This is a genomic window from Vibrio limimangrovi (assembly GCF_054064025.1).
In genome coordinates, this window is record NZ_JBSUGF010000008.1 from 172892 (window position 1) to 230562 (window position 57671).

Sequence of the window (57671 nt, forward strand, 5' to 3'; positions counted from 1 at the left end):
CAACGCAAGATGTTGAGAACACGTTGGTTTGTTCATAGTAGGACCTTTTCTCAAGAATTGGCAGAATTATAGTCAGCGGTATATGAACAGAAAGTGAATCGTTGAATTGTGTGCATATCACTGAAGTTCATCATCGAATATTTTGTCTCGCAGTTTCCAGAATCGCCCAGACTTTCGGGCAATGACAAATTGTGGCAAACGAAAGCGGTGCTGATTGGCGACAACTCGTGTGGGTGAGACCTCTTCAAACGGGCGATGTTTATCTGCAAGGTGAGGACGAACAAATTGATCTTTGAAGTTCTGCTTTTGCTTTTTGGTGTTGAGTGACCAAAACTCATGCACCAAAGCATGACCTTCTCCTTGGTACGGCTCACCTGAGTAGGTGACTTTTAGTTGTGATTTTCCATCGTTGGATTTGAAGACTGAGAGATCCATTTCTGTACACTCGAAGATCAATGCATCTTTCAGATTCAGCGCTTCTTTTAATTTCTTATCTGGATCAACTAAAGTGGCGTCACATTCGTGGCAGATGCGAGCAGCGATGTCGTTATCTGCTCCGCATTCACCACAATATTTTGCCCTGAATCGATACCCGCAATGCTCGCGCTCACCCGTCTCCTGATCTTCAAAGTAACCTTGGCAACGACGACCAAAATGTTCTAACAAAAAGCCGTTACTGTCTAATTTACCCCAGAAGTTATTATTAAAACCGCAAGCAGGGCAGGGAATGGTGATGATTTCACTGCTGGAGTCGGGTTTAGGATCTCCAACTTCTGGTTGATACAAGTCGTAACTGTTACCCGCGTAATCGAGCACCAAACATTCAGATTTACCGTCAGACAGGCGTAGTCCACGCCCTACGATCTGTTGATACAGGCTGACTGATTCTGTTGGGCGTAAAATGGCAATCAAATCAACGTGCGGCGCATCAAAGCCTGTGGTTAAAACCGAGACGTTGACCAGATATTTGATCTGACGATTTTTAAACGCTTGGATGATTGCATCACGTTCTGGTGTTGGAGTATCGCCAATCACAATTGCGGTTTCGCCTTGTGGCAATAATCCGTGAATTTCCTGCGCATGGCGCACGGTAGCGGCAAAAATCATCACACCGTGCCGTTCTTTAGCGTATTGAATGATCTGTTCAACGATTTGCGGTGTGGCGCGCTTGGCTTTGTCGATCACCATGTCCATTTCGGCTTCTTTATACCGGCCAGTGTTCGCTGGTTTAAGCTGTGAAAAGTCGTAAGACAAAACAGGTGCGTCCATCATGCGTGCCGGAGTCAGAAAGTTTTCATCGAGCAAATAGCGGATAGGCAATTCAAAAATACAATCACGGAAAAAACGAGCTTCTTCTGTACGCACCTGTCCGCGAGTGTGGTACTGATAAATCCATCCAATACCTAATCGGTACGGGGTCGCTGTCAGACCGAGAACTTTGATGCCGGGATTAAGCTCCCTCAAATGAGCAATCACTTTCTGATAACTGCTGTCTTTGTCGTCTGGCACTCGGTGACATTCGTCGATAACCAGCAGTGAGAACTGGTTTTTGAACGAATCTAAATTGCGTACGACGGACTGAACAGAAGCGAACACAACCTGCTGGTCGGTTTCTTTTCGCCCGAGGCCAGCAGAGAAAATTGACCCTTTAAGATCATAACCTTCGTATTTGGCGTGGTTTTGCTCAACCAGTTCCTTTACGTGAGCCAACACTAAGACTCGTCCTTTGGCCAGACGCGCGAGTTCGGCAATCACCAGGCTTTTACCAGCGCCCGTCGGCAGCACAATAACGGCTGGTGTAGAGTGTTTGCGAAAGTAATGAATGACTGCTTTTACAGAGTCAGCTTGATAGGGACGAAGTGTATACATGAAAAAATGTGAAATTGCTCAACTATTCCAATCAGGGGCGTTATAATACCCGACTTTTATACCCAAGTGATCTTTGAACCATGATTCGGAGTGCATTTGGGTATAATTCAATGAGGTATTCATGCGTTTAGATAAATATTTGTGTGATGCTCTGGGTGCGACACGCAAGCAGGCAACAAAAATCATCAAAAGTGGCGAAGTGACCGTCGATGGTGATATTCAAAAAAGTGGGGCATTCAAGGTATCGGAAGGTGCTGAAGTCATGTGGCAAGACCGTGTCGTTGGTGCGCCGGGTCCTCGTTACATCATGTTGTATAAACCAGCGGATTTTGTGTGTTCACATGAAGATGGCTTCAATCAAACTGCATTTGCACTGCTTGATGAGCCTAAAATCGAGAATCTACATTTTGCTGGTCGTCTGGACGTTGATACTACCGGTCTGGTGCTCATCACTGATGATGGTAAGTGGTCGCACCGTATTACGTCGCCAAAACATAAATGCGAAAAAACGTACCGTGTTTGGCTCGTTGACGCTATCCAGTCTGATTACGCGGAGAAACTTGCCGAAGGCGTCATGCTTCGTAATGAGCAGGAAGCAACGTTGCCTGCACATTTAGAAATCGTTAATGAAGCCGAAAACGAGGTGTTGCTGACTATCGTTGAAGGCAAATATCATCAAGTAAAACGCATGTTCGCCGCTCTGGGTAATAAAGTAGAATACCTACACCGTGAGCGTATTGGTGCCATTGAACTTGATGAAGTATTAGAGCCTGGCGATTACCGTTATCTGACTCAAGAAGAAATTGATTCAGTTTGGAACTAATTGTCGATATTTCGTTCCTACAGGTAAGTTTGGTAATGGCTCAAAATAGTGTTTCCTGCCAAATCGATTTTGTACCTGGACAAATTCAGTATGTGCAAGCCTCAAGCGAGTAGTTTGTGGTTTGCCAGTCTTATACCCAAATGACTTCAAGATGCCGGATTCAGAGCGTTGTCACTGGCATAAGTTCAAGGAAAATAACGCAGCGGAATAGCAAGCTCTTTCCAAGTTATTTGACGCAGAAATTGTGTCAGTGACACGCTCCCGAAGGGCGAGTTGCCTTGGCTCACAGTCTTTGTTAACGATTTTTGATTTAGAACCACTAGATCTTCAAATCGTTGCCGCATCTGTAAACCAAGTCAATCTCGCTGAACCAAGCATCTCGAGGTTATTTGGGTATAGATACGTATTTTTGCGTAATGCATCCGATTGTAGTGAATATCTGGTGGAGCAAGCTCCGCCATTTTTTCGCTTCAACATTACTAGCCTTGTAAATTGATAAATTTGGAATACGCCTTGTTTCTATACTCAAACGAAGCAACCATCTTCGCTTTCTTCCGATTCAGGATATCGATGGCAGGACCACAACTAGAGGTAAAAGAATGACAGAAAAAGTTCAAAGTGTGCCGCAATCCCATATCTCTTTTTTATTGTTCCTTGTTTTAGGGGCAATTGGTGCACTTACTCCGCTTGCCATTGATATGTACCTACCAGCGATGCCTGCGATTGCAAAAGATCTCGGTGTAGATCCTGGTGCGGTGCAAATTACATTAACGGCATACACAGCGGGCTTTGCTATTGGACAATTAATACACGGACCGCTTTCAGACAGTTTCGGTCGCAGACCCGTACTCATTTTAGGTGTACTGTTTTTTGGGTTCGCGGCGGTAGTCAGTGCAACCACAAATGGTATCGACGCCCTCACATATGTTCGTACAGCACAAGGCTTTGCCGGAGCTGCTGCTGCGGTCATCATTCAGGCCGTTGTACGCGATATGTTTGACCGGGAAGACTTCGCGCGTGCGATGTCATTTGTCACACTGGTGATAACGATTGCACCATTGGTCGCCCCAATGATTGGTGGGCATATGGCCATCTGGTTTGGCTGGCGCTCTATCTTTTGGATATTAGCGATATTTGCCGCTGTGGTCATCATGTTGGTGTTTTGGAAAATTCCTGAAACGTTGAAAGCTGAAAACCGTCAGCCTCTGCACTTACGCACAACATTAAAAAACTACACTCGTTTATTTACTAGCTCAAAAGCTCTGGGTCTTATGTTCTCAGCGGCGTTCTCGTTTTCAGGCATGTTTGCTTTTCTGACGGCAGGTTCGTTTGTCTATATTGATTTATATGGTGTAAGACCAGACTACTTTGGTTACCTGTTTGGTCTAAATATCGTCGCAATGATCATCATGACCAGCATTAACGGTCGCTTGGTAAAAAAAGTGGGTTCCCATGCGATGCTTCGCTTTGGTCTTACTATCCAGTTATTCGCTGGGATAGGGCTATTTGTCAGCTGGCTGATGGAACTTGGTCTGTGGGGTACGGTACCATTTGTCGTACTCTTTATTGGTACATTATCGACGATTGGTAGTAATGCCATGGCACTACTGCTGAGTGGCTATCCATCGATGGCAGGCACTGCTTCTTCATTAGCTGGTACGCTAAGATTTGGTATGGGGTCATTGATTGGCGTGCTCGTCGCAGCACTGCCAAGTGGTGTCGAGTGGCCAATGATCATCGTTATGTTTGCTTGTTCGGTGCTTTCAGCACTTTTCTATTGGACTTTAGGAAGAAAGGCGTAATGTCAAATTACACTAAAGAAATTCAAAACCTGGTTAACTCCGCATTGGCTGATTTAGACCAGGAGCATCGTTCTGGTAAGTTGGCCAATGCGCCAGTTGCGAATAACCATTACTTGGTGCGCTGGGTTACGAAAGCTTTGAAATCTCAACAATTTGATCGAGTAGTAGGGGATGACCTGACTCGTTGGCAAAAAGCAGGACGTTCAAAAGGTAATGACTCTGGCCTGCTATTTATTTTTAAGCGCATTTCAGCGTATTACGCTCAGTTCTTCCCACAAGGTGAAGAGGCGAAAGTGATTAAAGATTCTGACGTCGAAGCATTTTTGGATGTGATGGAGCAAGCGGGTTGGGAAGTGTCGACATCGGAACCAATTATTGGCTGCGGCAAAGTCCAAATATTTACAGAAGGTCAAAACTCGTTGGCTCTGTGCGCAGAACAATGCGAAAGCTGTTTTGATGGCGAGTTGCTGGTTAAACCAATGAGTTGGTTCGTACGCGGTAACCACGCTGAGTTCGTGGAAAAAGCGTCGCAAGCGGGCTTTATGGTTCATAAGGTCACGGATTACAAATCGAATGTGAAATATCACGGTGAGTACCTTATCTTCCCGGCCAACGAAGGCAATCAATTGGCCGAGATTCCGTTAAGTTTCCAAGCGTAATTTATTAGCATTGATAAACAAAAAAGCATCAGATTCGTCGTGTCTCTGATGCTTTTTTATTTTTGAACGAAGCGTACTTAGAAACGATATTTCCAATAAACGCCGCCGTAAATCCCGTTGTAGTCTTGCAGGACGTCACCCATGTTACTTACTTCATTATTGAACAGGTAATCTTCTTCAGAGTAATCCTCGTAACGTATATTGAGCTGAACGTTTTGATTGTCTGAAATCTCATAATCTGCCACCGCTTCCAGGCGCGAGGACTTATATTCGTTGTCCGGATATTGATAGCCGCTCGATGTGGATGAAGTCTTACTGTCGGCCTGACTGTAGCTGTAGTCTAGTGAAAGAGACAATTTATCTTCCAGAAGCCCATCTTTACTGACCCCGAAGCCAACGGTGGTGACATCATCTTTAAGTTTCGTTTTGTAACGATCCCATCCAACAACATCAGAATTAGCTTGTTGCTGCTCAGAACGAATCATTTGTTGATTGTAGAACACATGCCCGTTCAACCCTTCGGCAAGATTAAAGTTGACGCTAAGATCATAGCCGTAGTCTTCACCTTCACTAAGACCAATATCTGGTTTTGCATAATCGTCATTGCCGTACCAGATTTCTCCGATCAGTTGCACGCTTTCCGTTATGTCGTAACTGCCGTCACCTCTCAACTCAATACGATCTTTATCGGCCAAGTAGTATTGGCGTAAGTTAGGCGAGTCACTGCTCGAGTACTGCCAGGACGACCCATCGCGGAAGGAATAAGATAACTTACCTCCCACTTGCCATAGTGCCTCTGGACGATAACGAGCACCTACATAGAAACTTTGCTCATCAGTACGCTTACGATCAGCATAATCACGTTCGTCGTGAGTGTAGTCGTAACCGGCATTCACTTTTACATCACGATTGAGGTTGTGCGTCACCGTTGCTTCCAGCTTTGTTTTGGAACGGTCATAGCTCTCGCGAGTGGCGCCAACAACATCGTGTCTGTCGGATTTATCGTCCTTATCGGAATAGTCAGCGGAGACTTTGAATGCCGTTTTGCGCGAGATCTTGTTGTGATAATCCGCGCTGATTTGCCAGGTGTTTGTCTCTCCGTGAAATGTGTCCGAGTTAGAAGGGGATAATGAAAATGGCAGTAAACCTCCGTCAGATGTTGCTTGAGACCACAAAATCCGTCCATTAAAGGTATGCTGGTTCATTCGATAATTGCCCGAAACAGCAAATTGATGAAAATCGTTGTCCGGCTCATAAGAAAGTTGGTTTGCATAAGGGTCAGAGACATCTCCGTAATAGAGCGCGGACATGTCATTGCGGAAGAATGAACCGCGATAGGCAACGTCGACTAACCAGAGCTCTTCAACATAACTAACGCCCACTTGGGTATTCAGTGTTTCATGGTCGACAGTCTTAGGAATAAAGCCGGGACCGTTGCCATATCCAGGAATGGTTGACGAATAAAGCGACGTTGTGCCTTCTTTACGTTCATGCTTCATGGATGCGTAGGGTTGCCACGGCGTCTTAGGCGTGTACTTAAGCTCAAACTTGAAGGTGTCACGCTTCACTTCGTGCTCATATTTCGTTAAATCGCCACTAGTGAGTACACCGTCACTGCCTTGGTAGGCAGTTAATGATGAACGATTCCAGTAGTATGGCGTTTCGCTGTAACTTGTTAATAAGCGAAAACCGTCAAACTCACCGATTTCCCATTGCATTAAGAATCGCTGTAACCCGAGATCTTGAATCAGTAGACGATTGTAGAAACCTTCATCTTCATACCGTTCAAGATCCGCATTCAGGCTTGGATTGAGGTGCTTATTGTCTGAGGCGGTACCATGAATCGGTGGGTTCCAGTTGTAAAACCTTGTTGAACCGTCGTTATCCAGATACCCAACACCCACACTAACTTCACCACCCCATAAGCCATCACTGCTGCATTCGCCACAGCTCCAACGACTCGTATCGACCTCCTGGGCTCGTTGGAGTGAGTAATCATCTGCCTGAACTTGTAACGACAAAGCAAGGGAAACAGCAATACTGATTTTTGATAGTTTCATGCCATCCTCCTTAGTATCTTAATGTCTGGCCGCGTGGGTGATTAGAGCCATGTACTTGAGTATGACAGTTCAGACAGCTTCCGCCACGCACCTTCAAATCATTTTCAGGCATCGCAACGTTAGCGTGCGGAACGCGGTGACACTCCTGACAAAGCATCGGCAAGCGTTTATTTAGCATTGCTTTATTGACCGAGCCATGAGGCGAGTGACAGGTTGTACAATCCTCAGTAACGGGTTCATGTTCCCATAAATTTGGGCCGCGTTTTTCAGCATGGCACTCGAAACAAGTGTCATTAATAGACGACCAATTTAAGCTGGACTCATTTAATGTCTGATGTGGGTTATGACAATTAGAACAGGTCATCACACCATCAAGTACCGGATGACTACTGCGTTTATGAATGTCAGATTTAGTTTTTACGTGACAATCCGTACATTTATCCGCTTGTAGCTCAGCCACCATCATAGGGTCATCTTTTTGATGTAACTGGTGACAGCTAGAGCAGGTGAGACCTTCAAAAGCATGCTCACTGCTGTGCCAGGTAGAGCGCTTCGCATCTTGGTGGCAAGACAAACACACACTATTTTGCTTCTCTACCGGGACCGGAGAGTTAGGACCAAATGTGATCATCGGTTCACGAGCTTGTCCCTTGCGAGGGTTGCGTTCATGGTTGTTCGCAGGGCCGTGGCACGCTTCACACTGTTTGTCGCTCATTGGTCCGTGTATGTTGGCAGCCTTACCATGGATATTATCGAAGATACCCGTTGCTGGTTTGTCTGACGCATCATCATGGCATCGGAGACAACCATCTGGACCACGGCGTGAGTATTTCCCTTCAGAAAACTTCGTATCCAGAATAGTTTCTATCTCTTCTCTCGATAACGTCGCTGTTTCAGGTTCCGCTTCGGGTTCGGGTTCGGTAACGTCTTCGGAATATACCGAAGAAATTACCCCTAACCCGAGTATTAAAACCACTAACCACCGCTGAATAATTGCTTTCATAACAATTCCTTTTTTCATCCTTAATCGTCAATTACTTATGATCAATGACGTTTTCAACGGTAGTCATATACCTTGTGAACCTTATCTACGCCTTGAGTCTGCCCGATAGCATGACAAGTCGAGCATTGCTCAGAACCCATTGCTTCTTCCGCGGTGTCAGCACCAAAGACTGCTCCGTTATTCAACATATGCGTCAATATAGCGTCACCAGCAACGGTTTCCGGGTCTGCATTGGCTAGTGCTGATTCAAGGTGACATGCACTACAGGCCACTAAAGCCGGGCTGAAGTACTTAGTTTCTCCAGCGGTATTAGTCGCCAATGATGGACGCGTATTCGCCTGACTTGGCAGGTTATATTGAGAAGATGTATGGCAAGCTTCACAATTGTTTATCGCACCAGGGAATACCACTTCACCATTTCGATGAGATCCATACGCATGATAGGAGTGGACGTGGTATTTCAGATCTGCTGGTATGCCTGAGTAAAAAGATGGGCGTTCTGAGTTATGGCAATTTTTACATTGCTGGAAATCAGTCGCTGCATGAGAGTCTTTGTGGATTGTCAATTCTTTGTGACAACCGTTACAGCTCTCAATATCCGCGCCCATTGGAAGACTATGAGACATCTCCACACCACCGATACCAAAGGCTGCAGAAGTGTTATGCGCTGCAATCACGAATGGATTCTTGATGAGATCAATACCAGTAAAGTTGACACACTCACTTAGCACTGCTTCTTCTCTGTCTGCACAGAGAGGTATCTCAGCAATATTTACCGTCAGTTTCGAGGTGCTGGTTGGTTTGACATCAGACGTGCTTAAGTCTTTCTGACAGGTGAACATGCCATTGCCTTCAGCAACACAGCCATCGCCAACCGCACCGTCTCCATACATGTTCAGATCAACGGTTGGGAGCGGCGATGGAGACGAGAATGTCAAAGGACTTAAATATGACAACATAGGCCCTTCGCCGTTATCCCAGTTAAGAAGAAGGTAGAAGTGGTCGTCATTATTGATATATGGGCTAATCTCATCCATCGAGCTTATACCCACACCGTCTTTCATGATGCGCACTTGCACTTCGAAGCTATCATCAATGAAACGAGCTTGTTCAATCGAGACGTCTAACGTGTTTCTGGCGATAGAAAGGTTTGCTAAACGCGTCATATGAACCGTTTTCGCGCTTCTAGCAGCATCTTCACCAATAATAGGGTCACCATTTTCGTCACGCTCATAAGGACGATGACATCCGGTACAGGTGTTCTGAGGAGAACCGTTTCGAATCCACGCAGTACCCACTTGGTTTGCATGAGCGCCACGATCGCGGAACAAGTGACAGGTTTCACAAGCAACTTGGGTTGGATGTTCAAACCAGTTGTTTGCATCTGATGCTTTCGCAGTATCGCTCGAGTGGCAAGTCGTACAGTTACGAATGTCTTGCGGGAAAGGGCTGCCCTCTACAACCAGACCATTAATGTCGGTGACCAAAGCTCCGTTTTCATCAACGGGTTGTTTGTAGGTAGTAAGATCGTTTCTGTCATTACCAAGTGCAAACACATTACCGTGGTATTGGTGCACAACAGCAGCAAGTGGTCGACGACCAGGGGCGGCGCCTGGGTTACTGTCGTTGTGACAAGAAGTACACACTGCTATGTTGTTATCAATTGAGCGATAACCAGGCCCGTGATGAAGTGGTTCGTTCATATGACAATTTGCACATGTTCCGTCTTCAATCACATTTCTTGAAACGGTGCTTTCCGAATTTGTTCCCGGTACCCACTCGTAGACATGAGTAAAACCAACTTCTTGATCACCGTAGGCGAAAACGATGCGGTGTAACTTGTCTTCATCCCAGCTTATGAATCCATCATTATCTGCAGAATCTACTAGGTAAGGATCGGCGACTTTCAGAATGTCAGCGATTGCAAAGGTATAGCGATAGCCGTCGTCCGTTTTTTCTAGTTGACCGTCCCAAGCACTTTCCATTGAAGCACGGTTGCTTGAGTCGTTACTAGAGTGATGGAAGCTCTTCCAGAAGGTATTACCGTTTCGGCCGTTAAAAGCGTACGAGGGATCGTTGGTATCTTCAACGTCGCTGCGAGCTGGCATTGCTTTTAACACAGCGATTCGAAAATCTTTATCCGTGTCGAACGCATAGTCGCGTCCTGCACCGTCTAAGACTTTAAAGTCAACCACCAACTTTGTTTCGGTACCACTGTCGGAGGGGATGAGCATCGGCGTTTCCACTTCAACGCTGAATGAACTCACGTCTGGCGGAGGGGAATTTTGATCATTCTTACCGCCCGGACCACATGCGGCCAATAATATGGCAAGGGTTGTGATGAAAATTGATTTTATACTGTTCATTTTCCCTCTCGCTTTCACCTAATAGATATAAATAAAAGTGGGACTGGTTAGATACAACTTATTGAGTGTTTTGCCCTTAGGTATAAAGGGCGGTTATAAAATGACTTGCGTTATTCTTATAAATTATAAAGTTGAAAGAGCAGGGCAACATGAAGGAATTTAACAACCTACTCTGGCACTGATTGATATGAGTATAGACACAATTACGTGCTTCACCCTGATATGAGAAGGGTTTTTTTAGCTGTTGTGATAGTGCTCAAGGCTTTGAATATTGTAGATTTGTTGGTTTTTTATAAATAACAACGACTTATGTTAAGTGTGCTTGATATTCTTTTTTGTAATATCTGCAAATTTCAGAAGCTTGGTCTACGATGTAAGTTGTATGTGAATGAGATGTTGAGATGGTCTCGTTGTAATAGGAAAAACGTATAAATAGGCGGTTCTTTATTTGCTATGTGATGCTTGATAGCATCAACGCTAAGGCCTTTCTACTTTCTACTCGGTGCTTTTCCTGACTTGCAACACCCCTTTCCTCTTATCTCAGTTGGTGGATATCAAATTTAGGAATTGCAGCCTATGTGTTCTTCTTTGACAAAAATGACCCAAGCTTTAGCGTTGATTACAACAAATTTTTTGCTTGTTTCAGCGGCTCAAGCTTCAGCGCCGGAATTGATTGAACGTTTAGAATGTGAAGCGTGTCATGGCCCTGGTGGTGTGTCCCAAAATACGAATATTCCTATCATTGCTGGTCTTCCGGAATTTAATTTTGTTGATCAGATGCTGAAATATAGCGAGGGTAGACCTGCAGAAACGGTGAAGCACGTTCATGGTGACACCAGTAAGAGTGGTGATATGGCGACCATCGTGAAAGGCCTTTCGGAAGAAGAAGTTGAGGAACTGGCTGCTCACTACTCGCAGCTTGAATTTGTTCGTGCTAAACAAAGTTTTGATCAGTCCCTTGCTGACAAAGGGAAAATGATCCATGAGAAAAACTGTGAAAGTTGCCACATAGAAGGCGGAAGTGACCCGATGGATGAAACGTCTCTTTTGGCTGGCCAGCAAAAAGGTTACTTACTGACAACGTTGAAGCAATTCCATAGTGGTGCTCGTTCAGTAGATAAAAAAATGGATGCAGCTATACAGGGACTGAGTGGTGATGATTTAGTCGCACTGTCTGAATACTACGCAAGTTTCCAGTAACTCAATTTCTGACAGAATGAGGCGAACGATATGGGATGGTGGAGTCGACCAAACAAGAAATGGATGCTCGGTATTCCCCTCGGTGGCGTGGTTGCGTTTATTTTGGGCGTGGCCGCGCTGGGTACTTATCATGGTGTTATGAATTACTCAAACACCAACGACTTTTGTTTTGGATGTCACATAGGAATGGATACGATTGTTGAAGAATATCAATCGTCCATCCACTTCAAAAACTCAAAAGGCGTGATAGCTGCGACGTGTAGCGATTGTCACGTTCCGCGAGAATTTATTCCTAAAATGTTAGTCAAGATAACCGCGACAGCCGATATCTTCCACAAACTCAAAGGAGATATAACGCTGGAAAACTTTGAGTCGGAGCATAGGCCGAGGCTCGCGGCAATCGTTACTGAGCAGTTTGTTGCGGAGAAATCTAAGCAGTGTAAGTACTGCCATCAAGTCGATAGAATGGATTTCGAAGAGCAAGGTCGTACGACTGCCCGCCGACATCAGATGATGGATTCCAGAGATCAATCTTGTATTGATTGCCATGCCGGAATTGCACATAAGTTGCCGGAGGAAAAAGTAGAAGAAGTAGAAGCTGAAGAACCAGTCGAGATTTCAGCGGTGTTAAATACCACTCGGAGCCAATAACTGAATTCTCTTAATTTGAGGCATTTTCTTTTTCTGTTGTTTGCGTGACAGGCTGAGTTTGGTTCTTTTCTGCTTGGTTTGCGATGGCTTTAACCATGCCTCTGAATATAAACAGATGGGCAGGCATCATGGCGAACCAGTAGAGAAGGCCCCTAAAGCCCTGTGGGTGCCACCAAGCGGTGATGTCCAGTTCTCTTTCTTCACCTTCATCTTTTATCGTGATTTCCAAGCGCCCCAGACCAGGTCCTTTCATACCGAAAAACAGTGAAAGGAACTGGTTTTTCTCACATCGAATGACTTTCCATGAATCAATGAAATCACCAACCTTTAGTTCCGGGCCTGGAGGGGAAACTCTGACTGGTTTTCCTCCGCCGAAAAAAATATCCAGCCACTCACGTGTTCGCCATAAAACATTCGCGAAATAATAGCCTTTTTCCTGACTGCCAATTTTTTGTGCGACTTTCCACAATGATTCTGCTGATGCTTTAGTTCTAATCTTTGCGCCAGCTTGTTTGGGGAAATAACCGTACCCGGGTTGCCAACGTTGTAGTGCTGCTGGTTCAAAGCCCCAGACATTGCTGCGAACAAAGGTTCCCTCTGTCGCGATCGCATCGTTCACAGCCTGTTCATAGCTAATCATCTGCTGCGGAAATCGTTCTTCTATCGATGTGGAGTCCGCAATATAGTCATGTTCAAGACCAGCAAGTAGTGCTTTGCCTATGTTTGCCGGTACGGAGGTAATCATCCCGAGCCAGTAAGAGGCCATTTGAGGTGTGAGTAGTGGGGTAGACCACAATCGATAAGGTTTGTTGACGGACTTACAAATCACCTGGAATTGTTGCCGATAGCTGAGTATATCAGGTCCACCAACTTCATAAATTTGACTCTCCGCTGGTGGAGTAGCTGCGGCAAGCTCAAGCAAATAGTGATTGAGATTAGGTAAAGCAATTGGGTTGGCTTTGGAATCGACCCATTTTGGTGTCACCAATATTGGTAGGTTGTAAACAAAATCTCGCATTATTTCAAATGCGGCAGAACCTGGCCCAATGATCACCCCGGCACGTAATTCCGTTACAGGTATGCCTGACTGACGTATGATCTTTCCTGTCGCTTTACGAGCCGCCAAATGACGTGAATTTCCCGTTTGTGGTTGGATGGCGCTCAGATAGATAACGTGTTTGACTCGGCTTTTTTCTAACGCATTCTTAAAGTTCAACGCAAGGTGTAATTCATATTCAACAAAATCATGCCCTTCAGCCATGCCATGGACCAGAAAGAACACTAAATCGAAATCGTTAACAACAGAAACGGTTGCTTCAGCATCCGCTAAGTCAAGATAAGTCAGGATCAGATTTGGGTGAGGGCGGGTTCGCGATTCAAGGTAGTCAATGTGTCTCGCTGAAGCAGTGACATTGTAACCTTTATCTAAAAGTAAAGGGAGAAGTTGTGAGCCAATGTAGCCAGACGCGCCAAGTACCAACACCTTTTTCATTCACTATCCTTTTATTACTGGTGGAATCATCGCCACTGAGTATAATCATGGGACACTTTTCTCATTCTATCAATAAGTTGTCGTTGGAGTGTTTGTGACTTTTCTATCTCAACTCTCGATCCATGCCGATAAAGCGTTTTTGCGTCGTTTGTTTGCTATCGCGCTTCCTATTACCTTACAAAGCATCATGTTTTCCAGCCGAAGTTTGGTCGATGTTTTGATGTTAGGCCAACTTGGCGAAGCCGAAATTGCCGCTGTTGGTGTGGCAGCTCGAGCGACATTTGTCACCACGATTATGTTGGTTGGAGTGACAACAGGCGGTGCGTTATTAACCGCTCAATATTGGGGAGCTGGTGATAAATCGGGGGTTCGAGAAAGCACGTCTTTAACCTGGGTGATATCAATGGTGTTTGCTGCGATGGCCGTTTTTTTGTTTGTCGTCTTTCCGCAGCCCATTATGAGTTTAACCACGGATTCCCAGAAGGTGATTGATTTAGGTGCAAACTACTTGATCGCGTCGTCTGCCAGTATGTTCGCAGTTGCCTGTGTCGCCAGCATGGCGGTCGGCCTTCGGGCAATGCACCAACCTGGGTTAAGTACGTTCTTCAGTGGTATTGGGATTGTATCGAATGTGTTCTTAAACTGGGTGCTGATTTTCGGCCATTTAGGCTTCCCTGCGCTTGGTATCACTGGTGCAGCAATAGCGACAGTCATCAGTGGCGCTATCGAAGTCGGCTGCTTGTTTGGTTATTTGTGGCACAAGAAACACATCCTCGCGTTTGGATGGAACGATATCCGGGCTGGTCTGATGCTGGAGAAAGTGACGCGCTTTCTCAGCCTGTCTTTACCAACCACATTTAACTTTTTGGCCTGGGCCGGCGGGTTATTTGTATACCATGCAATTATGGGACAGGCTGGAGTTCAAGGGTTAGCGGCGCTCTCTGTTATGACGCCAGTAGAATCGATAGCTTTGGCAATGATGATCGGTTTGTCGAATGCTGCGGCAGTTTTAGTGGGCAACCAATTAGGCGCAAAGAATTTTGAACCGGTTTACTATCAGGCGTGGGCAACGGTGATTTTAAATGTGGTTATTGCCTTGATCGTCGCTGTACTTCTGCTGGTTTCAAACCAATGGATTCTTGATGCGTTCAGTGCCCTGACACCCGAGACACGAGAGTTGTCGGAACAATTTATGATGATTTTAGCGATCGGTGTCGTGTTGCGTTCTTTTCCTATGATGGTCATAGTTGGAGTTTTGCGCGCTGGTGGGGATGTAAAATTCTGCTTGTATCAGGACGTGATTGCTCAATGGGTGATCGGTATCCCTCTGGCGGCGTTTGCTGCCATTCATCTTGGTTGGGAGCCTCAGTGGGTGTATTTGTTATTTCTGACTGAAGAGGTGGTGAAATGGGCAATTTCTTTACCTCGTATGAAAAGTAAAAAATGGATGAGAAACCTGATTGGAAACCAATGACATACCCTAGAACAACGGCATCTATTCGAGGAAGGAAATTGATCTTAATTTCAATAAAAAATTGTTCAGATAGTGAATCGAGTTGCATTTGTTCTTTGATAATGTGATCTAGTATTCAAAATACTTCCTACTGGTCGGATTTTAGTGTAGATTCTTATCCCAATTTTAAATACCTGTTGAGCGGCAAAATTAATGTTAAGACTGTCAGACCTATGTAAAGGCTATGTAGATGGGGGAGAGTTTCATCCTGTTTTACAAGGGGCAGAATTAACATTACAGCGCGGCGAGCAAATTGCTTTGATGGGTGAAAGTGGTTCAGGTAAGAGTACATTACTGAATCTGATTGCAGGGCTCGATACGGTGGATTCCGGGGAAATTCAATTTGTCGGTTTTTCGATGCATGATGCTCCAGAGCGTTTAAGGACCCTCTATCGTCGTAATAATATCGGCAATATTTTCCAGCAATTTAATCTTCTTCCTACTTTGAATATTGCCGATAACATTCGTTTTTGCCGTCAGCTAAAAGGATTACCTGAAGATAAAGGTTTATGGCGCCAAATTCTTTCTGCTCTCGATCTTATGCCACTCCTTGGCCGCTATCCTGAAGAAGTCTCAGGTGGTCAGCAGCAACGTGCCGCGATTGCTCGTGCTCTTTATATGGAACCACAAATTCTTCTCGCTGATGAACCTACCGGGAGTCTTGATGAACGTAACGCGGAAGCCGTGATGCGTCTATTAACCACTTTGGCTCGCCAACTCAATTGTACTTTGCTGCTGGTTACGCATAGTGAGAAAGTCGCCGATCATATGGAAGGCAAAATTCGACTTCAAGGAGGGCAGCTGCATGTTATGGCCCGTAGTTAAGGCACTACTCGGTCATTACCGTCGTTACCCACTACAAATTATTCTCGTCTGGTTAGGTTTAACCTTAGGCGTATCCCTTCTTGTTGGTGTCACTTCTATTAACCAGCATGCGAAACAGAGCTATGCGACTGGCGAGAAACTTTTCTCTAACCCTTTGCCATATCGTATCAGCGCTAAGCATTCTGCCAATAAGGTTCCTCAGGGCTTCTATATTCAACTTCGTCGTGCTGGTTTTAATCAATGCGCCCCGTTTGACGTGCTTCATCTGGACACAAAGGCAGACATGAACCTGATGTTAGTGGGAATTGATCCTGTTGCCATGGTTCCCCTTAAACAAGGTAAATCTTTAGGGGAGATGCCAGTCCTGACGTTAATGAAACCGCCATATCCTATCCTGATGAGCCAAGACTTGGCCTCTTATATGGGGTGGCAAGACGGCGACTTTATCGAAATGAGGGATGGTAGCCGCTTGGGACCTGTTCAGGTAGATCAAAATGACTTGCTTTCAGGCACAAGGATGATCACTGATATTTCGCTATTGCGTATGTTAAAGCGCAGCTCTGGCTTATCCTCGATTTTATGTGGCGAAATGTCTGAAGAGAAATTGTCAGCGTTAAAGAAAATATTGCCAAACGGTATGACGCTGACTCGCAATACACGCAACGAGTTAGAGTCTCTGACCAAAGCGTTCCATATGAATTTAACCGCAATGGGGATGCTGTCGTTTTTGGTTGGTTTATTTATTTTCTATCAAGCCATGTCATTATCGCTCATACAACGTCAGCGACTTGTCGGCATTTTGCGTCAAGCTGGTGTAAGCGGTACACAATTGGCACAAGCCATTCTGCTTGAGCTAACTATTCTAGTCCTTGTTGCATGGGCATGCGGAAACTTCTTCGGGGTTATATTAGCCAATGAGTTGATTCCGACGGTTTCATCGAGTTTAAGTGATTTATATGATGCAAATGTCGGTTTATCGATAGAGTGGTCGTGGAAGTCGAGTGCATACAGCTTAATTATGTCAGCAATGGGCGCTCTGATATCTTGTTTATGGCCATTAATCCGCTTACTTAAGTCGCAGCCAATTCGTCTTTCGTCCCGTTTGTCTCTGATGCGTTTTGCCGGTAGTGAGTTCTCTTGGCAAGCACTTGCAGCTTTTGCTTTTTGTGTCGCCGCTATTGCTGTTTATCAAGCGCCTAAAACACAGGAAATTGGCTTTACTATTATTGCTCTGATGATGATAAGTGTCGCACTACTGATGCCGTTTATTATGTGGCATGTATTTCAGAGCTTTTCCTATTCGTTACGTTGGGTTCGAGTGCGATGGTTCTTTGCTGACGCTGCGGCCAGCATGAGTTATCGTGGCGTAGCAACCATGGCATTTATGCTTGCTCTGGCGGCAAACATCGGTGTTGAAACCATGGTGGGCAGTTTCAGAGACACGACTGACAAGTGGCTTAACCAACGTTTGGCTGCAGATATCTATATTTATCCGAACAACAACAATGCAGCACGTATGAGTAGCTGGCTGCAGCAGCAACCAGAAGTTGAGGCTGTGTGGTGGCGATGGGAAAAAGAGATTCCAACCGATAAGGGCGCACTACAAGTTGTCAGTACTGGTGCATCTGAAGGCGAGCTCGACGCTTTAACCGTGAAGTTAGGCGTAATTAATTACTGGTATCAGCTACATAATGTAAAAAGCCTGATGGTCAGTGAGTCTATGGCGCTAAAACTCAATATCCGACCTGGGGATGTTATTGATCTTCAGGCTCCTCTTGGAGAGGGATGGCAAGTTGCTGGTGTCTATTATGATTATGGAAATCCATATAATCAGGTCATTATGTCCCATAGAAATTGGCTCTATGCTTTTGCAGGAACTGGGAACGTCGGGTTAGGTGTTGTGCTGACTGATAACGTGAATAGCAATGGGTTAAAGAGTCGATTGGAAAACGTATTCCGGTTACCTCAGGATCGCGTGTTTGATAACAGTAACATTTATAACCAGGCAATGCGTGTCTTTGACCATACGTTTGCTATCGCTGGTACGCTGGGTAACATCACACTTATCATCGCAGTTTTTGGCTTGTTCTTTGCGACACTTGCAGGGGAGTTGTCTCGCCAGCGGCATTTTTCATTGCTTAGATGTATGGGTGTATCCGGGAAAGAACTGGTGTTGCTTGGCGGTTTGCAACTGTTCGCGTTTGGTGCTATTTCTGCCATGATTGCCCTGCCGTTAGGTCTCGCATTAGCACATGTTATTGTGGATATCATTATTAGACAATCTTTTGGCTGGTCACTGGAATTGCAAATTATTCCATGGGAATACACTAAGACAATTGCATGGGCAATGTTAGCCATTATGGTTGCCGGTGCTTTGCCTGTGATTAGGATGATCAAAAGCACACCAATGAAGTCATTGAGGGATGCGTTGTAGTGAGAAAAATGAGTTCTAAAAAGCGCTTCTTACTATCGGTGATGGTTATTGTTGTCGTTGCCGCTTTACTAGGATTGGTCTACTCAGTGTTATGGTCTGACGAAACACCAACTCAAGAGAGTGAAATCAACTCGATTCTTAGCAGAGAAAACAAAACGATCTTTGAGCCAGTTTTGCCGAATGAACACGTCACATTGCCAGAAGATTTTAAGTTTCATCCCGATTACCAACATGAATGGTGGAACTACTTTGCCAGGTTAACAGACGTGGTTGGTGAGACCTATAATGTGCAGTGGAGCTACTTTCGAGTTGCAACGGATGAACGTGACACGAGTGGCTGGCAAGATCCGCAGTTGTACATCTCACATATTGTTATAAGCCGTGGCTCGCAAGTATGGAAGGAGCAGCGTATAGCACGTGGGGGTATTGGTCAGGCTGGCATGCAAAACCACCCGTTTAGCCTCTGGATCGATAATTGGAACTGGCGATCGCTTGGTACAACCCCATTTCCCGGTAAGCTCAGTGTGGCTACGGATAGATTCAGCCTTGATCTTAATACACAAACAAACGGGCCTTTCGTTATCAATGGGGACGGAGGTTTTCAGGTCAAACACGCTCTGCAATCAGTGGCTTCGTACAGTTTTAGCGCCCCCTTCCTTAGTGTGAAAGGTACGCTGAATATTGATGGACAGCGTGTGGCGGTATCAGGTTCGGCCTGGACTCAAAAAGAGTGGGGTAGTGGCTTAATCGGAGAGGGGCAGCAAGGCTGGGATTGGTTCACCTTTAATTTGGATGACGGAAGAGCGCTGACCGTCAGCCGCTATCGTCATTTAGGTCAGATGCCTCATATTTTTGGCACCTTATCAACGCGTTCTGGCAAGGTGATAAACCTGACCGAAAAAGAAATCACGATTAAACCAGTACATGTGACCAGCTTATCTAATGGCAAGCGACTCCCGTTGCAGTGGTTAATTGAAGTTCCGGGGCAGGATATTGACCTGATGACCCGGGTCGTTAATTCGAATATGTGGCTTCCGTTTGCCATCCCATACTGGGAAGGGCCTGTGACGGCTTTCGGCTCTAACGATGCTTGGGGCTTTATGCAGTTGACAGGCTATTAGCTTTCAATCAGCAACCATGCGTTTTAATTTACCCAGCCACCTTTGCGGTGGCTTTTTAGTCTCTGTAGTTTGCTCGTTTGGGAGAGGATTTCCACGTGCTTATCAGAAGTGCTTTAATCATGTTATGCTGAATTGTAAGTCATACTGCTTAGTAAATATCAAAGATCTGATATGCAATTAGTCTTAATAACCATAAAGTTGTTGTTGGAAAATACGATGTGTTGTGAGTTAATCATCGGAAATAACGAAGTTTATACTCTGAACAAGCGATTATTCTAAAGTTATCGACAGCTATACACTCTAATCATTCTTGTTGATCGTTTATTAAGATAATGAATATAGGGATAAAGCTATGAACGATGTCATTCGCGATTTTTTCAAAATGGAATCGGCAGGTGGTATTCTTCTCGTGATTGCTGCGGCGATTGCGATGGTAATTGCAAACACACCTCTGGGCGAAACTTACCAAGCAGTGCTGCATAGTTATGTATTTGGTATGTCAGTCTCTCACTGGATCAACGACGGCCTGATGGCGGTATTTTTCTTACTAATTGGCCTTGAGGTCAAACGAGAACTGCTTGAAGGTGCTCTGAAGTCGAAAGAAACTGCGATTTTTCCGGCAATCGCTGCAGTAGGTGGTATGTTGGCACCTGCTCTTATTTACGTTGCATTTAATGCTGGTGACGCAGAGGCCATTTCTGGCTGGGCAATTCCAGCGGCTACCGACATTGCCTTCGCATTGGGTATCATGGCTCTTTTGGGTAATCGTGTCCCAGTCAGCCTGAAGGTATTCCTTTTGGCTCTGGCCATCATCGATGACTTAGGTGTCGTTGTCATTATTGCTCTGTTCTATACAGGTGACCTGTCAACGATGGCATTATTGGTTGGCTTCGTTATGACTGGCGTTCTGTTTATGTTAAACGCCAAGAAAGTGACAAAACTGACACCTTATATGATCGTAGGTACAATACTTTGGTTTGCAGTGCTTAAGTCTGGTGTCCACGCGACACTAGCTGGTGTTGTTATCGGTTTTGCAATCCCGCTTCAAGGTAAGCCTGGAGAGCGCTCTCCACTTAAACATATGGAACACGCACTTCATCCATATGTGGCGTTTGGTATTCTTCCTTTGTTTGCTTTTGCAAATGCTGGTATTTCGCTCCAGGGAGTATCACTGTCAGGCCTGACTTCTATGCTGCCACTTGGTATTGCGCTTGGCTTGTTGATAGGTAAACCGCTAGGTATTTTCACTTTCAGCTGGGCAGCGGTAAAAATGGGTGTCGCGAAGCTACCTGAGGGGATCAGCTTTAAGCATATCTTTGCTGTCTCTGTGCTTTGTGGTATCGGCTTTACGATGTCTATCTTTATCTCATCGCTTGCATTCGGAAATGTGAGTCCAGAGTTCGATACCTACGCAAGACTTGGTATTTTGATGGGTTCAACCACAGCAGCAATACTTGGCTATATATTGTTGCACCTTTCTTTGCCGAAAAAGGTAAAAGCTTAGTTTAATACCCTGATTACACTGAAAACCTCCCGTGCTGGGAGGTTTTTTATGTCTGTAGCACAGCAGGTATAAGTTACAAAGAAAAAATGACAGACGAAAAAAAGCCCAGTCGAAACGTTGACTGGGCGGATACAAACATAGGAGTTAATAAGAAAAAAGCAGCAACGTAACAATCAGATGGAAAAGTTTGACGGCCAGTGAAACTTAAAATGCCCTAGTTGTTACATCTATTCAGACCGGGCTTTTTTCATTCGGTTCCATTTTTTTCCAAATTATTTTTCCTATCTTTTAGTAATGAGTGTAAGTGGCTTAGCAACATCTTGTTCATCAAACGGTGAAAGCATGCAAACCGAACAGATCCAACTCCGTACGTTGCAGAGAAGTGAGTTACCCCGTGTTTAAATTGTTCAAGAGTACATGGCGCTAGTTAATTGAAATCTATCCCAATAAGACGTTGAGTGTTTTAAGTAAAAGAATAATTATTGAAAATGTGATGTTAATCATTTGTTAATCTCGCCATTCGAGGGTATATTTCAAACAGTTGTTTAATACGAGTGATTGAAATAAAAATGGCCCCGAGAACTTCAACAAAAGAAAAAATACTAGATGTCGCAGAAGGGTTATTTGCAGAGCATGGGTTCAATGATACATCACTGAGAACCATTACTGGCAGAGCGAATGTAAACCTTGCTTCGGTAAATTACCACTTTGGCGATAAAAAGACGTTAGTTAGAGCGGTTTTAGACCGATATTTAGAAGCTCTGATGCCAAGTATCAAAACGTCTCTGATGGAACTGAACACCCGCGATGGCTACACAATGGAAGAAGTGTTTGAGTCACTGCGTTTACCTTTACGTGCGCTTAACGATGTGCGCCCAAATGGTACAGCTTTGTTTATGCTGTTAGTGGGCCGCGGCTATACCGATGTGCAAGGTCATTTGCGCTGGTTCATCACCACTCGATACGAAGAAGTATTGAAACTATTTACTGCCTCAATTATGAAAGCAAACCCTGAGCTAACGGAAGAGCTATTATTCTGGCGGTTGCATTTCACACTGGGAACTTGCGTATTTACGATGGCATCCAGTCAAGCTTTATCCGAACTTGCACAAAGCAAATTCGAAAAAGAAGTCGATATAAAGTCCGTAGTCGATTTGTTAATTCCTTACTTGTCAGCAGGTATGTCAGCGAAGTAATTGACCCGCCCAAGTAAGTTGCGAGTTAAACCAATAATAAAATAATGCCGAAACGGTAACGTGAACAAAAGGATCTGAACAATGAGCTCTCTACGAAGAAAATGGATTAGTGACCCAGCATTTAAGATGTTTAAAAAAGTACTACCTCCGTTGTCTAGCACTGAAAAAGAGGCGATGGAAGCGGGCAGTGTATGGTGGGATGCAGAGCTATTTTCCGGCAAACCAAACTTTAAAACATTACACCAGTACCCAACTCCGACGCTAACACAAGAAGAGCAGTCGTTCATCGATAATGAACTTGCTACTCTGCTTGAAATGCTTGACGATCAAAAAATCGTTAAAGAAGACCGAGACTTACCGCCTGAAGTATGGGAGTACTTGCGTAAAGAGCGTTTCTTCTCGCTGATTATTTCTAAAGCATACGGCGGTCGTGAGTTTTCATCATTGGCGAACTCTACAATTGTATCCAGCATTGCGACACGAAGCATCAGTGCTGCTGTATCGGTAATGGTACCTAACTCACTTGGCCCTGGTGAGCTTCTTTCTCACTACGGAACACAAGAGCAAAAAGATTACTGGTTGCCTCGACTAGCGGATGGTACAGACATTCCGTGTTTCGCGCTTACAGGCCCAGAAGCTGGTTCTGACGCAGGTGGTATACCAGATCAGGGCGTTGTTTGTTACGGTAAGCATGAAGGTAAAGAGGTGCTTGGTATTCGCCTGAGCTGGAACAAACGTTACATTACACTTGCGCCAGTCGCGACGGTACTTGGCCTGGCATTTAAACTCCAGGATCCTGACGGTCTGCTTGGTGACAAGAAAGATGTGGGTATCACTTGTGCGTTAATTCCAGCCGATCACGAAGGCGTCGAAATTGGTGAACGTCACGACGCTTTGGGCTCTGCATTCATGAACGGTCCAACGCGTGGCGAAGATGTCTTTATCCCAATGGATTGGTTGATTGGTGGCGCTGATTACGCAGGTAAAGGCTGGCGTATGTTGGTTGAATGTCTGTCGGCAGGTCGTGGTATTTCACTTCCAGCACTTGGTGCGGCGATTGGACACCTAACCACAAGGACGACAGGTGCGTATGCTTATGTGCGTAAACAGTTCGGCATGTCTATCGGTAAATTCGAAGGTGTGGCAGAAGCAATGGGTCGCATTGGTGGTTTAACTTACCTTCTTGAAGCGACGCGTACACTGACAACTACATCGCTAGATATGAAAGAGAAGCCGGGTATCGTAACGGCTATTGCGAAATATCATATGACTGAGATGGCTCGTACGCTGCTGAATGACTCATTTGATATTCACGCAGGTCGTGCTATCCAGGATGGTCCAATGAACTATCTGGCGAAGCATTACCTAGGTATTCCAGTTGCGATTACCGTAGAAGGTGCCAACATTCTGACGCGTAACTTGATGATCTTTGGTCAAGGTGCGACTCGTTGTCATCCATACGTACTAAAAGAGATGGAAGCGGCAGCGAACCCAGATGCAGAGCAAGGCGCGAAAGAGTTTGATGACTTGCTGTTCAAACACATCAAACATGCAACTGGGAACACATTCGGTGCTTTAGGTGCTGCGTTAACTGGTTCTCGCTTTATCAAAGCAGAAATGAGCGGTCCAACCAAGAAGTACTACAAAGACATCACGCGTTTAAGCCGAGCGCTTGCTGTGAGTGCAGACTTCGCAATGTTGACACTGGGTGGCGATCTTAAGCGTAAAGAGATGATCTCTGCACGTTTAGGTGATGGCTTAAGCTTCTTGTACATGGCGTCAGCTGCGCTTAAAAAGTACGAAGATGAAGGCCGTCAGCAAGGCGATTTAGATTTCGTTCACTACGCTGTACAACACTGTTTGTACAACGCAGCTAAGTCTTTGAATGAAGCGTATATTAACTTCCCGGTGAAATACGTTGGTGGTGTACTGAAGGGACTTCTATTCCCGTTCGGCAACCATTTCAATAAACCAAGTGACCAGCTGAGTACCAATATTGCTGAAGCTATCATGACTCCTGGTGCACAGCGTGATCGTCTGACTCACCTTTGTTACATCGGTAAATCTGAAGATGACAACGTGGGTTTGATGGAGAATGCATTCCTGGCTATGTACGCTATCAAACCGCTAGAACGTAAGCTTGTTAAGGCAGTCAAAGATGGCAAAGTTGCACGTAAAGGTCTTCTGGATGACCGCTTACAGCAAGCACTTGACGCTGGCGTTTTAACTCAGGAAGAGGTTAATAAGGTTAAAGCGGCGGATAAACTACGTTACAAAGCGATTCAGGTTGACCACTTCAGTCATGACTTTTCGGAGCTGCGCACAAATGCCCCAAAGAAGTCACATCTGACTTCCGCGGCGTAACAGGGCAATAGCGATATCGATGAAAGCACCTCTTGGAGGTGCTTTTTTGTTTAGCTCACTCAAAAATTGATAAAGAGTGCTCCAACCACTTGCATTTTCGAAGCATTTTTACAGAAATTAGATGCGAACTCGGAGCGAAACTTTTATCCTTACAAAGTTTTTTAAAGGAAGTTGAATATGATCATCAAACCTAGAATTCGTGGATTTATCTGTACTACAACGCACCCAGTTGGTTGTGAAGCTAATGTAAAAGAACAAATTGCTTACACTAAAGCGCAGGGCCCAATTAAAAACGCGCCAAAGCGTGTTCTTGTTGTGGGTGCATCAAGTGGCTACGGTCTATCTTCTCGTATCGCTGCGGCATTTGGTGGCGGTGCATCAACTATTGGTGTTTTCTTTGAGAAAGAAGGCACAGAGAAGAAGCCTGGCACTGCTGGTTTCTACAACGCTGCTGCATTCGAAAAGCTAGCTCGTGAAGAAGGTTTATACGCTAAGAGCCTAAACGGTGATGCTTTCTCAAATGAAGCAAAAGAGAAAACCATTGAGCTAATCAAAGAAGACCTGGGTCAGGTTGATATGGTGGTTTACTCTCTGGCTTCTCCAGTACGTAAAATGCCAGAGACTGGCGAACTGATTCGTTCATCTCTAAAGCCAATCGGTGAAACTTACACATCTACAGCGGTTGATACCAATAAAGATGTGATCATCGAAGCAAGTGTTGAGCCAGCAACAGAAGAAGAGATCAAAGATACAGTAACCGTAATGGGCGGTGAAGACTGGGAACTTTGGATCAACGCTCTTTCTGAAGCAGGTGTACTTGCTGAAGGTTGTAAGACAGTCGCATACAGCTACATTGGTACTGAACTAACCTGGCCAATCTACTGGGATGGCGCGCTAGGTAAAGCGAAAATGGACCTGGATCGCGCAGCAACAGCACTTAACGAGAAGCTAGCAGCAACTGGTGGCAGCGCGAACGTTGCTGTTCTAAAATCGGTTGTGACTCAGGCAAGCTCTGCAATTCCTGTAATGCCACTGTACATCGCAATGGTCTTCAAGAAGATGCGTGAAGAAGGCGTGCACGAAGGTTGTATGGAACAAATCTACCGCATGTTCAGCCAGCGTCTGTACAAAGAAGATGGCTCAGCAGCAGAAGTGGACGAAATGAATCGTCTTCGCCTGGATGACTGGGAACTTCGTGAAGACATTCAACAACACTGTCGTGACCTGTGGCCGCAGATTACTTCTGAAAATCTAAAAGAGCTTACTGATTACGTAGAGTATAAAGAAGAGTTCTTGAAGCTATTCGGTTTTGGTGTTGACGGTGTGGATTATGAAGCAGACGTTAACCCAGCAGTAGAAGCAGATTTCATTCAAATCTAGTTTCTATTGTTTAGATATCTTTGTTATCGAGAAAGTAAAAAGGCGCTCAGTGAGCGCCTTTTTTGTATTTGAAACTGTCAATCAACTTAAAATGATAAGAATGGTACCTGCCAGTGTCATTAAGATGTTTGCTATAGCATACGTACCCGCATAGCCCAGAGCCGGAATGGTAGATTTTGCATAATCGTTTACTACATCCATAGCGGGAGCACAGGTGCGGGCACCAATAATGGCACCGAAAAGCAGGGCACGGTTCATTTTAAGAATGTAGGCACCCACTAAGTACGCAAGTACAACAGGCACCACACTGACAATAAATGCCAAGCCGATGACTTTAGGGCCAACTTGCGTCAAATGTTCAAACATTTTGCCACCAGCGCTTAATCCTATTCCAACCATAAAGAACATCAAACCAAGGTCCTTCACCATGTTTAAAGCCCCTTGCGGCACATAACCGAAAGTAGGGTGGTTGGCTCGTAAGAAGCCTAAGGTAATACCGGAGAGTAATAAGCCTACCGCATTACCCAAGCTGAAAGACACTTGGCCGAATGTCATGGTCACCAGACCGAACATAATTCCTAAAATGAAGAAACTACAAAAAGCCAGTAAGTCCGCCATTTGACTGTGAATTGAGATAAAACCGATTTTTTCAGCCAGGCCTTGCACGCGACTTTTCTCACCACTGACCTGGAGTACGTCACCTTTGGCGAGAACGATATCTAAGTCCATTGGCATTTCAATTTGGGCTCTAACAACGCGGTTTAAGAAACAGCCAAACTCTGACAAGTTGAGATCGGACAAACGCTTACCTGCAATAGCATCACTTTTCACCACGATTTCTTCTTCTACAATGCGTAAATCAAGTAAATTGCGATCAAAGACTTCTTTGCCGTGTCGGAAACTAGAGTCTAATCGAGCATGGCTGTCAGGGAAACCAACCAACGCAATCTCATCGCCTTCTTGCAAGATCGCATCACCATCAGGGTGTGCGAGGATGCCATTACGGCGAATACGCTCAATGTAACAGCCGGTTTGACGGTAGATACCCAATTCTCGCAGGTTCTTGCCGTCTGTCCAATCGATTAGCTCCGGGCCGACTCGATAGGCACGAATAATCGGGAGGTAAACTTTTCTCTGTCCAGAATTACCAAGGCCACGCTCCTGAGCAATTTGCTGAGCTGAATCAGACAAATTCTGCTTTTGCAGTTTTGGCAGCAATTTGGCGAACATAATCATGCTGATCAAACCGATCAGATAAGCCATAGCATATCCCACAGATAGATTCTCTAATACCAAAGAAAAGTCCATCTCACGTGGTATTGATGCCAGACCAGAATTAAGCGCGTCCTGTGCACCCACCAAAACTGGCGTTGCAGTCAATGCTCCGGCCATCATACCTGCTGATAAGCCGTAATCGAGACCAAAGTAGTGGCTGAGGCCATAGGTTAAGCTGACCGCAGAAACCAGTACGGTCATGCTCAGAACAAAATAATGCTTGCCATCCCTAAAAAAGATGCCAAAGAAGTTGGGGCCAGCTTCAATACCAACGCAATAAATAAAGAGCATGAAACCAATCGTTAGTGCTTCGGCATTAAACGAGAAGCCTAAATGACCCATTATGAGAGAGGTAATTAGAACACCGATGGAGTTGCCTAGTTGCAATTTTCCGAATCGGATTTTTCCAAAGGCAAGGCCGATGGCTAATACGACGAAGATTAGAAGAATAGGGTTTTGTTCGAGAAGATATACGACGTCTATATTCACTGTGTGGCTCGGTAAAGTGTGTGCCAAGAAGGATTTGTAGCAGGGAATTGTAACGAAATATAGCAAAAAGATAAGTGAATTTTTTTATGTTTTGCTATTAGTTGACTTTGGGGAGTAACGGTATGAAAAATAATAAAAAACCGCTTAATGAAGCGGCTTTTTAAAATACTTGTACTCATTACGCTACGTCAAATAGACCTAAGTGCTCTTTTGCGTAAGCTTCAAAGTCATCACAACCGCCAATGTGCTGTTGGTCGATGAAAATTTGAGGAACAGTTTCGACTGGCTTGCCTACGGTTTTCTCTAGATCTGCTTTAGAAATACCTTCAGCTTGGATGTCAACGTAACGGTAGTTGAAGTCATCGCGTTTTGCTTTAAGCGTTTCTGCGTGCTCTTTTGCACGAACACAGTAAGGGCATGCTGGGCGACCGAAGATAACAACGAACATAATTTTAATTTCTCCTAAATCTATTCTTCTCGAAAGCAGACAAAAACGCATTGGTTAATTGGGCTCTCTATTACTTGGCTAACTATGCCCGATCCTACTACGGAAATAAAGTAGCAATTACCTCTTGGTTGTATAGGCAAAAACTATCGGGTAAAAAATGTGCTTCTATTCGCTATGTGAAGTGACGCATAAAAGCATACATTTTATATGGATATTGGTGGCAAGGTGGAATTGGTCAACTTTTTTTAATCAAAACAATAGCACTCTAGTGGGAGTTACTGTTTGTGGGAGGGAGTGTATGTTTCAGTTTATGACTGCGACAAGGATTATTTTTGGTGAAGGCGCGCTTCATTCTTCGTTGTCCGTCATCAATCAATTCGGTTATAGCGTCTTGCTGGTTACAGGCAAAGATAAACAAAGAGCGATACCAATCCTTAACTACTTGAAAACGCAGAATATGCGTTATCAACATGTGGCGATCAGCGGAGAGCCAAACATTACTATGGTGGAGGAAACGGCTGTTATCGGTCGTAAATTTCAACCCGACATGGTCATCGCTATTGGAGGAGGCAGCGTCCTGGACATGGGCAAAGCGTTAGCTGCGATCATTCCAAACCAAGGTTGTGTCTACGACTATGTCGAAGTCGTTGGACGAAATGTCCCCTTAAAGACCAAACCGCTCTGTTTTATTGCAATTCCTACTACCGCAAGTACTGGTTCTGAAGTCACCCGAAATGCAGTATTAAAATCTGGTCAGGACAAGGTTAAAGTCAGCCTGAGAAGTCCGGACATGTTGGCCGATGTTGCCATTGTGGATCCAACATTAACTTATGGCACTGATCAATATACTTCCGGGCGCGGAGCAATGGATGCGTTTACGCATTTGATGGAAGCCTATGTTTGCGGCGAGCCCAATCCACTAACAGATATGGTATGTGAAGAAGGGCTCCGTCGTTTAAGTTGTTCAGTTATTTTGGGCTGTACTCACGATGACCATAAAGCACGTTCCGATTTATCTTTTGCCGCTTTACTCGGTGGCATGGCGATTACCAATGCCAAATTAGGAGCGGCTCATGGACTAGCATCCGCTTTAGGAGGAAAGCTTGATGCACCGCATAGTGTGATAACGGCTCGTTTAGCACCGCATGTGATGCAGGAGAATATCAATGCTGCGAAGCAAGCTGGTCGGGTTGATGTAATCAATCGTTACAGGAAGATTGCCCAACTCTTGACCGCTCGTGCAAATGCCAATGAATACGACGGCGTGCTTTGGGTCAATATGGTGTTAGATAAGCTGGATTTACCGTTACTTAGTAAATTCGGCGTGTGCCAGACTTCTTTCGAGCAGGTGGCTAACGATGCACTTAAGTCAGTTGCGATTAAGGGTAATCCGCTACCGCTTAATCGAGATCGCCTTATTTATATACTCAAGCAAGTATGTGACTGTCGTCTGAGCTGTGAAACGGAAAGTTGTACGGAAGGAAGCTCGGTAGAAATTTTGGAATCGAGAGCCGATCTGTCGAGTATTAGTGATTAAGACTGACCGAGATGTAAAGGCAATAAATAAGAAGGGGAGCTACTGAGCTCCCCTTCATACGATTAGTATTGGCTGAGTTTGTCGTAACGGCTGTCTTTAAGCGCGTCTTTCACTCGCTTCAGATTCTCGCGGAAACCTGCACCACGGCGAAGTGTGAAGCCTGTAGCCAGCACATCAATGACCGTCATTTGAACCACTCGGCTCGCCATTGGCATATAAACGTCTGTATCTTCGGGGATATCAAGCGTAATAGCCAATGAGCTTGCTTTCTCTAAAGGTGAGTCTTTTGCTGTAATCGCAATAACCGTCGCGCCATTTTCACGAGCAAGGTTTGCAATTTCTACTTGGCTCTTAGTACGACCCGTATGAGAAATCAATACGATGACATCATTATCGCTACAATTGATGCAGCTCATGCGCTGCATGACGATGTCTTCAAAACAAGTGATTGGAATATTAAAACGAATAAACTTGTTCTGTGCATCTCGGGCCACCGCGGATGATGCTCCAAGGCCAAAGAAAGAAATGCGTTTTGCCTGAGTAAGCAAATCGACGGCTCGGTTAATTTGCATCGCGTCCAGGCTGTTTTTCGCCACATCTAGGCAAGCCATTGTGGATTCGAAGATCTTATGCGTGTACGCATCGGGACCGTCGTCTTCTTCCACATTACGGTTTACATAAGGTGTGCCGTTCGCCAGACTCTGAGCCAAGTGAAGTTTAAAATCTGGAAAGCCTTTAGTATCAAGGCGGCGACAGAAGCGGTTTACAGTAGGCTCACTTACGTCAGCCATTTTGGCTAACGTTGCAATGCTTGAATGAATCGCAGTCTGTGGAGACGCCATAATTACTTCTGCAACTTTGCGCTCTGATTTACTGAAATTCTCCAGGTTTTTTTGAATTTTTTCTAATGTATTCATAGTGTTCACGAGGGTATAGAGAACAACTCGCTGGCTCTGTTAACGCATAGAAACATAAACGTCTCTCGGCAGTGAAATGCGTTAACGAAAGCTGCCAGCGCCATATAGATTCAGTATAAACCTGATCTTTAATTCGGCTAAACCAATTACGGTTACTATTTAGTGATAATTTGACAAACCTCAAACAAAATTTTCTGAAAACTACAGAAATGAATGGGGAAAATCAGATTTGTTGTTTGAGTCAGCCAATATTGATTGATGAGTTACATTAAAAAGAAATAAATTTTCAAGCCAATGTAACTCGAATTTATCGTCAGGATGCCAAAATCTCGCTGACCATCTCCTGAATTTTCGCATTTAAGCTTGGTGCTTGTTGAGCAATATTTCTTTGCTCATTCAGGACAGAATCAAAGATATCAGTCGTGGTCAGCGGGTTGGCCAGTACCACACGGAAAACAACAGTGCTTAAGCGCTGCCATTGTTCTGGATTAAGCGTCGTACGCGACACAAAGGACTTACCTGTTTCACGCTGACGCTTTTGAATAAACTGCGTTAATTGGTTAATCAGTTCGTTCAGTTTCTCTTTTTGTGGGCCTTGCGCTTTTTCCAGTGCTTCACGGATGCTTGGCGGTAAGTAGCGATAGGTGAGTAAGCAGAGCTCCGGTTCCGAAACCAATTCAAAATCATCTTGCTTTTGAATTAAGTCAGCAAAGTAGTGTGCTTTTTCAATACTTTGGTCAATCAAAAGCTGATAGCCTGGTCGGCTAATGATGTGCATTGCCGCGTACACAAGCATGGCCATACCAGAACGAGATCCTTCTAAGGTATGACTGCCTAAATCTTTAGAACCTTTACGCAGAATGTACTGTGCGTGGTGTTCAATAGAGCGCATCGCATCAGGATCTTTAAACAGAACCATGCCAGCCCCCATCGGGATGTAAAGCTGTTTATGCGCATCAATGGTCACCGAATCGGCTAATTCAACACCGTCTAAAAGGTGACGATGATGATTCGACATCAAAGTCGCACCGCCCCAAGCCGCATCGACATGAAAATGGCAATCATGCTGCTGACAAACTTCAGCAATTTGGATGAGAGGATCAACGTTACCGGTTTCCGTCGTACCGGCGACACCAATAACTGCGATCGGCTTAATCTTTTGCTTTTTAAGCGCAACAATTTTTGCTTTTAGGTCGTCGACGATGATGCGGTTATTCGCGTCCGTTTTTACGGCTACCAGACCATCCTGACCCAAGCCAAGAACATCTGCGGCTTTTTTAAGTGAATAGTGTCCACGCTCAGAAACCAAAATTGCCAAACCTTCGTAGCCATAATGTTTCATGGCTTTGAATAGGCCTTCTTTTTCTACGCCTTGAAATTCACCGTTTGCTTTTAACGCTTTATTGCGCGCAACCCAAAGGGCAGTGATGTTGGCGATTGTGCCACCGGAACAAAATGCGCCCAGAGAGTGATTGGCGCTGTGCATCCATTGCTCATAAAACGTATCTGACTGACCATAAATTAATCTGTGCAGCATCCCCAGAACCTGACGTTCTAGTGGGGTAAACGCTTTCGAGGTTTCGATCTTCACCAAGTTTTGGTTCAGAGCAATCATTATCTTAGACAAAGGCATCAAGAAGTAAGGCAGTGCCGATGTCATATGACCGATGAAGCTTGGTGCTGACGTATGAACCGAGTGTGACACTAAGGTGTCTAGCAAATGCTCAGTGTGATCGGATACGAACGACGGGTACTCAGGAATCTGAGCAGAAGAAAAGTCTTTCTCAATTTCACGTAAAGGCTTTTCTTCTGCAACGATGTGTTCACGAAGAAATAGATTCAAGTTTCGAGAGAGGCTCTCTTCAATTTTTGTCAACGTCGAATCCGGACCTTCAGGGACGGTGAAGATCTTCAACAAGCTTTCAAAGCTGACGTCAGCAGTTTTTTGTTCCTTAACCATGGCAAAGAATCATTTGTAATTATTTAGGTAATGCGAGCGGCACAATCTAAACTAAAACGGTTTCAATGTCCCGTTTTAATTCTGCAAGGCCATGTTGATGAAATGAAAACTCAGGCATATCCAAACACCCCCCTAGATTACTGGTTTGCATCGAGTAGATAGTTTAGCAGTGATTGGTGTTTCACCTTGCTAAGTCTAATTCTACTCGTTGCTCTGAGCTTAAAGCTAACTGCTTTTTGTCAGATTTTCCGTCAGTAACCAAGCCCAGAATTCTGTGCTGTGGGGCTGTTTGCTTAACGATGCTTATTCACATTTTTGCTTTTCAAGCTTCTCAATCGACTGGTTGTACTTATTAAGAGCAGAGTCGATTTTCTGAGGGTGGCTAAGCAGATCTGCGAACGCTGAACGAAGCTCGTAGTTTTTTTCGTGATTGGTTGACTGGCGGTCACTAAATGTTTTCTGTGCTGCTTCGCCTAGCTTGTCGCTGCGACTCGCCAGCTGTTTGACATCGTGCTGTTCGAGTTTAAGCCAAGCTTCGATTGGCTGCTCAGTCGCTACGCGACTTGGGTCGCTCTTAAGAAAATAGTGTACTGCTTCGCGGTTAAGCTCAAAATGGTGCTTACGTCCTTCTAAAAACCATTGGCTCACTTCATCCAGATCTGGGTATTGTTCGACGGTTAAGTCGACAAGATCCTGATACCACTGTAGTGAAGCATCGATATAACCGTCGTATTTGTTCGCCAGACATTGTTGATCTGCGGCGAACGTAAAAGTTGAGCTTGTAGCGAGGAGCGCTGCAACGACAAAGCGTTTCATTCTTCTTCCTTCTAATAGTTATTCCTGAATTAACGTTAAATCTCACTCTGCGTTGAGTGCGTCTTAATTCACGTTGGAGCTAAGAGAGTCTTGGGCTGTTGATTCTAAAAGCGAATTAAGATGTCGTCTTTGTATCGACGACTTCAACGTTAATTAGGTTTTTAAATTTTTGCGGTATTGTAATGGATGTTAAAGACAAAACCTGAGATCTAGCTAGCAAGTGATACAAAGAAAAGCATCATTACTGGTACGAGTAAGCTCAAAATAAATCCACTAACGATGGCAACAGGTACACAACGTACCCCGCCAGTTGTTTGGATTACCGGTAAAGTAAAGTCCATCGCTGTTGCGCCTGCATATCCGATAGCGGTGCATGGATAACGGTGTATTAACAGTGGGATCGCGACTAAAGCCACCAATTCGCGCATAAGCTCTATCAGGAAAGAGGCTCCGCCAAATACCGGGCCGAAAGCATCACCCATCAAAATGCCAGCTAGTGAGTACCAGCCAAATCCAGATGCCATTGCTAATGCCTGGTAGAGTGGCATCTCCAAAATAAACGAAGCGATGACGCCGCCAAGCATACACGTTGCGATGATCACAGCGGATATAGCCATACCTTGTTTGTTCAACAAAATTTGTCTTAGCGTCAGGCCACTGTTTCGTAGTTGAATCCCGATAAAGAATAACAATAGAAAGAGTATCCACTCGCTCGCGGTGTCTACCCACGACAGGTCTATAGGGAGAATCAGACCGACCACCAGTCCTCCTCCAACGACGATGATCAGTTTTGCAGATTCTATTGCCATGGAGGAAAGCGGCAACTTACTGTGGCTTTGGTCGGTTTTAAGAGGAATAATTTTATCGACAACAGGTAGCGCCAATAGGTTACATACACCCAAGCAAATGAAAAAAGTGATCGCGTAAAGCAGAATGCTTTGTAAATTACTACTCAGATTATCCAGAGCGGCCAAGCTCAGTCCCATCAGAGACAAAATGACGTAGATGAGGTTTGACGTAGACCGATTAATTTTCTCAAGTATCGAAGCACGAGAAATAGGAATCAGATACCCGACGACCAACGGGGCAAAAATGAATAGCATCCCTGAGAACATAAAACTTAATTATTCCTTTGTGAGATAAATCTAAGAGTTGCCACAGATAAGGTATCACTTAGCCTGAAGTGAGTTTATATCGTGGATGATGTTTGTTTAAAAATAAGGTTTACAAGCCACTAGCATTTAACTCTGTACTCATTTTTTCTTGGAATTCGGCTCCACTCATATTGCTGAGTTCATACAGAATTTCTGCACCCACTAGATTGAACTCCACTTCATGTTCATCGATGCGTTCATCTTTATTGCGGAACATTAATAAGTAATTCGCAATCCTGGCAATGTCTAAATAACTGACCTCGGGACGAGCTACCTGGTATTTTTGGTTTGAAGACACTTCTCGATAGTCGTTGTCAAACCCCCAGCGCCTGAGGACAAGTTCACTTGTGGCTGAGCAACGGGCCTGAAAGATCTGCAAAGCAATATCCGGGGCCAGGTAGTTACCTCCTTCGAGGTGCATGTTGTACTCGTTGATGAGGCAGAACAACCCAATGTCTGCCAGTAAGCCGACTAACAGCGCTTTTTCTGGCTCTAAATGACCATATGTAACGGGGTCATGCTTGTGGAACTCCTGCACAATTAACACCATACTCGCTCCGAGTTCACGAGATACAGCAGCACTTTTACGCATAATCTCATTACAATCTTTAGTTAAGTTCAGCGAGTGCTTAAGCTGTTCTATCGTCTGAGCGGTAACAATGTCTCGTACACGATAAATGCCTAGTCGTGAAACTGCAGCTGATAAATCGTTACACGTGATGTTTCTGCGGTTAAAAATGACCGAGTTTGCCACTCGAACCACAACTGCGGCTAACCCTGGATCTTCTAGCAGGCAATTTGCCACATCGGCGATCGTTGTACTTTCTTCCTGACACAATTGCTGAATTTTGAGCACGACGTCAGGTATTGGGGGAAGGGAAATTTTTCCAATAGCAATCGATTGCTCTACCAGTTGCGCGAACTCCGACTCTATTGCTTTTAAAAGCTTCTCTTTGTTATTTGGTAGCCAAAAAAATGATAGGTGTTCCATTGTGACGTTGTTCTTATAATCTTTGGTACAGTGTACCCTTACATGATGCGCATTATCAATGAAATGCTTATATAGTGCACGCAATTGCTAAGTGGATCATGAAGTTATGTTGTTTTAGACTAAACTGGTGTCAAAAAAATACCGCTTGAGGAACTATAACTGTGAAATCAATCACATATAGAGGAATTATACTTTTTTATATGTGACTTATGTCCTAACTTATTTTTCGTCGTTAAGTATGATTAGGCAAGTTGGTGAGCACAATTTACAAATATATCGCCAACAAATCGACATTTTGAATTCGCTATAAGCTGCTGTTTATCTGGTGACATCGCTAATCGGGGTAATTTATTCAGATTAAAGAGGTCAATGGACATGACAGACCAAGCTTTTTTTAAATACGTACGCAATTTCAGTCAGTATCAGAAACGTTCCATGTTCGGTGGCATCGGTTTATTTTGCGATGATGCTATGTTCGCGCTAGTTAGCAATGATTGTTGTTATTTGCGCGGTGGCTACGGATTAGACGAGGAACTGATCCTCCTGAATTGTGAGAAATATAAGCACGTCAAGAAGCAGACGACGGCTACCGTTAACTATTATGATGTGACACATTTGTTTGAATCTGGTTTTTCTGGTTTGGATGGATTGTTGCAGAAGTCAATTGACTACTCAATTAAGGAACGAAAATACCAAAAATCTTCAGCGAGCCGACGCTTGAGAGATCTACCTAATATGCAACTTACGCTTGAACGTATGGTGAAGAAAGCTGGCGTTGATGACGTAGAAGCATTTATAGAACTCGGCCCTGTGGAAGTTTTCAATAAAGTGAAGCAGACGTACGGCAATGACGTTGATGTTAAGTTACTGTGGAAATTTGCTGGTGCAGTCGATGGTGTGCATTGGAAACTTATCCAAGAACCGCGCAAAAAGCAGTTACTATCGCTGTGTGAATAATCTTAATTATTGGTGCACTGAAGAGTCGTATTTTTTGGAGTTAGTGAGTCACAAAAGGAACGGGTATAAGTGGGAAGGGGTGTTAAGGATTTTTCCACTTAACTCAGTTTTTCATGCTTAATTTTAGTTTTTCATAATAACCAACAAAAAACCGAGGCTTCAATCCTCGGTTTTTGCTTTTAAAATTCACGCTTTTTAGAACTTGAAGCGGGTCGTGAACATGATTTGATCACCGTAGAAGTCGTTAATACGTGCTTCTGCTCCTAGAGAGAACAATTCAGTTGAGTGGAAACGTGCATAAGCCGAGCCCATCCAGTCATCGTTATCATCAATAGTAACGTAGCCAACTTTACCGCCGACTTCTAATTGAGGGCCTAACCATTGACGAACGCCAAGGTTTAGCTCCATACCAACATCTGTGCTGCTTGATTTTTCTGGCTGCACCACACGCATTAGCATTTCACCCGTTAGGTCAGCCCAGTTATTTAGCGGAGAGTGGAAACCAAAACCCATTGCTGAGTCAAAATCGCTATCAAATTCAGAATCGATACGAGCAACAACGTGCGCATTAGGGTGAATCGACTTACTTACTCCAGCACCGAATGTCACAGGACTTGCTCCGATACGTGCTTCGAAGTAGTCATAGCTGAAGTTGCTCATAGTTGCAGGCGCATTGCCGTTCGCAGCTAGTGAATGGCCTGATGCTAACAAGAGGGCTGTGACTAATAGTGTTTTACGCATAACTAACGATAAACCTTGTTTATTTTTCCATGGATTCAAGCAAGCGCTTGAACCGTAATCTCATTTCTACGACATCATAATAAAAACAGAGGCCTACGACCAACATAAAAGTGTCGACATACTGTCAATTCTTTTACTTGACTTCAGATTTAGACAAAAAAGACCAAAATTCAGTTGGTATTCTTTTCGGTGAGTTTGGACTATTCACCAAAACTCGCCCTTCGGTCGGCCATCGCATTTAATATTGCTTCAGAATCAAGAACGGTTGTCCATGATAACAGGTTGTCATCGTGTTCAATCACGAATGATGTGAGTTGTGCGGCAATTGCCTGCCTCAATTCTTCTCCTTTCCATGGCTTTGCGATGTAGTAATCCAAACTATCGTGATTAATAGCTTCTACCGTGTCTTCTAATCCTGCCTGACCTGTGAGCAAAACTTTGCGTGCGCCTCTTGTCTCGACATCCTGGCTTAATTCAATTAGAAAACTGATACCAGTTTGTTCCGGCATAATGTGATCACATAAAATGAGCGCAAGCCTAACTTCATCTTCGGCCATGTCTTCGATAACTTGCCTTGCTTCTGTGACGGATTCTGCGCCCTCGAGAATGAAGTGGTCTTCGAAGGAAGCCAGGTCTTGTAATACGCTATCCAAGACTTCTCTTTCGTCATCGACACATAAAATCAGATATTTCGTCATGTTTGATCTCCTTCTTCGATGACTGGTAACCAGACTGTCATACGAGTGTAATTGTTAAGCTCCGAGTCAACCTCAATCCATCCATTATGAGCTGTTACAATTTGTTGGCAGATTGAAAGCCCGATACCTAACCCAAAATTACCTACTTTTTTTGTCGTAAAATTCAGTTCAAAAATGGCATTCTTTTGTGATTCCGGGATACCGCATCCGTTATCTTCGAATGAGATAACCGCGAATTTATTATCGTCTTTGTCCACCAGCTTGGTCTGGATTTTAAGAATTCCTTTTTCCGGGAATGCGTCAATGGCGTTGGAAATGAGGTTAGTCCAGACTTGTTGTAACGCGATCGGCTGACAAAGTATCGGGGGTAACGGGGCATAATCGGTTGAGAGCTGATGTATTTTTAATTTGTTTTCGAAGATAACGAGTGTGTCTTCGATCCCTTCGTGGATATCCGCGTAATGCAAACTCTCATCGTCAGAGCGAGCATAGCCTTTAAGGCTTTTTACCATATCTGCAATGCGGGCCGCACACACATTGATAGAACGCAGAGAAGCACCTGCTTTATGATACTGTTCCAGTTCACTGAGAGAGAGAGCCGCGCTGTCGGATTTTTTTACTAACTGTGTGACTAACTCTTGGTCAGTTTCTAACCCGAGATTCACGACTTTCTTCGCTAGCGAGCGATCTGGCAAGATGCGGTTAAGTTCTTTGACTCGCATTCTGAGTTCAGCAGTAGACGCAGGTCTCGCCGTTTGTGCTTCAGTCAATAATTGCACGCCCTTGACTTGGACTTCTGGGTTAGGGCGTTGGGTGAGCAGCCCTTCGAGTGTATGAGTAAGATTTTCTACCCCTCGTAAAATTGCAGCGATAGGATTGTTGAGTTCGTGGGCGACACCAGCGACGAGCTGACCGAGCATCGCCATTTTTTCTCGTTCTATCAGTTGTTGATGCGCCGATTCTAAGGATTCCAATGTTTTTTGCAGTTGCAACTTAGTTTTGATGCTCCGTTGAAGCCGACGATTAAAATGGCGAAGCAATAAGTTAGTAAACAGAGGTAAGAGATTGGAGTCACTCTGCATTACTTTATGAAACACTTGACGATCGAGTTTGATCACTTCGGTTTTCGTTAGCGTCAGAGCGGTAGAGAAAGAGTTTTCACCAGTGACAAAGGACATACTGCCAACGATGTTACCTTTTGTATAACGCACTACTTCTCGTTGTGCACCTTGTTCATCTCGCTTGTATAAGGCGACATCACCACTGGTAATAAACCACAAAAAGTTGTTAGGCTCACCTTCAACGGTCAAGAGATGTTCTGGGGAATAAGTTCGACAGGCATGGGTATCATCGCTGTCTTTGAAAAACAGTTGTAAAGCGGTAATGACTTGTTCTGTTAGTTCGTTATCCGACATAGAGTGATAATCATAAAGAAAACCGGCTTGATACTTTTGCATCTGATTTTCAATATGTGCGCGCAGTAACTTATGCGGATCCAATACTTGGCTATAACCGAGCAAGTCTTCATGACAATTGCGGAGTATGAATTGGGTCAGTTCTTTAAGGGCGGTTTGGTACAACACCTTGTCAGGAAGAGGTTTTGTCAGGCAGTGGTCTAGGCGACCTTCATTTACAGCGGTAAGAATGGCGTCGATATCGGAGGAGCAACTGATAAGAATTTTCCGAGCTTGTTCGGTATGCGGCCTTTTATCAAGACCAATCAGAAAGTCCACCCCATTAAAGTTAGTGTGGTGGCTGGCGATGACTAGGGCGACGGTCTGTTGTTGTTCTTCAAGATACTCAAGCGCACTCTGTGCCTCGTCTATGGATTCAACAGAAAGAATATCAAACTTGCCAGAAAAAGCAGACAGCTCTAATCTGAACTGTTCAGCACTAATTGGATTATTGTCGAGACACAGTACAGCGTAACGATTCACGGGTGTTTGGACTCCGATTAAAACTTAGCCAGCTAAACTTTATCAATAAAATGATTTAGTGAGTGCGAGCTGAGTATGATTCCTGATTAATGGGCTAGAATAAGCAACAATAGTCTGATTTATCTCAATGTTTTATCTAATGAGGGTTTGGGTTAGACTGAACACAAATCCCTGAAAAGTGACGTTATGCAGAATCTTAAAAAAATCGGTGCCATTGGTGGTGCTATTTCACTCGCGCTTTGTTGGCCACTTGCGGTTGGTCAAATTGGCCAGTCCATCATTGAAGATGGCATCACGAATATGGACAACGAAATGGTGCAGGGCGAGGTGGTTGATTACCAACGCGGTTATCTCTCGTCTGTGGTCTTAACTCGTTATACCGTTGTTGATCCGGAACTCAAGGCGCAGCTAATACGGGATAACATTCCGACGACATTTGACGTTACGAGCGACGTTAGTCACGGGTTAACGCGCCTTACCGCTGATTCAAAGCTAGTGGAAAGCGACATTTTGCCACTTACTATGCACAGTGAGATTCAACTCAATGGCAATAAGGCGTTTACGTTCGATCTAGATAGTTGGCATTACCGTGATGAAGCTGAGGGTATTTCGGTGTCGACCAGTCCTGCTCAAATATCAGGTAATGTAACGGTCCTGGGAGACCTCAATTATCAGGTATCGGTTCCTTATGTTCAGGCGGATTTTGTTAATGGTGATGAGCTGCATTTGAAAAACTTAACCGGTGAGGGGAAAGGGAAGCAAGTTAAGGGTTACTGGTTAGGTGAACAGGTGTTTTCACTGGAGAAACTGGATGTCGTTGATTCAGCGATGACACCCGTCTTTCTAATTGATGGTGCAACCTACAGTGGCAATACAGCCGTGGATGACGCGGGTGAGAAACTGAACAGCAAGTTTAATCTCGCCGCACAAAAAATGCGTCTGACAGATGGAACGGATGTCGACAATTTCAAGTTGGACGTTTCGATTGGTGATGTAGATAGTCAGTCGTTTGATCAAATAATGTCGATATATCAAAGTTCACCGATATTAAGTGAGCAAGAAGTCTCCGACCTGCTACCACACGTTGACACTCTGTTTAGCAAGGGCTTTAGTTTGTCTGTTAACGAGTTGTCTCTCACGTTCGGTGAAGGAAAGTTTCATAATGAGTGGCAATTGTCTGTTCCTCAAGGCACAGAAAACATTACTCAAAATCCTATGAAACTGGTCACCGTTACCAACGGCGCTCTGAGCACCTACTTCTCAGATGAATTAGTGGAGACTTATCCTTTTATCAAAGAAGGGATAGACGAGCTGTTAATCATGGAATTAATCGAAAAAGTTGAAGGTGGTTACCAACTTAAAGCAAAAATTGGTGACGGAAAATTAAAGTTTGAAAATGGCCATGAGTTTCCATTGATTGCTTTATTGATGCCCGCTCTGATGCAAAATTAGAACAAGGTTTATTCATGATATAAGTTTATTTGCCGTTTTCAGTTTAAAAAGAGGTCGTAGGACCTCTTTTCTTGTTTTTATCGCCGCAAAAACGTGATATACCCAACATATATCAAGATGAGGGAATCAGATCGCTGTTCATGGTTTTGAACTCGGCAAATAAGTTACGGTGTTCATAATCAAGCAAGTCTCTCTGAGCCACGCATATCAAGATTGTTTAGGTACATTAATTTCGACATATTTACTTAGCAGGAGCAATGAGCATCATGGAACAAAATACGGCTAACGTATTTAACTTCAGCGCAGGACCAGCAGGTCTGCCGAAAGCAGTTATGCAACAAGCACAAAAAGAACTATTGGACTGGCAAGGTCTAGGTACTTCAGTGATGGAAATCAGTCACCGAAGCAAGGAGTTCATCAAAGTTGCTGAAGAGGCTGAGCAAGACCTGCGTGACCTACTGAATATCCCAGATAATTACAAAGTGCTATTTTGCCAGGGCGGTGCTCGTGCACAGTTCGCTGCTGTTCCGTTAAACCTTTTAGGTGAAGCACAAACAGCTACGTACATCGATGGCGGTTACTGGGCAGACAGTGCCGTTGACGAAGCAAAAAAATACTGTGAACCAGATGTATTTGATGCGAAAACAGAGATTGATGGCAAATTGGCAGTACGACCAGCAAGCGAATGGAAAATTTCACCAGATGCAGCTTATGTACACTTCTGTCCAAACGAAACCATTGATGGTATCGAGATCAATGATCTGCCAGTGACGGATAAACCAATTGTTGCTGATATGTCTTCAACCATTCTGTCACGTGAAATCGACGTTTCTAAATATGGCGTGATTTACGCAGGTGCACAGAAAAATATTGGTCCATCAGGTATTTCTATTGTAATCGTTCGCGATGACTTACTTGGTATGGCTAAGCAAGCGCTGCCTAGTATTTTGGATTACACCGTTCTTGCTGAAAAAGAATCGATGTTTAATACACCACCAACTTTTGCCTGGTACCTTTCTGGCCTTGTTTTCAAATGGCTAAAAGCAGAAGGCGGCGTTAAGAGCATCGAGAAAGTTAACCGAGCTAAAGCAAAACTGCTTTACGATTTCATCGATCAATCGGACTTCTACCGTAACGGTATTCACGAAGCTAACCGTTCACTAATGAACGTACCTTTCCAGCTAGCTAAGCCAGAACTTGATAGCACTTTCCTTGAACTAGCCGATGCTAAAGGGCTTAAGTCTCTTAAAGGTCACCGCGCTGTAGGTGGTATGCGTGCATCAATCTACAATGCGATGACACTAGAGGGTGTTCAGGCGCTTGTGGACTTTATGAAAGAGTTCGAAGAAAAATACGCGTAATCTGTAAACATACAGAACGGCTTCAAAGCGTCGCACTTGCGGCGCTTTTGTTTAAATAGAAAGGGCTCATCATTAGATGAGCCCTTTGTGTATCTTTTATCTCTATAGAGACTGCAATAGTTGGAAGTAACGCCCTTGTTTTGCGATCAGTGCTTGGTGGTTACCTTGCTCAATGATTTCACCTTGCTCCATCAGGCAGATATTATCCATATTCTCCAGCTCAATGAGTCGGTGGGTAATAAAGACGACGGTCTTGTTGGCAAAATGCTGATTGAATAAGCCCATCACTTTTTGTTCTGTGCGTTTATCAAGGCCTTCGGTTGGTTCATCCAAAAGTAGGATCGGCGCATCACGCAATAACGCGCGCGCAATACCAATACGACGCTTTTCACCGCCAGACAATTGACGGCCGCCATCGCCTAACCAAGCATCTAAACCTAGATCTTCTAAAAGACCTCCCAGATCAACCTGGGTTAAAATATCGGCAAGTTTCTCGTCCGTAGCTTCAGGTGCTGCCATGAGTAAGTTGTCTCGCAGTGTCCCGTTCAGAACATCGACACGTTGGCTTACAACCGTAATTGCTGCGCGCAGTTCGGACTCACTCCAATTTTGCAGAGCTGCTCCACCGATACGAACTTCGCCCTGATTCACATCCCAGTAGCGACATAACAGTTGAATTAACGTTGATTTACCCGATCCGGTTTGACCAACAATCGCCGTTCTTGAGCCAAGAGGAAGTGATAAAGATAAATCTTTCAGCACTTTCTGCTGACCGTCTGGGTAGGCGAAGTCGATCTTATCAAACTCAATATCTAGTGGCTTATCATCACGCGTAGATTGTTCGGGAAAGACTACGTCAGGTTTTGCCAGAATGACCTCATTCAGGCGGCGAGCAGAAGTCAGTGTCTGACCTAAATACTGGAACGCACCAGCGATAGGCATCAGGATCTCGAAGCTGGCCATGGTTGCGAATGCAAAGAGCGCAATCCAAGGATCCGGAGCACGTCCTCCCACGCCATCTGCCGCGAACCATAACATCATGACGAGTGTCAGACCGTTGACCAACATCAGTAATCCCGACGCCATACCGGTGAGGTTCGCATTGACAAATTGGTTGGAAAGAAGCTGTTTTTGCTTTTCCAAAATCAAATTGCGGTAACGCTCTTCCGCACCAAAGATGCTAAGTTCGCTGTAACCTTGTAACCAGTCAAGCGTTGCGACGCGCAGTTCAGCTTTACGGTGAGTCAGATGGGCACCGTTGCTTTTGCCGAGTTTGTAGAACAGTACCGGCCATACCAGTAGCATTACGGTGAGAACTGAGCCCAGTAACAGTGCTAAGTGCCAGTCAAAGAAAGCCAGCACCACGGTTAAACTCAGGATACCGAATATACCAATGATCACCGGGCTGATAAGGCGCAGGTATACGTGATCCATCGCATCCACATCGGCCACCAAGCGGTTAAGTACGTCGGCGTCTCGCATGTTAGAAACTCTGCCCGGGATCAGCGGCGTAAGCTTCTCAAAGAAGAAAATACGTAAATCGGTCAGAAGTTTAAAGGTTGCATTGTGACTGACCACACGCTCACCCCAGCGACCAGCGGTACGCGCCATAGCGGAACCACGAACACCAGCACCCGGAAGCATGTAGTTAAAGGTCTCACGAGCAATGGTTAAGCCAGCAACGGAAGCGGCAGAAATAAACCAACCAGACAGCGTTAATAGTCCGATAGAGGCTGCAAGCGTCAGAAACGCTAGCAACATGCCTAGTGACAAACCAAACCAATGCTTTTTGTACAGTTTTAGATAAGGGAGTAAATCACGCATCTAAGTTCCCCTTGTCTGAATTTTGTTGTGCTAAGTTAGCCGCTAACATGTCTTTAAACAAACCATCCTGAGATGCGAGAGTCGTGTAATCGCCACTCTGTACAATCTGACCGTCTTGCAGGACTAAGATCTGCGAGACATTTTTCAGCGGAGCAAGTTGGTGAGTGATCATCAAATTCGTGGTCGATTGGGTATATTTACCGATACCTTCCATTACTAGCCTTTCACTACGAGCATCCAGGCTAGCCGTTGGTTCATCTAACAACCAAAAACGACCGTTTTGCAGCATCGCTCGAGAAAGAGCCAGACGTTGTGCCTGACCGACAGATAAGCCACCAGAGCGGTCAGATATTGGATAATCCAGACCGTGCATTTCAACAAACTCTGCAGCGTGGGAGTCTTTCAAAACCGTGTTGACGGCATCGTCCTGAACATTGTGCTTACCCAGAGTGACGTTGTCACGAATATTGCCGTGAAGCAACATTGGGTTTTGACCAATCCAACTGATGCTTCCACGCCATGAGGCGAGATCAAGCTGTGATAACTCGCAGCCGTTTATTTTCAAACTGCCTTGGTATGGCATAAAACCCAGAATCGTATTCACCAGACTGGTTTTACCCGCACCACTTGGGCCAACGAGAGCAGTGCTCTGGTTTGCTTCCAGAGAGAAAGACAGGGGCCCTGCAAGCTGTTTCCCTTCAGGGCTAAAGATGACGAGATCACTGGCTTCTATCTGAATCGGTACGTTTTGGTCGAGAGTTTGGTTGCCATCTTTGACCTGGTCAACGTCCAACTCAAGAAACTCAACAATGCTCTCTGCCGCACCAACCGCTTGTTGTTTCGCGTGATAGTAAGTACCTAAGTCGCGTAGAGGCTGATAAAACTCAGGCGCAAGGATAAGAATGAACAAGCCCGCGAACAGAGTGACACCCGCTCCGTAGTAGCCAAAGTTGAGTTCACCAATGTAGCTGAAGCCGAAGTAAACTGCGGTTATCGCGATTGAAATTGAAGTGAAGAACTCTAATACCGCAGAAGAAAGGAACGCGATTTTTAGCACGTCCATGGTACGAGTACGGAAAACCTCAGATGCGCCTTTCAGTGTTTCAGTTTCAGACTTGGTTCGATCAAATAGGCGAATTGTTGTCATCGCTTGCAAACGGTCATAGAAGTGACCAGACAAACGCTGCATGGCTTTGAAGTTTTTTCGGTTCGCTTCAGCTGCTTTCTTGCCCACTAATGCCATAAAAATCGGAACCAGAGGAGCGGTGATCAAGAAGATCAAACCAGCCGCCCAGTTCACCGGGAACACGACAATCAGAATAATGAAAGGGATCAATACTGACAGTGACATCTGAGGAAGATAGCGTGAGAAGAAATCTTGCATATCTTCCACTTGCTCTAAGATCAACGTTGCCCAGCTGCCTGCTGGTTTACCTTTGATATAAGCAGGCCCTAACTTATGGACTTTATCTAAGATAAGTTGACGAATATAGACTCTGATCTGTTCTCCGCAACGATAACCCGCGATTTCTCGGCCCCAAGTACAAGCTGCACGGCCGATTACGGTTCCAACTAAACCCACAAAGTGCCAAACGAGTTCACTTTTGTCGACTTGTTCGATAATCAATTGGTGAAGAATGGAGGCGAGCAGGGCTGCTTGAGCCAATAAAAACACGCTTGAAAGTACGCCCAGGCCGATCGCAATCATAAGCCAGCGCTTGGCTAACTTACTTTGTTGCTTAAGCCACTTATTCAAGCTGCTATGCTTTTTCTTATCCATTTATGAAGGCTTAATGATAATTGTTTTAATGAGGCGGTAGTATACAAAAGAAAACCCAGCGGGAATACCGCTGGGCTTTAAGGATATGACACAAATGTGGAAAGTTATTTGTCATTAAGCGCATCAAGGAAGCGTTCTGCATCCAGCGCTGCCATACAACCTGTGCCTGCTGAGGTGATGGCTTGACGGTAGTTATGATCCATCACATCACCTGCTGCGAATACGCCTTCAATACTGGTTTGAGTCGCGTTTCCTTCAAGGCCAGATTTAACGATGATATAGCCGTCTTTCATATCAAGCTGGCCTTCGAAGATTTGAGTGTTTGGCTGGTGGCCAATAGCAATAAATGCGCCCATTACTTCGATATCTTCTGTTGCACCTGTATTGACATCTTTAACACGAACGCCAGTAACACCCATGTCATCGCCTAGTACTTCATCAAGTGTGCGATCAGTATGAAGAACGATATTACCGTTTTCCACTTTGTCCATTAGGCGATTAACTAGAATCTTCTCCGCGCGGAATGAATCACGACGGTGAATCAGGTGAACTTCAGAGGCGATGTTTGAAAGGTATAGCGCTTCTTCAACGGCAGTGTTACCACCACCAACAACGGCAACCTTCTGGTTACGGTAAAAGAAGCCATCACAAGTAGCACAAGCAGAAACGCCGCGGCCTTTGAAGGCTTCTTCAGAATCGAGCCCAAGGTATTTTGCTGACGCACCTGTTGAGATGATCAATGCATCACAAGTGTACTCGCCTGAATCACCTTTAAGGCGGAAAGGGCGCTGAGTCAATTCAACGTCATTGATGTGATCGAATACGATTTCAGTTTCAAAGCGCTCTGCATGCTCTTTCATGCGATCCATCAAAGCTGGACCAGTTAAGCCTTCTGCATCGCCAGGCCAGTTTTCGACTTCTGTTGTTGTGGTCAACTGACCACCTTGTTGCATACCCGTTACAAGCACTGGGTTAAGATTGGCACGAGCAGCGTATACTGCAGCGGTGTACCCAGCAGGACCTGAACCGAGAATTAATAGTTTACAATGTTTTACGTCGCTCATTATGGCTCCAAAAGGGCTGAACATATCCAACGATTGTATGGAAATTCTTATAGCTTTAAAAGCATAAACAAGGATTGAGATCTAATAATTGGTTATAGAATAGAACTTAGCCTGAAGGCTGATGGTTTTCATTGCAGCACAAAATTCTGTTGCCAGTAGAGACCTCTAGTTTCAAATGTTGTTGAAGTTAAAATTTGAAACATGGAGCTATTTTTTGTGTCAAATGTGGTTGTTTGTCGTGTTTTTATGGTTATGTTGAAGTTATCAACGTTAAAAGGTGGTAATTGCAGAATATTTGCGTAATCTATCGTGTAAATTAAATGTTAATTCAATGTGCCTCATTCAAGGAGCAAGTGATGTTACATTCACGCGAGAATACACTGCATTTAACTCAGCTCAGCATGGCAGCAATTGAGCAACTTTCACCTTCTTTCGAAACGCTACCTCACACAGAGCATGCGGATGGTCAATACCGTTTGAGACGTTACTCTGTGGTGCGTTTTGAAAGCGGACAAGTGATCGACTTGAACAAAAACAGCTTTGTACAGTCTTCGGATATCAATCGATTCCAAGGTGATGTTATCCGTCAGTTTGAGCCCATCGAAAAGAACATTCTAAGCAGCGATGGCTTTCGGGAAATGTGTGAGTTGTTTGTCAACGCCAATCATTTAGTCAACGGTCAAGAAATCGAAATTCACCAAATCCGTATCACCGCTTTAGAAAATGAAACGCAAGTTGCGCCAGAGGGTGTGCATCAGGACGGCTTTGATCACATTGCGATGGTGGGCGTTGGTCGCCATAACATTATTGGTGGCGATATCATGTTGTACAGCAGTCATAACCAAGCGCCATTTTTCCGCAAGGTGCTAGAAAACGGTGAAGTGGCGATTCTGGCAGACAGTAAGCTGTGGCACAACGCTTGTCCTATTCGCTCAGTCATTGATGACCAAGCTGGTCATATGGATGTATTTGTTCTAACCGCGACGGATAAACGTAATGAACTTCAATCTTAATCAAATCAGACAGCAGTTTCCGGCGTTATCGCAGTATCACAATGATAAGCCAGTGACCTTTTTTGACGGACCGGGTGGTTCGCAGGTACCTCAATCTGTTCTTGATGCTATGGTAGGTTACCTCGGGTACTTTAATTCCAATTTAGGTGGACACTACTTTTCCAGCCAAACGACAGTCGACGTGATGCAAAGCGCGCGCGAATCAGCACAAGCACTATTAAATGCGCCGTCTTCTGGCAACATTGTGTTTGGCGCAAACATGACATCGCTGACTTTCCAGCTAAGCCGTGCGATCAGCCGTGATTGGCAAAAGGGCGACGAAATTATCGTATCTGCTCTGGACCATTATTCGAACGTGTCGAGCTGGCAACAGGCTGCTGAAGATAAAGGGGCGGTCGTTCATCAGGTTCGTATTAAAGAAGATGACTGCACGTTAGATCTTGAGCATCTGCAAAACCTGCTTTGTGACAAAACACGTTTGGTCGCGGTCACTTACGCTTCAAATACCACAGGCTCGATTGTCGATATAAAGAAAGTTGTGGAGATGGCACATCAAGCCGGTGCTCAGGTGTATGTGGATGCAGTGCACTACGCGCCGCACCATTTAGTCGATGTTCAGGCGCTAGGATGTGATTTCTTAGCATGTTCTGCTTACAAATTCTTCGGGCCGCATGTGGGTATTGCGTACGTTGCAGACCAATGGTTACACAGTCTTCGTCCATATAAAGTTGAACCTGCGACGAATATCGGTCCAGGTCGATTTGAAACGGGAACGCAAAGTTTTGAAGCATTGGCGGGATTGACGGCAGCGGTTGAGTATCTGGCGCAGTATGGTGAAGAAGGTTTGCCGCTACGTGAGAAACTAGAACAAAGCTATGCCGTATACACTCAGCATGAACAGCGCCTGAGTGAGCGCTTTCTGCAGAGAGTGGATCTGTTAGCCGGTGTACGTCTGTATGGTATTGATAAAGCAGATACTCAACTTCGTACGCCTACCTTTGCTTTAACGTTCGATAAATACTCACCAGAGTTTATTGCCAAGACATTGGGTGAGCACAATATTTGTGTCTGGAACGGGCACTTTTATGCGCTGGGCTTAGTTCGTCAGCTAGGATTGGAAGACAAGGGGGGTGTTGTACGAATTGGCTGCATGCATTACAACACGCTTGAAGAAATCGATATGCTATTTGATGTCATAGAAAGCATTCTGGACGCTTAGCAACCCGCATTCATCCGAAAGAAAAGCTCGAGTGTAACGCTCGAGCTTTTAGTTTCAACAAGGTATTCGCACACTCTTATGCGCTGACCTCAACTTCATAAGAGGTGAATTTACGTACGTTTATTACGCCAGTATCGAAAATCAGGTACTGACCTTTGATGCCTTGCAGTATGCCCGTCACCACAGGGTTCTTATCGAAGTTATGGGAGGTAATCTTAGTCGGGTGCTGCTGTACTGGGTAGCTCAGATCAGTAATGCTCTCACTTAACACTTCGATTGCGTCATCGCCGTATTGTTGTTTGATTTCGGCAATCTTGTCTTCCACCAAAGGAAGCAGTTCTTCAAATCTGTCCTGAAGTTCAATCGGCTCTCCATCACCCTTAAGTAACGTTCGCCAGTTGGTTTTATCAGCAATATGTTTTGCCAGCTCTACTTCGATCAATCCAGAGATATGGCGAGTTTTCACCTTGAAGATAGGTAAACCCTGTGTCGCGCCTTGGTCAATCCAGCGTGTTGGAATTTGCGTATGACGGGTGATACCAACTTTCAGGCTTGATGTGTTTGATAGATAAACAAAATGATCCACCATACAATTCTCTTCGCCCCATTGTGGCTCACGGCAAGTACCTTGATCGTAATGACAGGTCTCAGGTTTCATGATGCACATATCGCAACTTGCAAGCTTTTTCATGCAGACAAAACAGTGACCTTGCGAGTAACTCTTCTTCGTTTTCTTACCACAAGAACAGCAGAAAATATTGCCAGTGTGAGTGAGGGTTAATGTTTTACCCAAAAAAGGAGAAAGATCGATTTCTTCATCACCGACGGGAAGACGGTAACTGACGGCTCCGTCGAGAGAGGCGCGCATCTTATTTAACGTGCCTGATGCAATTAATGACATGACATTACTCATTAGTGTGTTTTTGCACAGTATATACCGAATGCAAAGTGAGGTGCAGGGGATATGCGAGAGTAGTTCAGATTTAAAAATACTTTTTCGTAATAACAAAGACTTACTTAGGTGTGAAGTGCTTCGCAATTCGGTTTGAGGCTGACGAATACTACAGTTCTGAAGCAAGATCACGTTTTATTTTAAAGGTAGAATGTATCGAAATTAAGAATTACGACAGAATTTTATTAATAACTTAGGTCATAGTGCCCATGAAAAGGATACATAAGCTCGTTTTTGCGCTTTCGATTTGCACCATCAGTTTGGTTGCACTTTATAGCGTATTGGGAGATACACGCAAGCTGGTTATTACGCCCGATAAGTTCAATATCTCTGCGACCAAAGATGCAAGTGCAGGAGGGTTGAGTGAAGCTGAACTCAGTTTTGAGAATCAGAGGCTCACCTTAAATTGCGATATAAAGGAAAGCTCATATGCATGGCCATATTGCGGAATCTCGGTCTTCACCGATGTCACTGAAGCGACAAGAGGCATCGACTTGTCTACTTATCACACCATTCGATTGAAGATAAATTATGAGCAAGCCGGGGATAAAGGCAACCCAAATAAAACCCTGAGACTGTATCTGCGAAACTACAATCCGGAGTATTCGAATCCGGATGACGAATACACGATTAAATATAATGGCATGCAGTTTTCGCCATTAAATTTTAACGGAACCATAGAAATTCCAATTAAAAATTTGCAGGTCATGACTTGGTGGTTAGCGGACAACAAAGTCCCAATAGAACATTCTGCGCCTGAATTTACCAATATCACTCGTATCGATATCGCCACTGGATCTGCCACTGGGCTCGGCAAACATAAAATCATTATCGATCAGATTGAGTTTGAAGGTGAATATCTCGCGCGCGAAACGTTGCTTTTTGTTCTGCTGTTTTCCTGGATGGCGTTAGGTTTGGCCTTTACTTTACACGAATTGCGTAAAAACAGAGTCGCTTACGAGATAGCCAAGAAGCGTCATCGCCACCTGGAAAAAGTAAACGGTACACTTCGCGCACAGAATTATGAATTTGCAGAACTTGCTCATCGTGATGCTCTAACGGGAGCGATGAACAGACACGCAGTACACCACTGGTTAGAGGAAGAGTCACTAAGGGTGTGTCATGGACAGAGTTCCTTAAGTATCCTCTATTTGGACTTAGATAAATTTAAGGCGGTAAACGACAAGTTTGGTCATCAGATGGGTGACGATATTCTGCGCGAATTTGTCATGGTAACGGCAAGCCTACTAGAATCAGATGATAGATTGGTACGCTGGGGTGGTGAAGAGTTTGTTGTGTTCTGCCCGGGCACTAACCTGGAAGACGCCGTCACAAAAGCTGAGTTTATTCGTAAGAAGGTGAGTAACCATATTTGGGTTCATGGTGAGTCGATGACCTGTAGCATTGGTGTTGCTCAAATGCAGAACGAACGGATTAGTCAAACAATGGCGAGAGCAGATGAAGTGCTTTATTTCGCGAAACGTGAGGGAAGAAATCGCGTCGAAGTGAATTATGGAGCAGCACATTTTGAAGTAAAAGAAGCTTGATAGTTAGTCGCTACTTTAGAAAGGAAAGAGGTGGCCGTTGTGGCCACCAGAAAGTAACTGCTGTGTATCGTGTTAGGGGAAACGTGAACACAAAGTACAGCAGTGTCGTTCTTACCAGAACAACCAAGCAAACAGAGTCAGTACGCCAATACAAGCAATATTCAACACAAATCCAATACGCATCATCTCTTTTTGCTGAATGTGGCCCGTACCAAATACAATCGCGTTTGGTGGTGTCGCGACTGGCAACATAAAGGCACATGAAGCAGCAACGGCGATTAATGCAGAAAGAATCACAGGCGATAATCCAAGCGCTTCTGCAATCGTAGCGAATACTGGTACTAATAGCGCAGCACTTGCGGTATTACTTGCAAATTCCGTCAAGAATACAACAAAGGTAACCACGGCAAGAATGGTAAGAAGAACACCAGCTTGTTCCAGAAAACCAGATAAGCTATGAGCCAGGAAAACACTGGTACCCGTATCTTTGAGTACGTTACTTAAACAGATACCGCCACCGAAAAGAATGAGTACACCCCAGTCCGTAGTTTTCTCTATGTCTTTCCATTCCACAGCACGCGATGCGCCTAATAGAAGAATCGCACCGATCGCTACCAGCGTATCAAATTTCGCAAATCCACCGATCATGTTATTGATTGGTGTGCTGAAGATCCACAGCGTAACGGTTAGCAAGAAAATCGCGAGCGTGACCATTTTGCTGTTTGTCCACTCGACAGGTGCGTGATCAAGTTCAAACTTGTGGCTTAAGTCCGGCTTAGTCATGACGTAAAGCACCAATACTGCTACTGGCATCAAAACTATTGAGATAGGTAAGCCTAATTCCATCCACTCAGTGAAACTTAACCCTACTTCTGCCGCTGCAATCGCGTTTGGCGGGCTACCGACCAGCGTCGCAATACCACCGATAGATGCGCTGTAAGCGATACCAAGTAATACAAACAAAAACGTGCGGTGGTTTTTACTTCCATCCAGTTTGCTCATTACCCCTAGCACCAAAGGTAACATCATTGCTGTTGTCGCCGTGTTAGAGATCCACATTGACAGTCCCGCACTCACACCAAATAGCATAAAGACCGCGACCGACATTTTGCCACGAGCCAGGAGCAACACTTTGTCTGCAATGGCTTGGTCTAACTTCTGCTTGTGCAACGCAGCTGCCAGAGCAAAACCGCCTAAGAACAAAAAGATGATCGAGTTAGAGAAGTTATTGAGTGCAGTTTGCGTGTTGAAAACGCCTAAAAACACGGCAAGCATCGGTATCAGCAAAGCGGTAATGCTTACGTGAATCGCTTCTGTAAGCCACAAAATCGCAACAAAAACTAAGATGCTGATGCCAGTTACAACTTGTGGGTCAAACGGAAGGGTATTAAACAAAATAATGAACAGCAGGATATTTGCATTCAAAATCATGCTGTTGCGAGTGAAGAACCAGTTCTTCAGTGTCACAGCGAGTGCGGTCATGGGGTATGCTCCTTATTCAGTGCCTTTTTGTCGGTTTTTTATAGCAAAGTAACTGACTTGTATTTTTTTATTGATTAAATGTTACTAGGAATGAACAAAAGAATTTTGCCTGAATCGTAGAGCAAATAAGAAAATGTGATGTTGAGAATTCGAAATGGGTAGAATGCTACCCATTGTCTTTACGGAAATGTTACTAAAGCTAAAAGTTAGATTGAATGACTACTCGACCGGGACTTGAAGAGGCTCGATAGGTTCTTTGACCGCAATGATTGGCTCTTGTGGGCCAAGGAACTTTGGTTGTGTGTCGATAATGTATAGATCGAGAAATGCTTTCACGCGAGCGAGTAACTCACGCATACGCATAGATGCTTGCTGTTGCTGTGTCACAGGACCAGCAACAGCAAGGCATTGTGCGTCAATGTGGTAAGCGTGTGCGATAAACAGAGCACGTTCACAATGGAAGCGCTGGGTCACAATGAGAAAACGCTCTGAAGCAAAGATTTTTTTTGCTCGTACGATAGAGTCTAAGGTTCGGAACCCTGCGTAATCGAGGTGAATAAACGCTTCTGGTACACCTGCTTTGAGTAAATCGCGCTTCATTGTCCAGGGCTCATTGTAGGAACGATGGGCATTGTCACCACTTAAGAGAAACTGTTTTACTTTCCCTTGATTATAAAGTTCGATAGCCGCATTAATGCGCTGTGTGTAATAGGTGTTCAGCGTCTTTCCAATATATTTACTGGTGCCAAGCACAACAGCAACTTCATGCTGTGGAATGTTTTCGTAGTCAGTAAAAATGTTCTCTTTGGCTTGCAGCACCACCCATCGATCGATGGCAATAACAGAAACAAGAAGGCCAAGTACGGCGATCGACAAAATCAAAGCGAGTCGCTTCCATGAAAATTTGAGCATCCACTTTGACTTCATACGAGAAAACAACAAAACGATTCTTATCCTTAATTAAAGTGTATGCCTCATCATATCTGATAGCAGTAAAAAGAGAGAAGTCCATTTGTGCCAAAATATGGTCAGGATGATAAAAAAACGCTTAAAAAACAAAAGCCCCTATAGTGTAGGGGCTAATTATTATGCAAATGGCTTTAATTTTAGAACGCTGTTCGCTTGTAGCGGCGGTAAACTGGCTGCCAGAATGCTTGGTCAATCGCATCGTTGAGTGCTTCATCAGTGATTTCCAACGCGACACCCTGTTCGATGGCTTTTTTCGCAACGGAAAACGCAATTTTCTTCGACACTAAGTGAATTTCTTCTAGTGGCGGTAAAAGTGCACCACGGCCATTGATAGCAAGAGGAGAGCAAGTTGCCAGTGCGCGACTTGATACCATAAGCATTTCATCAGTCACTCGTTTAGCGTTAACAGCGAGTACACCCAGGCCTATACCCGGGAAGATGTAGCTGTTGTTACATTGAGCAATAGGGTAAGTTTTGCCTTCGTGGACCACAGGATCAAACGGGCTGCCTGTCGCGACCAATGCTTCACCGTTTGTCCAGCGAATGATATCACTTGGTGTTGCTTCTACTCGGCTGGTTGGGTTTGACAGAGGGAACACGATTGGACGCTTACAGTGTTTGTGCATCTCTTCGATCACTTCTTGGCTAAATAAACCAGGAGCACCCGATACGCCAACAAGTACTGTTGGTTGAGCATGACGCATGACATCCAGTAACGAGAAACCATGGCCTTCGGTTTCCCATTCTTTAGTATTGTCGTGCTTTTGTACTAAGCGTTGTTGGAAATCAAGCAGGTTAGGCATACCTTCTTGCAGCAGACCCCAGCGGTCAACCATGTAAACTTGCGAACGTGCCTGCGTATCAGAAATACCTTCCGATACCATCTGAGCAATGATTGCTTCAGCGATACCACAACCTGCAGAGCCTGCACCCAAGAACGTAATACGTTGTTGAGAAAGTTGTGTACCCGCTGCTTTACATGCTGCAAGCAGTGAGCCAACAGTTACCGCTGCAGTGCCCTGGATGTCATCATTGAAGCAGCAAATGCGGTTCTTGTAACGCTCTAGAAGTGGCATGGCATTTTTCTGCGCAAAATCTTCAAACTGAATCAACGCATCAGGCCAGCGGCGTTGTACTGCCTGAATGAATTCTTCAACAAATGCATCGTATTCTGGACCAGTGATACGAGGATGACGCCAACCCATATACATTGGATCTGCTAAACGTTGCGGATTGTTCGTACCTACATCCAATACGATTGGTAGTGTGTATGCCGGGCTGATACCACCACAAGCCGTATATAGAGAAAGCTTACCGATAGGAATTCCCATGCCGCCGATACCTTGGTCACCCAAGCCGAGGATACGCTCACCGTCAGTTACCACGATCACTTTTACGTTGTGGTTTGCTGCATTGTTTAGCAAATCGTCGATGCGATCACGGTTAGGGTAAGAGATGAACAGGCCACGACCACGACGGTAGATGTTCGAGAAGTTTTCACATGCCGCACCAACGGTTGGCGTGTAGATGATCGGCATCATCTCAGTGATGTGGTTTTGTACTAAACGGTAGTACAGGGTTTCATTAGTATCTTGAATGTTACGCAGATAAATGTGCTTATCCATATCACTTTCGAAACCTTTGTATTGCTGATAAGCACGTTCTACTTGTTCTTGGATGGTTTCAGTGGCTTCAGGTAGCAAGCCCTCTAAGTTGAATGAACTGCGTTCTTCAGCAGAAAAAGCACTGCCTTTGTTCAAAAGAGGGGTTGCCATAAGTGCTGGTCCCGCATACGGAATATATAGCGGGCGTTTATCGTTGTTCATTGGGTGCCTTATGTAGGGTTGAAGGATGCGCCGCAAATAGTAACGGTTTCAGCGATTGCTTGTAAACATTCGTTGATACACATCAAAGTAATGTCGTAAAAAAACTTGACGACCGATGGAAATATCGCCATTAAAACAAGTGCAATGAAAGCAGGAAGGTTTTACTTGGGTATAATGCTCGACATCATCAAATAAAAATTCAATTTCAACTCTTATGTCACAACTACCTATCGATAGTCTAAAAGCCGAGTTTGACCTGCATTTGAAAAGCTGCCATCTGGTGGTCGAAGCGGAAACCGGATCGGGTAAGTCGACTCGCTTACCGCTTTGGGCGGCACAACACGGACGCGTTTTAGTCATCGAACCACGTCGAATCGCTTGTACGTCATTAGCAGAGTATCTTGCAGAGCTGTCGGGGTCTCCAATCGGTGGAAAAATTGGGTACGCGATAAAGCTCCACGCGTATTTCGATGAGAACACGGAAGTGGTATTTGTGACACCAGGTGTTGCACTGCGATGGTTTGCAGAAGATAAGCTGGCGAACTTTGACATCGTCATGGTTGACGAATACCACGAACGCCGTTGGGACATCGATCTTCTAACCTCTCTGTTAAAACAGGAAAACCGACATCGCCTGATCGTTACCTCTGCCACGCTAGAAGGTGAAAAGCTTGCGCGTTATTTGCAGGCTGTGCGTTTGTGTTCAGAAGGGCGCTGTTTCCCGGTTACGGTCACACATCGAAGCCTTGACAGCCGTTACCTGCCAAATAAAAAAGGCTGTGAAAATGACGTTGTGCGGGCGGTGAATGAAGCTTTAGAGGACGAAGAAGGCGATATACTGGTATTTCTGCCGGGTCGTAAAGAGATCACTCAATGTGCCCAGATGCTGCAAAAGTCAGATGATGTGCTGGTAGTCAAACTTCACGCTTCCGTAAGTGATGACGATCGACATCGTGCATTGACGATTCAAAAGCAGCGCAAAATCGTGCTTGCGACCAAT

Annotated in this window: 44 protein-coding genes (2 of these 44 running past the window's edge); 21 read left to right on the forward strand and 23 right to left on the reverse strand. The window is 44.7% G+C overall.

Annotated features, from left to right (window positions below; all coding sequences use genetic code 11):
• Both ACWYU8_RS11555 and ACWYU8_RS11560 read right to left on the reverse strand, forming a co-directional pair.
• Nucleotides 1–36: the 5' portion of a PepSY domain-containing protein gene (locus tag ACWYU8_RS11555; RefSeq protein ID WP_457519716.1), read on the reverse strand. 390 nt of this gene lie to the left of the window's left edge; only the first 36 of its 426 coding nucleotides appear in the window; the start codon lies at nt 34–36; the stop codon falls past the left edge of the window.
• A gap of 81 nt (nt 37–117) precedes the next feature.
• Nucleotides 118–1869 carry a DEAD/DEAH box helicase gene (locus ACWYU8_RS11560; protein WP_457519717.1) on the reverse strand — a complete coding sequence of 584 codons (1752 nt, stop codon included), beginning with the start codon at nt 1867–1869 and terminating at the stop codon, nt 118–120.
• Between the two features lie 121 nt (nt 1870–1990).
• Here ACWYU8_RS11560 and rsuA point away from each other — a divergent pair, with 121 nt between their 5' ends.
• The 3 genes from rsuA to ACWYU8_RS11575 all read left to right on the forward strand — a co-directional run bounded on the left by rsuA (nt 1991) and on the right by ACWYU8_RS11575 (nt 5153).
• A complete protein-coding gene (rsuA, locus tag ACWYU8_RS11565; protein WP_457519718.1) occupies nt 1991–2692 on the forward strand; it encodes a 16S rRNA pseudouridine(516) synthase RsuA in 702 nt (233 codons plus the stop codon).
• A 599-nt stretch (nt 2693–3291) separates the two neighbouring features.
• Nucleotides 3292–4494, forward strand: a complete 1203-nt coding sequence (locus ACWYU8_RS11570) for a Bcr/CflA family multidrug efflux MFS transporter (protein ID WP_457519719.1) — start codon at nt 3292–3294, stop codon at nt 4492–4494.
• Nucleotides 4494–5153 carry a DUF2913 family protein gene (locus ACWYU8_RS11575; RefSeq protein WP_457519720.1) on the forward strand — a complete coding sequence of 220 codons (660 nt, stop codon included), beginning with the start codon at nt 4494–4496 and terminating at the stop codon, nt 5151–5153. Before ACWYU8_RS11570 ends, ACWYU8_RS11575 begins: the two co-directional genes overlap by 1 nt.
• Before the next feature lie 77 nt (nt 5154–5230).
• On the opposite strand, the gene ACWYU8_RS11580 is transcribed toward ACWYU8_RS11575, so the two are convergent.
• From ACWYU8_RS11580 to ACWYU8_RS11590, 3 genes are read right to left on the reverse strand one after another with little or no spacing between them, the layout of a single operon-like run.
• Complete coding sequence (locus tag ACWYU8_RS11580; RefSeq protein WP_457519721.1) at nt 5231–7213, reverse strand: MtrB/PioB family decaheme-associated outer membrane protein; 1983 nt, start codon at nt 7211–7213, stop codon at nt 5231–5233.
• Nucleotides 7214–7223: 10 nt separating this feature from the next.
• Nucleotides 7224–8216 (reverse strand): DmsE family decaheme c-type cytochrome, encoded by a 993-nt coding sequence (locus ACWYU8_RS11585; protein WP_457519722.1) that lies wholly within the window; start codon nt 8214–8216, stop codon nt 7224–7226.
• Between the two features lie 53 nt (nt 8217–8269).
• Nucleotides 8270–10582, reverse strand: a complete 2313-nt coding sequence (locus ACWYU8_RS11590; RefSeq protein WP_457519723.1) for an OmcA/MtrC family decaheme c-type cytochrome — start codon at nt 10580–10582, stop codon at nt 8270–8272.
• Nucleotides 10583–11158: 576 nt separating this feature from the next.
• Here ACWYU8_RS11590 and ACWYU8_RS11595 point away from each other — a divergent pair.
• Both ACWYU8_RS11595 and ACWYU8_RS11600 read left to right on the forward strand, forming a co-directional pair.
• On the forward strand, nt 11159–11782 hold the full coding sequence (locus tag ACWYU8_RS11595; RefSeq protein ID WP_457519724.1) for a c-type cytochrome: 624 nt from the start codon (nt 11159–11161) through the stop codon (nt 11780–11782).
• A gap of 30 nt (nt 11783–11812) precedes the next feature.
• Nucleotides 11813–12433, forward strand: a complete 621-nt coding sequence (locus ACWYU8_RS11600; protein ID WP_457519725.1) for a NapC/NirT family cytochrome c — start codon at nt 11813–11815, stop codon at nt 12431–12433.
• A gap of 10 nt (nt 12434–12443) precedes the next feature.
• Here ACWYU8_RS11600 and ACWYU8_RS11605 read toward each other — a convergent pair whose 3' ends face one another.
• Nucleotides 12444–13925: a DUF2867 domain-containing protein gene (locus ACWYU8_RS11605; RefSeq protein WP_457519726.1), complete on the reverse strand. Its 1482-nt coding sequence runs from the start codon at nt 13923–13925 to the stop codon at nt 12444–12446.
• A 94-nt stretch (nt 13926–14019) separates the two neighbouring features.
• Here ACWYU8_RS11605 and ACWYU8_RS11610 point away from each other — a divergent pair, with 94 nt between their 5' ends.
• The 8 genes from ACWYU8_RS11610 (at nt 14020) to fabV (ending at nt 26262) form a co-directional block, all read left to right on the forward strand.
• Nucleotides 14020–15399, forward strand: coding sequence for an MATE family efflux transporter (locus ACWYU8_RS11610; protein WP_457519727.1), 1380 nt, complete (start codon nt 14020–14022; stop codon nt 15397–15399).
• A gap of 192 nt (nt 15400–15591) precedes the next feature.
• Nucleotides 15592–16263, forward strand: a complete 672-nt coding sequence (locus ACWYU8_RS11615; protein ID WP_457519728.1) for an ABC transporter ATP-binding protein — start codon at nt 15592–15594, stop codon at nt 16261–16263.
• Nucleotides 16244–18697: an ABC transporter permease gene (locus ACWYU8_RS11620; RefSeq protein ID WP_457519729.1), complete on the forward strand. Its 2454-nt coding sequence runs from the start codon at nt 16244–16246 to the stop codon at nt 18695–18697. Before ACWYU8_RS11615 ends, ACWYU8_RS11620 begins: the two co-directional genes overlap by 20 nt.
• The gene (locus ACWYU8_RS11625; protein ID WP_457519730.1) at nt 18697–19818 is read left to right on the forward strand and encodes a lipocalin-like domain-containing protein; all 1122 of its coding nucleotides are present in this window, start codon (nt 18697–18699) and stop codon (nt 19816–19818) included. The genes ACWYU8_RS11620 and ACWYU8_RS11625 overlap by 1 nt, the downstream gene beginning before the upstream one ends.
• Nucleotides 19819–20170: 352 nt before the next feature.
• Nucleotides 20171–21322, forward strand: a complete 1152-nt coding sequence (nhaA, locus tag ACWYU8_RS11630) for a Na+/H+ antiporter NhaA (protein WP_457519731.1) — start codon at nt 20171–20173, stop codon at nt 21320–21322.
• A 569-nt stretch (nt 21323–21891) separates the two neighbouring features.
• Entirely contained in the window at nt 21892–22518 is a 627-nt protein-coding gene (locus tag ACWYU8_RS11635; RefSeq protein ID WP_457519732.1) for a TetR/AcrR family transcriptional regulator, read from the forward strand.
• A gap of 81 nt (nt 22519–22599) precedes the next feature.
• Nucleotides 22600–24882, forward strand: coding sequence for an acyl-CoA dehydrogenase (locus ACWYU8_RS11640; RefSeq protein WP_457519733.1), 2283 nt, complete (start codon nt 22600–22602; stop codon nt 24880–24882).
• Nucleotides 24883–25059: 177 nt separating this feature from the next.
• A complete protein-coding gene (gene fabV / locus ACWYU8_RS11645) occupies nt 25060–26262 on the forward strand; it encodes an enoyl-ACP reductase FabV (RefSeq protein WP_457519734.1) in 1203 nt (400 codons plus the stop codon).
• An 81-nt stretch (nt 26263–26343) separates the two neighbouring features.
• Here the strand turns inward: fabV and ACWYU8_RS11650 are convergent, their stop codons facing one another.
• Both ACWYU8_RS11650 and ACWYU8_RS11655 read right to left on the reverse strand, forming a co-directional pair.
• Complete coding sequence (locus ACWYU8_RS11650) at nt 26344–28026, reverse strand: aspartate:alanine antiporter (RefSeq protein WP_457519735.1); 1683 nt, start codon at nt 28024–28026, stop codon at nt 26344–26346.
• A gap of 178 nt (nt 28027–28204) precedes the next feature.
• The gene (locus ACWYU8_RS11655; RefSeq protein ID WP_444492382.1) at nt 28205–28474 is read right to left on the reverse strand and encodes a GrxA family glutaredoxin; all 270 of its coding nucleotides are present in this window, start codon (nt 28472–28474) and stop codon (nt 28205–28207) included.
• Between the two features lie 298 nt (nt 28475–28772).
• Between ACWYU8_RS11655 and ACWYU8_RS11660 the strand changes: the two genes are divergently transcribed.
• On the forward strand, nt 28773–30011 hold the full coding sequence (locus ACWYU8_RS11660) for an iron-containing alcohol dehydrogenase (RefSeq protein ID WP_457519736.1): 1239 nt from the start codon (nt 28773–28775) through the stop codon (nt 30009–30011).
• Nucleotides 30012–30073: 62 nt separating this feature from the next.
• Here the strand turns inward: ACWYU8_RS11660 and ACWYU8_RS11665 are convergent, their stop codons facing one another.
• The 5 genes from ACWYU8_RS11665 to ACWYU8_RS11685 form a co-directional block, all read right to left on the reverse strand.
• Nucleotides 30074–30928 carry a MurR/RpiR family transcriptional regulator gene (locus ACWYU8_RS11665; RefSeq protein WP_457519737.1) on the reverse strand — a complete coding sequence of 285 codons (855 nt, stop codon included), beginning with the start codon at nt 30926–30928 and terminating at the stop codon, nt 30074–30076.
• Nucleotides 30929–31241: 313 nt separating this feature from the next.
• Entirely contained in the window at nt 31242–32888 is a 1647-nt protein-coding gene (gene panP, locus ACWYU8_RS11670) for a pyridoxal-dependent aspartate 1-decarboxylase PanP (protein ID WP_457519738.1), read from the reverse strand.
• Between the two features lie 303 nt (nt 32889–33191).
• The gene (locus ACWYU8_RS11675) at nt 33192–33704 is read right to left on the reverse strand and encodes a hypothetical protein (RefSeq protein WP_457519739.1); all 513 of its coding nucleotides are present in this window, start codon (nt 33702–33704) and stop codon (nt 33192–33194) included.
• A 209-nt stretch (nt 33705–33913) separates the two neighbouring features.
• The gene (locus tag ACWYU8_RS11680; RefSeq protein WP_457519740.1) at nt 33914–34819 is read right to left on the reverse strand and encodes a lysine exporter LysO family protein; all 906 of its coding nucleotides are present in this window, start codon (nt 34817–34819) and stop codon (nt 33914–33916) included.
• Between the two features lie 109 nt (nt 34820–34928).
• Complete coding sequence (locus ACWYU8_RS11685; RefSeq protein ID WP_457519741.1) at nt 34929–35849, reverse strand: HDOD domain-containing protein; 921 nt, start codon at nt 35847–35849, stop codon at nt 34929–34931.
• Nucleotides 35850–36218: 369 nt separating this feature from the next.
• Here ACWYU8_RS11685 and ACWYU8_RS11690 point away from each other — a divergent pair, with 369 nt between their 5' ends.
• Entirely contained in the window at nt 36219–36806 is a 588-nt protein-coding gene (locus ACWYU8_RS11690) for a TfoX/Sxy family DNA transformation protein (protein WP_457519742.1), read from the forward strand.
• A gap of 195 nt (nt 36807–37001) precedes the next feature.
• Here the strand turns inward: ACWYU8_RS11690 and ACWYU8_RS11695 are convergent, their stop codons facing one another.
• The 3 genes from ACWYU8_RS11695 to ACWYU8_RS11705 all read right to left on the reverse strand — a co-directional run bounded on the left by ACWYU8_RS11695 (nt 37002) and on the right by ACWYU8_RS11705 (nt 40182).
• On the reverse strand, nt 37002–37547 hold the full coding sequence (locus ACWYU8_RS11695) for a hypothetical protein (RefSeq protein WP_457519743.1): 546 nt from the start codon (nt 37545–37547) through the stop codon (nt 37002–37004).
• 200 nt (nt 37548–37747) lie between these two features.
• Nucleotides 37748–38245 (reverse strand): response regulator, encoded by a 498-nt coding sequence (locus ACWYU8_RS11700; protein WP_457519744.1) that lies wholly within the window; start codon nt 38243–38245, stop codon nt 37748–37750.
• Nucleotides 38242–40182, reverse strand: a complete 1941-nt coding sequence (locus ACWYU8_RS11705; RefSeq protein WP_457519745.1) for an ATP-binding protein — start codon at nt 40180–40182, stop codon at nt 38242–38244. Before ACWYU8_RS11705 ends, ACWYU8_RS11700 begins: the two co-directional genes overlap by 4 nt.
• A 186-nt stretch (nt 40183–40368) precedes the next feature.
• Between ACWYU8_RS11705 and ACWYU8_RS11710 the strand changes: the two genes are divergently transcribed.
• Both ACWYU8_RS11710 and serC read left to right on the forward strand, forming a co-directional pair.
• Nucleotides 40369–41634, forward strand: coding sequence for a DUF945 family protein (locus tag ACWYU8_RS11710; RefSeq protein WP_457519746.1), 1266 nt, complete (start codon nt 40369–40371; stop codon nt 41632–41634).
• A gap of 257 nt (nt 41635–41891) precedes the next feature.
• Complete coding sequence (gene serC, locus ACWYU8_RS11715; RefSeq protein ID WP_457519747.1) at nt 41892–42995, forward strand: 3-phosphoserine/phosphohydroxythreonine transaminase; 1104 nt, start codon at nt 41892–41894, stop codon at nt 42993–42995.
• Nucleotides 42996–43097: 102 nt separating this feature from the next.
• Here the strand turns inward: serC and cydC are convergent, their stop codons facing one another.
• The 3 genes from cydC to trxB all read right to left on the reverse strand — a co-directional run bounded on the left by cydC (nt 43098) and on the right by trxB (nt 47663).
• Nucleotides 43098–44819, reverse strand: coding sequence for a heme ABC transporter ATP-binding protein/permease CydC (cydC, locus tag ACWYU8_RS11720; RefSeq protein ID WP_457519748.1), 1722 nt, complete (start codon nt 44817–44819; stop codon nt 43098–43100).
• A complete protein-coding gene (gene cydD, locus ACWYU8_RS11725; RefSeq protein WP_457519749.1) occupies nt 44812–46599 on the reverse strand; it encodes a heme ABC transporter permease/ATP-binding protein CydD in 1788 nt (595 codons plus the stop codon). The genes cydC and cydD overlap by 8 nt, the downstream gene beginning before the upstream one ends.
• 104 nt (nt 46600–46703) lie before the next feature.
• Nucleotides 46704–47663 carry a thioredoxin-disulfide reductase gene (gene trxB, locus ACWYU8_RS11730; protein ID WP_457519750.1) on the reverse strand — a complete coding sequence of 320 codons (960 nt, stop codon included), beginning with the start codon at nt 47661–47663 and terminating at the stop codon, nt 46704–46706.
• Nucleotides 47664–48019: 356 nt separating this feature from the next.
• Between trxB and ACWYU8_RS11735 the strand changes: the two genes are divergently transcribed.
• Both ACWYU8_RS11735 and ACWYU8_RS11740 read left to right on the forward strand, forming a co-directional pair.
• Nucleotides 48020–48676 carry a 2OG-Fe dioxygenase family protein gene (locus ACWYU8_RS11735; protein WP_457519751.1) on the forward strand — a complete coding sequence of 219 codons (657 nt, stop codon included), beginning with the start codon at nt 48020–48022 and terminating at the stop codon, nt 48674–48676.
• On the forward strand, nt 48660–49895 hold the full coding sequence (locus ACWYU8_RS11740; protein WP_457519752.1) for a cysteine desulfurase-like protein: 1236 nt from the start codon (nt 48660–48662) through the stop codon (nt 49893–49895). Before ACWYU8_RS11735 ends, ACWYU8_RS11740 begins: the two co-directional genes overlap by 17 nt.
• Nucleotides 49896–49971: 76 nt before the next feature.
• Here the strand turns inward: ACWYU8_RS11740 and ACWYU8_RS11745 are convergent, their stop codons facing one another.
• A complete protein-coding gene (locus tag ACWYU8_RS11745; RefSeq protein WP_457519753.1) occupies nt 49972–50796 on the reverse strand; it encodes a DUF2797 domain-containing protein in 825 nt (274 codons plus the stop codon).
• Nucleotides 50797–51056: 260 nt separating this feature from the next.
• On the opposite strand from ACWYU8_RS11745, the gene ACWYU8_RS11750 reads away from it, so the two are divergent.
• Nucleotides 51057–52394 carry a GGDEF domain-containing protein gene (locus ACWYU8_RS11750; RefSeq protein ID WP_457519754.1) on the forward strand — a complete coding sequence of 446 codons (1338 nt, stop codon included), beginning with the start codon at nt 51057–51059 and terminating at the stop codon, nt 52392–52394.
• Between the two features lie 111 nt (nt 52395–52505).
• Here ACWYU8_RS11750 and ACWYU8_RS11755 read toward each other — a convergent pair whose 3' ends face one another.
• The 3 genes from ACWYU8_RS11755 to ACWYU8_RS11765 form a co-directional block, all read right to left on the reverse strand.
• Entirely contained in the window at nt 52506–53876 is a 1371-nt protein-coding gene (locus ACWYU8_RS11755; RefSeq protein ID WP_457519755.1) for an SLC13 family permease, read from the reverse strand.
• A gap of 219 nt (nt 53877–54095) precedes the next feature.
• Nucleotides 54096–54818 carry a SanA/YdcF family protein gene (locus tag ACWYU8_RS11760; RefSeq protein WP_457519756.1) on the reverse strand — a complete coding sequence of 241 codons (723 nt, stop codon included), beginning with the start codon at nt 54816–54818 and terminating at the stop codon, nt 54096–54098.
• Nucleotides 54819–54982: 164 nt separating this feature from the next.
• Nucleotides 54983–56671: an NAD-dependent malic enzyme gene (locus ACWYU8_RS11765; protein WP_457519757.1), complete on the reverse strand. Its 1689-nt coding sequence runs from the start codon at nt 56669–56671 to the stop codon at nt 54983–54985.
• A 214-nt stretch (nt 56672–56885) separates the two neighbouring features.
• Here ACWYU8_RS11765 and ACWYU8_RS11770 point away from each other — a divergent pair, with 214 nt between their 5' ends.
• On the forward strand, nt 56886–57671 hold the beginning of the coding sequence (locus ACWYU8_RS11770; RefSeq protein ID WP_457519758.1) for a helicase-related protein. Its footprint extends 1569 nt past the window's final position; the window shows 786 of its 2355 coding nt (coding positions 1–786); it begins with the start codon at nt 56886–56888; its stop codon lies beyond the right edge, outside the window.

Coding starts and splice junctions, on each gene's coding strand:
- ACWYU8_RS11560 (WP_457519717.1), bottom strand. CDS start 1,869: ATGTATACACTTCGTCCCTATCAAGCTGACTCTGTAAAAGCAGTCATT.
- rsuA (WP_457519718.1), top strand. CDS start 1,991: ATGCGTTTAGATAAATATTTGTGTGATGCTCTGGGTGCGACACGCAAG.
- ACWYU8_RS11570 (WP_457519719.1), top strand. CDS start 3,292: ATGACAGAAAAAGTTCAAAGTGTGCCGCAATCCCATATCTCTTTTTTA.
- ACWYU8_RS11575 (WP_457519720.1), top strand. CDS start 4,494: ATGTCAAATTACACTAAAGAAATTCAAAACCTGGTTAACTCCGCATTG.
- ACWYU8_RS11580 (WP_457519721.1), bottom strand. CDS start 7,213: ATGAAACTATCAAAAATCAGTATTGCTGTTTCCCTTGCTTTGTCGTTA.
- ACWYU8_RS11585 (WP_457519722.1), bottom strand. CDS start 8,216: ATGAAAGCAATTATTCAGCGGTGGTTAGTGGTTTTAATACTCGGGTTA.
- ACWYU8_RS11590 (WP_457519723.1), bottom strand. CDS start 10,582: ATGAACAGTATAAAATCAATTTTCATCACAACCCTTGCCATATTATTG.
- ACWYU8_RS11595 (WP_457519724.1), top strand. CDS start 11,159: ATGTGTTCTTCTTTGACAAAAATGACCCAAGCTTTAGCGTTGATTACA.
- ACWYU8_RS11600 (WP_457519725.1), top strand. CDS start 11,813: ATGGGATGGTGGAGTCGACCAAACAAGAAATGGATGCTCGGTATTCCC.
- ACWYU8_RS11605 (WP_457519726.1), bottom strand. CDS start 13,925: ATGAAAAAGGTGTTGGTACTTGGCGCGTCTGGCTACATTGGCTCACAA.
- ACWYU8_RS11615 (WP_457519728.1), top strand. CDS start 15,592: ATGTTAAGACTGTCAGACCTATGTAAAGGCTATGTAGATGGGGGAGAG.
- ACWYU8_RS11620 (WP_457519729.1), top strand. CDS start 16,244: ATGTTATGGCCCGTAGTTAAGGCACTACTCGGTCATTACCGTCGTTAC.
- nhaA (WP_457519731.1), top strand. CDS start 20,171: ATGAACGATGTCATTCGCGATTTTTTCAAAATGGAATCGGCAGGTGGT.
- ACWYU8_RS11635 (WP_457519732.1), top strand. CDS start 21,892: ATGGCCCCGAGAACTTCAACAAAAGAAAAAATACTAGATGTCGCAGAA.
- ACWYU8_RS11640 (WP_457519733.1), top strand. CDS start 22,600: ATGAGCTCTCTACGAAGAAAATGGATTAGTGACCCAGCATTTAAGATG.
- fabV (WP_457519734.1), top strand. CDS start 25,060: ATGATCATCAAACCTAGAATTCGTGGATTTATCTGTACTACAACGCAC.
- ACWYU8_RS11655 (WP_444492382.1), bottom strand. CDS start 28,474: ATGTTCGTTGTTATCTTCGGTCGCCCAGCATGCCCTTACTGTGTTCGT.
- ACWYU8_RS11660 (WP_457519736.1), top strand. CDS start 28,773: ATGTTTCAGTTTATGACTGCGACAAGGATTATTTTTGGTGAAGGCGCG.
- ACWYU8_RS11665 (WP_457519737.1), bottom strand. CDS start 30,928: ATGAATACATTAGAAAAAATTCAAAAAAACCTGGAGAATTTCAGTAAA.
- panP (WP_457519738.1), bottom strand. CDS start 32,888: ATGGTTAAGGAACAAAAAACTGCTGACGTCAGCTTTGAAAGCTTGTTG.
- ACWYU8_RS11675 (WP_457519739.1), bottom strand. CDS start 33,704: ATGAAACGCTTTGTCGTTGCAGCGCTCCTCGCTACAAGCTCAACTTTT.
- ACWYU8_RS11680 (WP_457519740.1), bottom strand. CDS start 34,819: ATGTTCTCAGGGATGCTATTCATTTTTGCCCCGTTGGTCGTCGGGTAT.
- ACWYU8_RS11685 (WP_457519741.1), bottom strand. CDS start 35,849: ATGGAACACCTATCATTTTTTTGGCTACCAAATAACAAAGAGAAGCTT.
- ACWYU8_RS11690 (WP_457519742.1), top strand. CDS start 36,219: ATGGACATGACAGACCAAGCTTTTTTTAAATACGTACGCAATTTCAGT.
- ACWYU8_RS11695 (WP_457519743.1), bottom strand. CDS start 37,547: ATGCGTAAAACACTATTAGTCACAGCCCTCTTGTTAGCATCAGGCCAT.
- ACWYU8_RS11700 (WP_457519744.1), bottom strand. CDS start 38,245: ATGACGAAATATCTGATTTTATGTGTCGATGACGAAAGAGAAGTCTTG.
- ACWYU8_RS11710 (WP_457519746.1), top strand. CDS start 40,369: ATGCAGAATCTTAAAAAAATCGGTGCCATTGGTGGTGCTATTTCACTC.
- serC (WP_457519747.1), top strand. CDS start 41,892: ATGAGCATCATGGAACAAAATACGGCTAACGTATTTAACTTCAGCGCA.
- cydC (WP_457519748.1), bottom strand. CDS start 44,819: ATGCGTGATTTACTCCCTTATCTAAAACTGTACAAAAAGCATTGGTTT.
- cydD (WP_457519749.1), bottom strand. CDS start 46,599: ATGGATAAGAAAAAGCATAGCAGCTTGAATAAGTGGCTTAAGCAACAA.
- trxB (WP_457519750.1), bottom strand. CDS start 47,663: ATGAGCGACGTAAAACATTGTAAACTATTAATTCTCGGTTCAGGTCCT.
- ACWYU8_RS11735 (WP_457519751.1), top strand. CDS start 48,020: ATGTTACATTCACGCGAGAATACACTGCATTTAACTCAGCTCAGCATG.
- ACWYU8_RS11740 (WP_457519752.1), top strand. CDS start 48,660: ATGAACTTCAATCTTAATCAAATCAGACAGCAGTTTCCGGCGTTATCG.
- ACWYU8_RS11745 (WP_457519753.1), bottom strand. CDS start 50,796: ATGTCATTAATTGCATCAGGCACGTTAAATAAGATGCGCGCCTCTCTC.
- ACWYU8_RS11750 (WP_457519754.1), top strand. CDS start 51,057: ATGAAAAGGATACATAAGCTCGTTTTTGCGCTTTCGATTTGCACCATC.
- ACWYU8_RS11755 (WP_457519755.1), bottom strand. CDS start 53,876: ATGACCGCACTCGCTGTGACACTGAAGAACTGGTTCTTCACTCGCAAC.
- ACWYU8_RS11765 (WP_457519757.1), bottom strand. CDS start 56,671: ATGAACAACGATAAACGCCCGCTATATATTCCGTATGCGGGACCAGCA.